General features: G+C 63.3%; 51 protein-coding genes (2 of these 51 cut by a window edge). 44 read left to right on the forward strand and 7 right to left on the reverse strand.

The features are described from left to right. The 26 genes from AC1RDJ_RS23845 to tatC form a co-directional block, all read left to right on the forward strand. Positions 1-2079, forward strand: partial view of a glutamate synthase-related protein gene (locus AC1RDJ_RS23845; protein ID WP_493028908.1) — the 3' end only. It extends 2622 nt beyond the left edge of the window; only the last 2079 of its 4701 coding nucleotides appear in the window; its start codon lies off the left edge, out of view; it ends in the stop codon at positions 2077-2079. A gap of 79 nt (positions 2080-2158) precedes the next feature. Beyond that, positions 2159-3622, forward strand: coding sequence for a glutamate synthase subunit beta (locus AC1RDJ_RS23850; RefSeq protein ID WP_289889560.1), 1464 nt, complete (start codon positions 2159-2161; stop codon positions 3620-3622). A 242-nt stretch (positions 3623-3864) separates the two neighbouring features. Beyond that, positions 3865-4674 carry an ABC transporter ATP-binding protein gene (locus AC1RDJ_RS23855; RefSeq protein WP_083412199.1) on the forward strand — a complete coding sequence of 270 codons (810 nt, stop codon included), beginning with the start codon at positions 3865-3867 and terminating at the stop codon, positions 4672-4674. Next, positions 4671-5453: a lipid asymmetry maintenance ABC transporter permease subunit MlaE gene (gene mlaE, locus AC1RDJ_RS23860; RefSeq protein ID WP_034753807.1), complete on the forward strand. Its 783-nt coding sequence runs from the start codon at positions 4671-4673 to the stop codon at positions 5451-5453. The genes AC1RDJ_RS23855 and mlaE overlap by 4 nt, the downstream gene beginning before the upstream one ends. A gap of 78 nt (positions 5454-5531) precedes the next feature. Beyond that, on the forward strand, positions 5532-6002 hold the full coding sequence (gene mlaD, locus AC1RDJ_RS23865; RefSeq protein ID WP_071326054.1) for an outer membrane lipid asymmetry maintenance protein MlaD: 471 nt from the start codon (positions 5532-5534) through the stop codon (positions 6000-6002). After that, entirely contained in the window at positions 5999-6883 is an 885-nt protein-coding gene (locus AC1RDJ_RS23870) for an MlaA family lipoprotein (RefSeq protein WP_071326055.1), read from the forward strand. Before mlaD ends, AC1RDJ_RS23870 begins: the two co-directional genes overlap by 4 nt. Positions 6884-6954: 71 nt before the next feature. Next, positions 6955-7590: an MlaC/ttg2D family ABC transporter substrate-binding protein gene (locus AC1RDJ_RS23875; protein WP_071326056.1), complete on the forward strand. Its 636-nt coding sequence runs from the start codon at positions 6955-6957 to the stop codon at positions 7588-7590. A 52-nt stretch (positions 7591-7642) separates the two neighbouring features. After that, on the forward strand, positions 7643-7990 hold the full coding sequence (locus AC1RDJ_RS23880) for an STAS domain-containing protein (protein ID WP_071326057.1): 348 nt from the start codon (positions 7643-7645) through the stop codon (positions 7988-7990). 211 nt (positions 7991-8201) lie between these two features. After that, positions 8202-9119, forward strand: coding sequence for an ABC transporter ATP-binding protein (locus AC1RDJ_RS23885; RefSeq protein ID WP_289889562.1), 918 nt, complete (start codon positions 8202-8204; stop codon positions 9117-9119). Further along, positions 9116-9877: an ABC transporter permease gene (locus AC1RDJ_RS23890; RefSeq protein ID WP_071326059.1), complete on the forward strand. Its 762-nt coding sequence runs from the start codon at positions 9116-9118 to the stop codon at positions 9875-9877. Before AC1RDJ_RS23885 ends, AC1RDJ_RS23890 begins: the two co-directional genes overlap by 4 nt. A gap of 45 nt (positions 9878-9922) precedes the next feature. Continuing rightward, a complete protein-coding gene (locus AC1RDJ_RS23895) occupies positions 9923-10159 on the forward strand; it encodes a BolA family protein (RefSeq protein WP_034753824.1) in 237 nt (78 codons plus the stop codon). A 4-nt stretch (positions 10160-10163) separates the two neighbouring features. Next, positions 10164-11414, forward strand: coding sequence for a UDP-N-acetylglucosamine 1-carboxyvinyltransferase (murA, locus tag AC1RDJ_RS23900; protein ID WP_493028909.1), 1251 nt, complete (start codon positions 10164-10166; stop codon positions 11412-11414). 19 nt (positions 11415-11433) lie between these two features. Then, positions 11434-12114: an ATP phosphoribosyltransferase gene (gene hisG / locus AC1RDJ_RS23905; protein ID WP_071326061.1), complete on the forward strand. Its 681-nt coding sequence runs from the start codon at positions 11434-11436 to the stop codon at positions 12112-12114. Positions 12115-12138: 24 nt separating this feature from the next. After that, entirely contained in the window at positions 12139-13464 is a 1326-nt protein-coding gene (hisD, locus tag AC1RDJ_RS23910) for a histidinol dehydrogenase (protein WP_493028910.1), read from the forward strand. Continuing rightward, the gene (locus AC1RDJ_RS23915) at positions 13461-14444 is read left to right on the forward strand and encodes a DNA-methyltransferase (protein WP_493028911.1); all 984 of its coding nucleotides are present in this window, start codon (positions 13461-13463) and stop codon (positions 14442-14444) included. The genes hisD and AC1RDJ_RS23915 overlap by 4 nt, the downstream gene beginning before the upstream one ends. 29 nt (positions 14445-14473) lie before the next feature. Then, entirely contained in the window at positions 14474-15568 is a 1095-nt protein-coding gene (gene hisC / locus AC1RDJ_RS23920; protein ID WP_071326063.1) for a histidinol-phosphate transaminase, read from the forward strand. A gap of 19 nt (positions 15569-15587) precedes the next feature. Continuing rightward, the gene (gene hisB / locus AC1RDJ_RS23925) at positions 15588-16178 is read left to right on the forward strand and encodes an imidazoleglycerol-phosphate dehydratase HisB (RefSeq protein ID WP_010402123.1); all 591 of its coding nucleotides are present in this window, start codon (positions 15588-15590) and stop codon (positions 16176-16178) included. Between the two features lie 38 nt (positions 16179-16216). Beyond that, positions 16217-16855, forward strand: a complete 639-nt coding sequence (gene hisH / locus AC1RDJ_RS23930) for an imidazole glycerol phosphate synthase subunit HisH (RefSeq protein ID WP_083412070.1) — start codon at positions 16217-16219, stop codon at positions 16853-16855. Positions 16856-16912: 57 nt separating this feature from the next. Beyond that, positions 16913-17686: a 1-(5-phosphoribosyl)-5-[(5-phosphoribosylamino)methylideneamino]imidazole-4-carboxamide isomerase gene (gene hisA / locus AC1RDJ_RS23935; RefSeq protein WP_071326064.1), complete on the forward strand. Its 774-nt coding sequence runs from the start codon at positions 16913-16915 to the stop codon at positions 17684-17686. Positions 17687-17746: 60 nt separating this feature from the next. Next, positions 17747-18508, forward strand: coding sequence for an imidazole glycerol phosphate synthase subunit HisF (gene hisF / locus AC1RDJ_RS23940; RefSeq protein ID WP_070219637.1), 762 nt, complete (start codon positions 17747-17749; stop codon positions 18506-18508). Between the two features lie 27 nt (positions 18509-18535). Beyond that, a complete protein-coding gene (gene hisI, locus AC1RDJ_RS23945; RefSeq protein WP_071326065.1) occupies positions 18536-18973 on the forward strand; it encodes a phosphoribosyl-AMP cyclohydrolase in 438 nt (145 codons plus the stop codon). Then, entirely contained in the window at positions 18970-19341 is a 372-nt protein-coding gene (locus tag AC1RDJ_RS23950) for a phosphoribosyl-ATP diphosphatase (RefSeq protein ID WP_071326066.1), read from the forward strand. The genes hisI and AC1RDJ_RS23950 overlap by 4 nt, the downstream gene beginning before the upstream one ends. Before the next feature lie 15 nt (positions 19342-19356). Next, on the forward strand, positions 19357-19728 hold the full coding sequence (locus tag AC1RDJ_RS23955; RefSeq protein WP_071326791.1) for a histidine triad nucleotide-binding protein: 372 nt from the start codon (positions 19357-19359) through the stop codon (positions 19726-19728). A gap of 80 nt (positions 19729-19808) precedes the next feature. After that, positions 19809-20045, forward strand: a complete 237-nt coding sequence (tatA, locus tag AC1RDJ_RS23960; protein ID WP_071326067.1) for a Sec-independent protein translocase subunit TatA — start codon at positions 19809-19811, stop codon at positions 20043-20045. A gap of 48 nt (positions 20046-20093) precedes the next feature. Continuing rightward, on the forward strand, positions 20094-20636 hold the full coding sequence (tatB, locus tag AC1RDJ_RS23965) for a Sec-independent protein translocase protein TatB (protein WP_289889571.1): 543 nt from the start codon (positions 20094-20096) through the stop codon (positions 20634-20636). Then, positions 20633-21388, forward strand: coding sequence for a twin-arginine translocase subunit TatC (gene tatC, locus AC1RDJ_RS23970; protein WP_071326069.1), 756 nt, complete (start codon positions 20633-20635; stop codon positions 21386-21388). Before tatB ends, tatC begins: the two co-directional genes overlap by 4 nt. Here the strand turns inward: tatC and AC1RDJ_RS23975 are convergent. The 5 genes from AC1RDJ_RS23975 to AC1RDJ_RS23995 form a co-directional block, all read right to left on the reverse strand. Continuing rightward, complete coding sequence (locus AC1RDJ_RS23975) at positions 21385-21633, reverse strand: hypothetical protein (protein ID WP_493028912.1); 249 nt, start codon at positions 21631-21633, stop codon at positions 21385-21387. The two genes, tatC and AC1RDJ_RS23975, sit on opposite strands and share 4 nt — an antisense overlap. A 470-nt stretch (positions 21634-22103) precedes the next feature. After that, on the reverse strand, positions 22104-23930 hold the full coding sequence (locus AC1RDJ_RS23980; protein ID WP_289889574.1) for a DUF885 domain-containing protein: 1827 nt from the start codon (positions 23928-23930) through the stop codon (positions 22104-22106). Positions 23931-24130: 200 nt separating this feature from the next. Continuing rightward, the gene (locus AC1RDJ_RS23985; protein ID WP_493028915.1) at positions 24131-24619 is read right to left on the reverse strand and encodes a hypothetical protein; all 489 of its coding nucleotides are present in this window, start codon (positions 24617-24619) and stop codon (positions 24131-24133) included. Between the two features lie 54 nt (positions 24620-24673). After that, the gene (locus AC1RDJ_RS23990) at positions 24674-28855 is read right to left on the reverse strand and encodes an SNF2-related protein (RefSeq protein WP_493028916.1); all 4182 of its coding nucleotides are present in this window, start codon (positions 28853-28855) and stop codon (positions 24674-24676) included. Next, positions 28852-30795: a dipeptidyl-peptidase 5 gene (locus AC1RDJ_RS23995; RefSeq protein ID WP_493028917.1), complete on the reverse strand. Its 1944-nt coding sequence runs from the start codon at positions 30793-30795 to the stop codon at positions 28852-28854. The genes AC1RDJ_RS23990 and AC1RDJ_RS23995 overlap by 4 nt, the downstream gene beginning before the upstream one ends. Before the next feature lie 196 nt (positions 30796-30991). Here AC1RDJ_RS23995 and hemE point away from each other — a divergent pair, with 196 nt between their 5' ends. Together hemE and AC1RDJ_RS24005 are read left to right on the forward strand one after the other, a co-directional pair. Beyond that, on the forward strand, positions 30992-32077 hold the full coding sequence (gene hemE, locus AC1RDJ_RS24000; protein WP_493028918.1) for a uroporphyrinogen decarboxylase: 1086 nt from the start codon (positions 30992-30994) through the stop codon (positions 32075-32077). A gap of 870 nt (positions 32078-32947) precedes the next feature. Beyond that, entirely contained in the window at positions 32948-34978 is a 2031-nt protein-coding gene (locus AC1RDJ_RS24005) for a primosomal protein N' (protein ID WP_493028920.1), read from the forward strand. 1 nt (position 34979) lies between these two features. Here AC1RDJ_RS24005 and AC1RDJ_RS24010 read toward each other — a convergent pair whose 3' ends face one another. Beyond that, positions 34980-35870, reverse strand: a complete 891-nt coding sequence (locus tag AC1RDJ_RS24010) for an ArgP/LysG family DNA-binding transcriptional regulator (protein WP_289889580.1) — start codon at positions 35868-35870, stop codon at positions 34980-34982. Between the two features lie 130 nt (positions 35871-36000). Between AC1RDJ_RS24010 and AC1RDJ_RS24015 the strand changes: the two genes are divergently transcribed. Both AC1RDJ_RS24015 and AC1RDJ_RS24020 read left to right on the forward strand, forming a co-directional pair. Then, positions 36001-37449, forward strand: a complete 1449-nt coding sequence (locus AC1RDJ_RS24015; protein ID WP_493028921.1) for a dihydrolipoyl dehydrogenase — start codon at positions 36001-36003, stop codon at positions 37447-37449. A gap of 175 nt (positions 37450-37624) precedes the next feature. Further along, positions 37625-38746, forward strand: coding sequence for an HD-GYP domain-containing protein (locus AC1RDJ_RS24020; protein WP_071326077.1), 1122 nt, complete (start codon positions 37625-37627; stop codon positions 38744-38746). A gap of 106 nt (positions 38747-38852) precedes the next feature. On the opposite strand, the gene AC1RDJ_RS24025 is transcribed toward AC1RDJ_RS24020, so the two are convergent. Next, a complete protein-coding gene (locus tag AC1RDJ_RS24025) occupies positions 38853-39338 on the reverse strand; it encodes an SRPBCC family protein (protein WP_071326078.1) in 486 nt (161 codons plus the stop codon). A gap of 208 nt (positions 39339-39546) precedes the next feature. On the opposite strand from AC1RDJ_RS24025, the gene AC1RDJ_RS24030 reads away from it, so the two are divergent. The 14 genes from AC1RDJ_RS24030 to AC1RDJ_RS24095 form a co-directional block, all read left to right on the forward strand. After that, entirely contained in the window at positions 39547-41607 is a 2061-nt protein-coding gene (locus AC1RDJ_RS24030; RefSeq protein ID WP_071326079.1) for a UvrD-helicase domain-containing protein, read from the forward strand. Between the two features lie 399 nt (positions 41608-42006). Then, the gene (locus tag AC1RDJ_RS24035; RefSeq protein WP_071326794.1) at positions 42007-42225 is read left to right on the forward strand and encodes a SlyX family protein; all 219 of its coding nucleotides are present in this window, start codon (positions 42007-42009) and stop codon (positions 42223-42225) included. Between the two features lie 154 nt (positions 42226-42379). Then, entirely contained in the window at positions 42380-44542 is a 2163-nt protein-coding gene (locus AC1RDJ_RS24040) for a M3 family metallopeptidase (RefSeq protein WP_493028922.1), read from the forward strand. A 226-nt stretch (positions 44543-44768) separates the two neighbouring features. Next, entirely contained in the window at positions 44769-46913 is a 2145-nt protein-coding gene (locus AC1RDJ_RS24045; RefSeq protein WP_493028923.1) for a M3 family metallopeptidase, read from the forward strand. Between the two features lie 109 nt (positions 46914-47022). After that, on the forward strand, positions 47023-47235 hold the full coding sequence (locus AC1RDJ_RS24050) for a VF530 family protein (protein WP_071326083.1): 213 nt from the start codon (positions 47023-47025) through the stop codon (positions 47233-47235). A gap of 11 nt (positions 47236-47246) precedes the next feature. Then, complete coding sequence (locus AC1RDJ_RS24055; RefSeq protein ID WP_034753883.1) at positions 47247-47525, forward strand: DUF4404 family protein; 279 nt, start codon at positions 47247-47249, stop codon at positions 47523-47525. Positions 47526-47882: 357 nt separating this feature from the next. Beyond that, on the forward strand, positions 47883-50144 hold the full coding sequence (locus tag AC1RDJ_RS24060; RefSeq protein ID WP_493028938.1) for a YgiQ family radical SAM protein: 2262 nt from the start codon (positions 47883-47885) through the stop codon (positions 50142-50144). A 293-nt stretch (positions 50145-50437) separates the two neighbouring features. Further along, positions 50438-51535 carry a zinc ribbon domain-containing protein gene (locus tag AC1RDJ_RS24065; RefSeq protein WP_493028924.1) on the forward strand — a complete coding sequence of 366 codons (1098 nt, stop codon included), beginning with the start codon at positions 50438-50440 and terminating at the stop codon, positions 51533-51535. A 49-nt stretch (positions 51536-51584) separates the two neighbouring features. Next, positions 51585-52310 carry a hypothetical protein gene (locus AC1RDJ_RS24070; protein WP_493028925.1) on the forward strand — a complete coding sequence of 242 codons (726 nt, stop codon included), beginning with the start codon at positions 51585-51587 and terminating at the stop codon, positions 52308-52310. A gap of 66 nt (positions 52311-52376) precedes the next feature. After that, positions 52377-53498 (forward strand): hypothetical protein, encoded by a 1122-nt coding sequence (locus AC1RDJ_RS24075; RefSeq protein WP_493028926.1) that lies wholly within the window; start codon positions 52377-52379, stop codon positions 53496-53498. Positions 53499-53506: 8 nt separating this feature from the next. Further along, positions 53507-54613 (forward strand): zinc-ribbon domain-containing protein, encoded by a 1107-nt coding sequence (locus tag AC1RDJ_RS24080; RefSeq protein ID WP_493028928.1) that lies wholly within the window; start codon positions 53507-53509, stop codon positions 54611-54613. Between the two features lie 152 nt (positions 54614-54765). Next, positions 54766-55647 carry an EamA family transporter gene (locus tag AC1RDJ_RS24085; RefSeq protein WP_493028929.1) on the forward strand — a complete coding sequence of 294 codons (882 nt, stop codon included), beginning with the start codon at positions 54766-54768 and terminating at the stop codon, positions 55645-55647. A 208-nt stretch (positions 55648-55855) separates the two neighbouring features. Then, positions 55856-56815 (forward strand): sugar ABC transporter substrate-binding protein, encoded by a 960-nt coding sequence (locus AC1RDJ_RS24090; RefSeq protein WP_071326091.1) that lies wholly within the window; start codon positions 55856-55858, stop codon positions 56813-56815. Positions 56816-56900: 85 nt separating this feature from the next. After that, positions 56901-57671 carry the 5' portion of a sugar ABC transporter ATP-binding protein gene (locus AC1RDJ_RS24095; protein ID WP_493028930.1) on the forward strand. 780 nt of this gene lie beyond the right edge of the window, so 771 of the gene's 1551 nt are visible here — the first part of the coding sequence; its start codon is at positions 56901-56903; its stop codon lies off the right edge, out of view.

The raw sequence follows: 57671 nt of genomic DNA on the forward strand, positions 1-57671 counted from the left end.
CTCGACGAAGTGGAACCGGCCAAGGAAATCGTCAAGCGCTTCGCCACGGGCGCCATGTCGCTGGGCTCCATCAGCACGGAAGCGCACGCGACCCTGGCCGTCGCCATGAACCGCATCGGCGGCAAGTCGAACACGGGCGAGGGCGGCGAAGATCCGAACCGCTACACGCAGGAATTGAAGGGCATCCCGATCCGCCAGGGCGACACCATGGCGTCCGTCGTCGGCGCCGAGCAGATCGTCGTCGATATTCCGCTGCAGGAAGGCGATTCCATGCGTTCGCGCATCAAGCAGGTGGCCTCGGGGCGTTTCGGCGTCACGGCCGCCTACCTGAATTCGGCCGACCAGATCCAGATCAAGATGGCGCAGGGCGCGAAGCCGGGCGAAGGCGGTCAATTGCCTGGCCATAAGGTGTCGGAATACATCGCCAGCCTGCGCTTTTCCGTGCCGGGCGTGGGCTTGATTTCGCCGCCGCCGCACCACGACATCTATTCCATCGAAGACCTGGCGCAGCTGATCCATGACTTGAAGAATGCCAACCCGCGCGCCTCGATCTCCGTGAAACTGGTGTCGGAAGTGGGCATCGGCACGGTGGCCGCCGGCGTCACCAAGGCCAAGGCCGACCACGTGGTCGTCGCCGGCCACGACGGCGGCACGGGCGCTTCGCCTCTGTCGTCCGTGAAACACGCGGGCACGCCGTGGGAACTGGGTCTCGCAGAGACCCAGCAAACATTGGTCTTGAACGGTTTGCGCAGCCGTATCCGCGTGCAGGCCGATGGCCAGATGAAGACGGGCCGCGACGTGGTCATCGCCGCCCTGCTGGGCGCCGACGAGATCGGTTTCGCCACGGCGCCGCTGGTGGTCGAAGGCTGCATCATGATGCGCAAATGCCATTTGAATACCTGCCCCGTGGGCGTGGCCACGCAAGATCCCGTGCTGCGCGCCAAGTTCTCGGGCAAGCCCGAGTATGTCGTCAATTACTTCTTCTTCGTTGCCGAGGAAGCCCGCCAGCTGATGGCGCAGCTGGGCATCCGCACCTATGACGAACTGATCGGCCGCGTTGACCTGCTGGACAAGTCGAAGGCGATTTCGCACTGGAAGGCGCAGGGCCTGGATTTCTCGGCCATCTTCTACAAGCCGGAAACCCCGGATGGCCAGGCCTGTCGCCACGTGGAATTCCAGGACCATGCGCTGGAAAAGGCGCTGGACCACAAGCTGATCGCACAGGCGCGCGCGGCGCTGGAAAAGGGCGAGCGCGTCTCCTTCATCTCGCCCGTGCGCAACCTGAACCGCACGGTGGGCACCATGCTGTCCGGCGAAGTGGCGAAGAAATACGGCCACGCCGGCTTGCCGGACGACACCATCCACATCCAGCTGCAAGGCACGGCGGGCCAGTCGGCCTGCGCCTTCCTGGCGCACGGCATCACGATCGACCTGGTGGGCGAGGGCAACGATTACGTGGGCAAGGGCTTGTCCGGCGGACGCATCATCGTGCGGCCGAATACGGAATTCCGCGGCTGGGCCGTGGACAACATCATCATCGGCAACACGGTGCTGTACGGCGCCATCGCCGGCGAAGCCTTCTTCAACGGCGTGGCCGGCGAACGCTTTGCCGTGCGCAACTCGGGCGCCACCACGGTGGTCGAGGGCCTGGGCGACCATGGCTGCGAATACATGACGGGCGGCACGGTGGTGGTCCTGGGTAACACGGGACGCAACTTTGCGGCCGGCATGTCGGGCGGCATCGCCTATGTGTATGACCCGGCTGGCGACTTTGCCAGCAAGTGCAACACGGCCATGGTCAGCCTGGACAAGGTCGTCTCCGCGGCGGAGCAGCATGTCGACCGCGACGCCTGGCACACGCAGCACCGCGACGGCGTGCCGGAAGCCGATGAAGTGATCCTCAAGCGCCTGATCGAGCGTCACTTCAAGCACACGGGCAGCACCCGCGCCCGCGTCCTGCTCGACGACTGGGCCAGCGCACGCGGCAAGTTCGCGAAGGTCTTCCCGAACGAATACAAGCGCGCGCTGATTGAAATGGCGGCCGATGCCGCCATGGAAGTGCAAGCCGTCGCCGCCTGAGCCAGCCAACTCATCGCTGAGATTAATGACCAGGGAGCGGCCCGGCCGCTCCCCGCCAGCCAAATACAAAGGAAACATCGTGGGTAAAATTACCGGCTTCATGGAATTCAAGCGCCAGGACGAGCACTATCTGGAGCCTGCCGCGCGTCTGAAGAACTACAAGGAATTCGTGCTGCACCTGTCGGACGCGCAGGCGACCGTGCAGGGCGCGCGCTGCATGGATTGCGGCATTCCCTTCTGCACCACGGGTTGCCCCGTGAATAACATCATTCCTGACTGGAATGACCTGGTGTACCGCGGCGCCTACCGCGAAGCGCTCGACATCCTGCATTCGACGAATAACTTCCCGGAATTTACGGGCCGCATCTGCCCGGCGCCGTGCGAATCGGCCTGCACCCTGGGCATCCATGAAGATCCGGTCGGCATCAAGTCCATCGAGCACAAGATCATCGACATGGGCTGGGAGCACGGCTGGGTCACGCCGCAACCGGCAGGGTTTAGTACCGGCAAGAAAGTGGCCATCGTCGGTTCCGGCCCCGCCGGCCTGGCGGCGGCGCAGCAGCTGGCGCGCGCCGGCCACGCCGTCACCGTATTTGAAAAGAGCGACCGGGTCGGTGGTTTGTTGCGTTACGGCATCCCCGACTTCAAGATGGAAAAGTCGCACATCGACCTGCGCGTGAAACAGATGGAAGCCGAAGGCGTCGTGTTCCGCACCAGCGTGCTCGTCGGCAAGGATTTCCCTGCCCACGTGAACAACTGGGCCAAGGAAACCATTTTCCCGGAAGACCTGGAAAAAGAATTCGACGCCGTCATCATGGCCGGCGGCGCCGAGCAGCCGCGCGACTTGCCCGTGCCGGGCCGCGAATTGAAAGGCGTGCATTTCGCCATGGATTTCCTGCCGCTGCAAAACAAGGTCAACGCGGGCGACAAGCTCAAGGACCAGATCAAGGCGACGGGCAAGCACGTGGTGGTGATCGGCGGCGGCGACACGGGTTCCGACTGCGTCGGCACCTCGAACCGCCATGGCGCCGCCTCGGTGGCCCAGTTCGAACTGATGCCGCAGCCGCCGGAACAGGAAAACAAGCCGCTCGTCTGGCCCTACTGGCCGACCAAGCTGCGCACCTCGTCCTCGCACGAGGAAGGCTGCGAGCGCGACTGGGCCGTGGCCACCAAGCGTTTCGAAGGCAAGGGCGGCAAGGTGGAAAAGCTGATCGCCTGCCGCGTGGAATGGAAAGACGGCAAGATGAGCGAAGTGCCGAACTCGGAATTCGAGATGAAGGCCGACCTGGTCTTCCTGGCCATGGGCTTTGTTTCGCCAGTGCAACAAGTGCTGGAAGCGTTCGGCGTCGACACGGATGCGCGCGGCAATGTGAAAGCGAGCACGGAAGGCGACGCCAGTTACCAGACGTCGGTGCCGAAGGTGTTCGCGGCCGGCGACATGCGCCGCGGCCAGTCGCTGGTGGTGTGGGCCATCCGCGAAGGACGCCAGTGCGCGCGCGCCGTCGACCAGTTCCTCATGGGGGCTTCCCTGCTGCCACGCTGACGATTTGAGCTGGATCAAGCCAGGGGCCACGGCGCGCGATGCGTCGTGGCCCTTGTTATTTTAGCCATGGCGCCGGACGGGGAAGACGCAGGCGTGCAGGCGCGCGTTTTTTACAATAAAATATCTGACTTTCGATTCATTAGTGTTGTATTCTCCCCCTCTGCAGGGCAGCACAAGGGGGTGTCTCAGCAGAGATTGGCGTTTCTGCACTACAATACGCCATTAAAATAGTGAGCTTCGTCGTGCCAAATCTTGTTGAAATCCGTGATTTACACTTTGCCTATGGAGAACGTTCGATTTTATCGGGCCTTCAAATGGATTTCCCACGTGGAAAAGTTGTGGCCGTCATGGGTGGCTCCGGCAGTGGCAAGACGACCGTACTGCGCCTGATCGGCGGCCAGCTGCGCCCCAGTTCCGGCTCTGTCAATGTCGATGGCCAGATCGTGCATACGCTGGCGACCGACCAGTTATACCAGCTGCGCCGCAAGATGGGCATGCTGTTCCAGCACGGCGCCCTGTTTACAGACCTGACGGCGTTCGAGAACGTGGCCTTCCCGCTGCGCGAGCATACGGACTTGAATGAAGAGCTGATCCGCACCCTGGTGCTGATGAAGCTGCACGCCGTCGGCTTGCGCAATGCGGCGCAATTGAAGCCGGCCGAGATTTCGGGCGGCATGGGCCGCCGCGTCGCCCTGGCGCGCGCCATCGCGCTCGACCCTGAATTGATCATGTATGACGAGCCGTTCGCCGGCCTGGACCCGATTTCCATGGGCGTCACGGCCAATTTGATCCGCAATCTGAACGATGCGCTGGGCTCCACGTCTATCCTGGTATCGCACGATGTGAAGGAGTGTTTCGCCATCGCTGATTATGTCTATTTTCTGTCATCGGGCAAGATTGTGGCGCACGGCACGCCGGCTGAAATGGCCGTGTCGACGCATCCGTACGTGAAGCAGTTCGTCAATGCCGAGGCCGATGGCCCCGTACCGTTCCACTATCCGGGCAAGTCGCTGGCCGACGACCTGGGTCTGCAGGCGGGGGGCGGTCGATGATCGCGCGTTTCCTGGCGGCGATCGGAGCCTGGTTGCGTCGTTCGGTACAAGACCTCGGCTTTGCCGTGCGGTCGTTTTTCATCATCATCGCCTCGTCGGGCGGCCTGTGGCGCCGTCCGCGTCTGGTGATTGAGCAACTGTTTTTTATCGGTAACCGCTCGCTGGTGATTACCGCCGTTTCCGGCCTGTTTGTCGGCATGGTGCTGGGCTTGCAAGGGTATTACACCTTGACCACCTACGGCGCCGAGCAGTCGCTGGGCTTGCTGGTGGCGCTGTCGCTGACGCGCGAACTGGGCCCGGTCGTCACGGCGCTGCTGTTCGCGGGCCGCGCCGGCACCTCGCTGACGGCGGAAATCGGCCTGATGAAGGCGGGCGAGCAGCTGTCGGCCATGGAAATGATGGCCGTGAACCCGATCCAGCGCGTGCTGGCCCCCCGTTTCTGGGCCGGCGTGATCGCCATGCCGATCCTGGGCGCCATCTTCACGGCCGTCGGCATCATCGGCAGCTATCTGGTCGGCGTGGTGCTGATCGGCGTCGATGAAGGCTCGTTCTGGTCGCAGATGCAGGGCGGCGTGGATGTCTGGAAAGAAGTGGGGAATGGCACCATCAAGAGCCTGGTCTTCGGCATCGCGGTGACGTTCATCGCCCTGTTCCAGGGTTACCAGGCGCAGCCGACGCCGGAAGACGTGTCCGGCGCCACCACGCGCACGGTGGTGATTTCGTCGCTGATGGTGTGGTGGCTCGATTTCATGATGACGGCGTTGATGTTTAGCAAATAATTGCGCATCAGCGGCAAATAGCGGCCTGGGTGGTGTTCCGCGCAGGTGGCGGCAAGTAAAAATTATTTAGGATTGTTTATGCAACGTAAATCTTTGGATGTCTGGGTCGGCTTGTTCGTCTTGCTGGGTGTGGCGGCATTGATGTTTTTGGCCCTCAAGGCTGGCAATATGAGCTCGCTGTCCTTCAGCAAGACGTATACCATTAACGCCAAGTTCGACAATATTGGCGGTCTCAAGCCGCAAGCGCCCGTCAAGGGCGCCGGCGTGGTGGTGGGGCGCGTGTCGGCCATCACGTTTGACGACAAGACGTACCAGGCGCTGGTGAAACTCGACATCGAAGATGGTTACAAATTTCCGAAAGATAGCTCGGCCAAGATTCTGACGGCCGGTTTGCTGGGTGAGCAATATATCGGCCTGGAAGCAGGCGGCGATCTGGCTAACCTGGCAGAGGGCGACAAGATCGCCCGTACTCAATCGGCCACAGTGCTGGAAGACCTGATCAATCAGTTCATCTACAGCAAGGCAGCGGAAGGAAAGGACAGCAAATGAGCGAGTCGACCATGAAATCCCAAGGCAGCCTGGCGCGTATCGGCCTGGCCCTGGCCATCGCCGCCAGCGTGAGCGCCTGCGCCACCGGCACCAACCCGCGCGACCCGCTCGAGGGTTACAACCGCGCCATGTTCAAGTTCAACGACACCGTCGACCGGGTGGCCCTGAAACCGGTCGCCACGGCTTACAAGACCGTCACGCCATCGTTCGTGCAAACCGGTGTCGGCAACTTCTTCGGCAACTTGTCCGATGTGTGGAGCGCCGTGAACAACTTGTTGCAAGGCAAGGGTGAAGCGGGCTTGCAGGACGTCGTGCGCGTCAGCATGAACTCGACCTTCGGCATCTTCGGCCTGATCGACATCGCCTCGCAGGCCGGCATTCCGAAGCACAATGAAGACTTTGGCCAGACCCTGGGCTGGTATGGCGTCCAGCCTGGTCCGTACGTGATGTTGCCACTGCTGGGCCCATCGACCGTGCGCGACACGGTGGCCCTGCCGCTCGATATCACGGGCGACCCGTGGCGCTACAAGGATCCTGTCTCGGTGCGCAATATCGGCACGGTGACGCGCGTGGTCGACAAGCGCGCCGCGCTGCTCGACGCGACCAACCTGATGGAAGCGGCCGCGCTGGACCGTTATGAATTCATCCGCGACGGCTTCCTGCAGGCGCGCGAAAGCAAGGTTTTCGATGGCGATACGGATCGCCGCGACCGCAAAGTGCCAAAAAACGACACCAGCGATTACGAGCCAGAGTACGATGCGAAACCGCCGCCGGCCCCAGTGGAAGCGGCGCCTGCCACGGCTGCCGCCGACGCCGTGCCTGTCGAACTCGTAACATCTGGTAGCAATACCGTTGCTGCCGAGGCCAAGCCTCAGGAGTAAACTCGGGACAAGAACACCACGGCTGCGATCAGCGCCAGCCGGTGCATAGCAACACCATGAAAGGTAGAACCATGAAATTGATGAAACAATTGCTCGCGATGGCGACCATCGCCTTTGCCACCGCCGCCCAGGCCGCGCCCGCCGTGGAAGCGCCCGATGTGTTGGTAAAACGCATCAGCCAGGACGTGATCGACACGGCCAAGGCCGACAAGGGCATCCAGGCTGGCGACATCAAGCGCGTCACCGAATTGGTGGAAAGCAAGATCTTGCCGTACGTGGATTTCCAGCGCATGACGGCCCTGGCCGCCGGACGCTACTGGCGCGACGCCACGCCGGACCAGCAAAAGCAGCTGGCTGCGGAATTCCGCACGCTGCTGATCTACACGTATTCGGGCGCCCTGTCGCAGATCAAGAACGAAACCGTGGAATTCAAGCCGCTGCGCGCCGATCCGGCCGATACGGACGTGGAAGTGCGCTCGCAGGTGAACATGGCGCGCGGCGAACCCGTGCCCCTGAACTACCGCGTGGCCAAAACCCCGGCCGGCTGGAAGATCTATGACATCAACGTGCTCGGTGCGTGGCTGGTGGAAACCTACAAAAGCAGCTTTGCCAGCGAAATCAGCAAGGGCGGCATCGATGGCCTGATCAAGACCCTGGCCGCGAAAAACAAGGCCCTGGCCAGCCGTCCCGCTGCCAAAGCCAAATAATCGGCTATCATATAGCTCCAGACCCAGCTCCAGACCAGCGCAGCCCTACGCCATGCCAGACTCTCTCGACACCTTGCAGTCCCTGACTTCCCTGACCGTGCACAATGCCACTTCGGCATTGGAGCAGGGTCTGGACGCCATCCGCTCGGGTCAGACGAAGTTTGACCTGCGTAACGTCAAGGCCGTCGATTCGGCGGCCGTCTCCGTGATGCTGACGTGGCAGCGCGCGGCGCAGGATGCCGGCGGCGTGCTGGAGCTGAAAAACCTGCCGAACAACCTGAAAAACCTCACCAAGCTGTATGGCGTCTGCTCGCTCGTTTCGAGCACGTTGACGGCCGAGGACTGCGGCAGCGCCGGCGGCCACGCCGAACGCAGCCCGTCCGACCTGCATCATCATTGATCCTGTCCCACTCCCCGCATCAGCAGTAGCTTTCAAGCCGGCAGGCCAGCAGCGCCGCCGGATTGAACTCCAAGTGTTCCACGAATTTTCCAACTATAATTGACTGTTGCGCCGTCCTCGCCTGAAGGTGGCGCCCTGCACTGGCCTGCCGGCCTGGATTTCCCCGGCAACTGGCGCATCACACCAGACGCATTACACTTGAAACAAGCACATGACCGCAATTCAAATAACGAATGTAGAAAAGAGCTATAAATCGCTCAAGGCGCTGGGCGGCGTGTCGCTGGCGATCGAGGAGGGCGAGTTCTTCGGCCTGCTCGGTCCCAACGGCGCCGGCAAGACCACCCTCATTTCCATCATCGCCGGCCTGATACGGCCCGATGCTGGCACCGTCAAGATCCACGGCCACGACGTGGTCAAGGACTTCCGCAACGCGCGCCGCAACCTGGGCGTGGTGCCGCAGGAACTCGTGTTCGATCCGTTTTTCACCGTGCGCGAGACGCTGCGCCTGCAGTCCGGCTATTTCGGTTTGCCGAACAACGACAAGTGGATCGACGAGGTCATGGAAAACCTCGACCTGACCGGCAAGGCCGACACCAACATGCGCGCGCTGTCGGGCGGCATGAAGCGCCGCGTGCTCGTCGCCCAGGCGCTGGTGCACAAGCCGCCCGTCATCGTGCTCGATGAGCCGACGGCCGGCGTCGACGTGGAATTGCGCCAGACCCTGTGGAAGTTCATCTCGCGCCTGAACCGCGAAGGCGGCCACACCGTCGTGCTGACCACCCACTACCTGGAAGAAGCGCAGGCCATGTGCCAGCGCGTGGCCATGCTCAAGACGGGCAAGGTGGTGGCGCTTGACACCATGTCGGCGCTGATCCGCCGCATCGCCGGCTCGCAGCTGCAGGTGCACCTGAAGCACGGCGCCCTGCCGGCCGACCTGCAGCACCTGGTGCTGCACCCGGAAGAGCAGCAGGCGCCGAACAAGTTCAGCCTGCGCGTCAACGAATACAGCGAAGTCGAGAAGATCCTCGCCCGCCTGCGCGAAGCGGGCGCCGACATCGACGAAATGCAATTGCAACAAGCCGACCTGGAAGATATCTTCTTGCAGATCATGGATAAAGGTACCGTATGATTTCGACAGGATTTCGCACCCTCGTCTACAAAGAGACGCTGCGCTTCTGGAAAGTGGCGACGCAAACCGTGGCCGCGCCCGTGCTCACGTCGATGCTGTACCTGCTGGTGTTCGGCCATGTGCTCGACGGCCGCGTGGAGCCGAGCCCCGGCGTCAGCTACACGGCCTTCCTGATTCCCGGCCTGGTGATGATGAGCGTGCTGCAAAACGCCTTCGCCAATTCCTCGTCCTCGCTGATCCAGTCCAAGATCACGGGCAACCTGGTGTTCGTGCTGCTGACGCCCCTGTCGCACTGGGAAATCTTCTCGGCGTATGTACTCGCTTCCGTCGCGCGCGGCCTGGCCGTGGGCTTTGGCGTTTTCGCCATCACCTGCTGGTTCGCCGACCTGTCGTTTGTCGCGCCGCTGTGGATCGTCGTCTTCGCCTTCCTGGGCGCCGCCATGCTGGGCACCATGGGCTTGATCGCCGGCATCTGGGCCGAGAAATTCGACCAGCTGGCCGCCTTCCAGAACTTCCTGATCATGCCGGCCACCTTCCTGTCGGGCGTGTTCTATTCGATCCACTCGCTGCCGCCGTTCTGGCAGACGGTGTCGCACCTGAACCCCTTCTTCTACATGATCGACGGCTTCCGCTACGGCTTCTTCGGCACCTCCGACGTCAGCCCGTGGCTCAGTCTTTCCATCGTCGCCGGCTTCCTCGTGATCCTGGCGCTGGCGTCGATCCGCCTGCTGAAAAGCGGTTACAGATTACGCCACTAATTGCGGCACATCACACACTACATTATTCAATATCAAGGACTTATCGTGACCACCACTCCAGAACTGATCCACGGCTACCTGTCGGCCGGCCTCGAATGCACGCACCTCGAAGTGGAGGGCGATGGCCAGCACTTCCAGGCCGTGATCGTCTCGCCCGCATTTGCCGGCAAGCGCCTGATCCAGCGCCACCAGATCGTCTACGCGGCGCTGGGCGACCGCATGCGCGAGGAAATCCACGCGCTGTCGATGAAAACCCTGACACCTGAAGAATTCCAAGGATAAGCACATGGACAAGCTCCTGATCAACGGCGGCAACCGCCTGAACGGCGACATCGCCATCTCCGGCGCGAAAAACGCCGCCCTGCCCATCCTGTGCGCCGGTCTGCTGACCGCGGGCGACCTGGACCTGACGAACGTGCCGCACCTGCACGACGTCGCCACCATGCTCAAGCTGCTGGGCCAGACGGGCTTGAAGATACGGCAGGACGGCGACCGCGTGGTCCTCAACGGCAGCGCCATCGACACCCTCGAAGCGCCGTACGAACTGGTGAAGACCATGCGCGCCTCGATCCTCGTGCTCGGTCCCATGCTGGCGCGCTTCGGCGAAGCCAAGGTCTCGCTGCCGGGCGGCTGCGCCATCGGTTCGCGTCCCGTCGACCAGCACATCAAGGGCCTCGAGGCGCTGGGCGCCGAGATCCGCATCGAAGCCGGCTACATCTACGCCAAGTGCGCCAAGCTGAAAGGCGCGCGCATCGTCACCGACATGATCACCGTCACCGGCACCGAGAACCTGCTGATGGCCGCGACCCTGGCCGAAGGCGAGACCATCCTGGAAAACGCCGCCTGCGAGCCGGAAGTGACCGACCTGGCCCACCTGCTGGTGGCCATGGGCGCAAAGATCGACGGCATCGGCACCAGCCGCCTGGTGATCCAGGGCGTGGACGCCTTGCACGGCGCCTCGCACGCGGTCATCGCCGACCGCATCGAAACGGGTACCTTCCTGTGCGCCGTGGCGGCCACCGGCGGCGACATCACCCTGCGCAACGTGCGCACCGATATCCTCGACGCGGCGCTCGACAAGCTGCGCGCCATGGGCCTGACGATGACCTTCGGCGCCGACTGGATCCGCGCCGAGATGTCGGCCCGCCCGAATCCGGTCAGCTTCCGCACCACCGAATACCCGGGCTTCCCGACCGACATGCAGGCGCAGTTCATGGCCGTCAACACGATCGCCAATGGCGCCAGCCGCGTCACCGAGACGATTTTCGAGAACCGCTTCATGCACGTGCAGGAAATGAACCGCCTGGGCGCCGACATCACCATCGAGGGCAACACGGCCATCATCGCCGGCGTCAAGCAGCTGCGCGGCGCGCCCGTGATGGCGACCGACCTGCGCGCCTCGGCGTCGCTGGTGATCGCGGCCCTGGCCGCCGATGGCGAAACGCTGATCGACCGCATCTACCACCTCGACCGTGGCTACGACCGCATGGAAGTCAAATTGTCGGCCGTGGGCGCGAACATCGTGCGCATCAAGTAAAAACAAAAAAGGAACGAGCATGAACGGATCGAACAGCGGTGACAATTCCCAGCTGATACTGGCGCTCTCGAAAGGCCGCATTTTCGAGGACACCATGCCGCTGCTGGAAGCGGCAGGCATCAAGGTGCTGGAAAACCCGGAAACGTCGCGCAAGCTGATTTTGGCCACCAACGATCCGAACGTGCGCGTCATCATCGTGCGCGCCAGCGACGTGCCCACGTACGTGCAGTACGGCGCGGCCGATTTTGGCGTGGCGGGCAAGGATGTGCTGCTCGAACATGGCGGCGAAGGCCTGTACCAGCCGATCGACCTGAATATCGCCTCCTGCCGCATGTCGGTGGCGGTGCAGGCCGGCTTCGACTATGAAAAGGCCGTGCACCAGGGCGCGCGCCTGCGCGTGGCCACCAAGTTCGTGCACACGGCGCGCGAGCATTTCGCCGCCAAGGGCGTGCACGTCGATCTGATCAAGCTGTATGGCTCGATGGAGCTGGCGCCGCTGGTGGGCCTGTCCGACGCCATCGTCGACCTGGTCAGCACGGGCAGCACTTTGCGCGCGAACAACCTCGTCGAGGTTGAACACATCATGGAAATTTCGTCGCGCCTGGTGGTCAACCAGGCCGCCTTAAAGCTCAAGCGCGAGCGCTTGCAGCCGATTATCGAGGCCTTCGAACGCGCCTCGCAAACTGCTTCGCAAGCCTAGACATTCAGTAGCAGAAAGCCGATTATGCCGATACAGATACGCAAGCTCGATTCAAGCCAGGAAGGTTTCCAACAATCGCTCGATACGCTGCTGGCGTTCGAGGCGGGTACCGATGCAGCGATTGAAACGTCGGTCGCGAAAATCCTGGCCGATGTGAAAACGCGCGGCGACGCCGCGGTACTGGAATACACCAACCGTTTCGACCGCATCCCGCATGGCGGCGCGGCGGAAATGGCGGCGTTTGATATTTCGCAAGCCGAATTGCAGGCGGCCCTGAACGGCTTGCCGTCGGCCCAGCGCGAGGCGCTGCAGATCGCCGCCCAGCGCATCCGCGCCTTCCACGAACGCCAGCGCGAGGAACTGCGCGGCTTTACCTACACCGAACCCGATGGCACGGTGCTGGGGCAGAAGATCACGCCGCTCGACCGGGTCGGCATCTACGTCCCGGGCGGCAAGGCCGCCTATCCTTCGTCGGTGCTGATGAACGCCATTCCCGCGCATGTGGCGGGGGTGGGCGAGATCATCATGGTGGTGCCGACGCCGGACGGCGTGAAGAACCAGATGGTGCTGGCCGCCGCCGCGATTGCCGGCGTGACGCGCGTGATCACCATCGGCGGCGCGCAGGCCGTCGGCGCGCTGGCCTACGGCACGCAGACGATTGCCGCCGTGGACAAGATCGTCGGCCCCGGCAACGCCTATGTGGCCGCCGCCAAGCGCCGCGTGTTCGGCATCGTCGGCATCGACATGATCGCCGGACCATCCGAAATCCTCGTGCTGTGCGATGGCACGACGGACCCCGACTGGGTCGCGATGGACCTGTTTTCGCAGGCCGAGCACGACGAGCTGGCGCAGGCCATCCTGCTGTGCCCCGACGCGGACTATATCGCCAGAGTCGAGGAGAGCATCGCCAAGCTGCTGCCGACGATGCCGCGCCAGGCCACCATCAGCACCTCGCTGCAGGACAGGGGCGCGCTGATCAAGGTGCGCAGCATGGAAGAAGCGTGCGAGATCGCCAACTCCATCGCCGCCGAGCACCTGGAAATCTCGGCGGAGCATCCGCAGCAGTGGGCCGAGCAGATCCGCCACGCGGGCGCCATGTTCCTGGGCCGCTACTCGTCCGAATCGCTGGGCGACTATTGCTGCGGTCCCAATCACGTGCTGCCGACGTCGCGCACGGCGCGTTTCTCGTCGCCGCTGGGCGTGTACGACTTCCAGAAGCGCTCGTCCATCATTTACGTCAGCGAAGCGGGCGCGCAAACCCTGGGGCGTGTCGCCGCCACCCTGGCGTACGGCGAAGGCTTGCAAGCCCACGCGCGCAGCGCCGAACTGCGTCTGAAGCCGCAGCCATGACGAATATGGCGGAGCGGCCGGACTGGGCCAACCGGGTCTATTGCGAGGACGCGCTGGCGGGGCTGGCGCGCATTCCCGATGGCTCGGTGGACCTGATCCTGACGGATCCGCCTTACAATCTGGGCAAGGATTACGGCAATGCCTCGGACCAGCAGTCGGTAGCCGACTACCTGCGCTGGACGGAGCAATGGATCGATGCGGCGCTGCCCAAGCTGAAAGCCAACGGCAGCCTGTATATCTTCCTCACCTGGCGCTATTCGCCGGAGATCTTCGTCATGCTCAAGCAGCGCATGGCGATGATGAATGAAATCATCTGGGACCGCCGCGTGCCGTCCATGGGCGGCAGCGTGCGCAGCTTTTCATCGGTGCACGACACCATCGGCTTCTTCGTCAAGCGCAAGGATTACTACTTCGACCTTGACGCGGTGCGCATCGCCTACGACGCGGCCACCAAGAAAGCCCGTTCGCGCTCGATCTTCATCGGCGCCAAATGGCTGGAAGTCGGTTACAACCCGAAAGACTTGTGGAGCGTGTCGCGCCTGCACAAGGAACACCCGGAACGGGCCGACCACCCGACGCAAAAGCCGCTGGAAATCATCGAACGCATGGTCAAGGCATCGTGCCCGCCTGGCGGCGTGGTGCTCGACCTGTTCATGGGCAGCGGCACCACGGCGCTGGCGGCAAAGCGCTGCGGGCGCGATTTCGTCGGCTTCGAACTCAATCCCGATTACTGCGCCATCATCGAACAGCGATTGGCGGCGCTGGCACAGGAGCTGGCCGAACCGGCTGCGCCTAAGCCTGAGAAAAAGGCGCCGGCCAAGCGCCGCGCCGCCGCCGCCGTGCCCAAGGCCGCCAAGGCTGCCGCTAAAAAGCCGGCTGCCGCGAAACAGCCGGCTGCCGTGAAAAAACCGCCCGCCGTGAAAAAAGCCCCGGCCCGCAAGGCGCGCAGCGCCGCCGTGCCGGAAGACGTGGCCCTCTAGCATCCATTTATATCAGGAGTATTTGCAGCATGTCTTTCCTCGATCAGTTAATCAGCAATACCGTGCGGCCTGATGTGCGGGCCATAGGCGGTTACCATGTGGCCGACGCCAGCGGTTACATCAAACTCGATGCGATGGAAAATCCGTATCCGCTGCCGCAGCACTTGCGCGATGCGCTGGGCGCGCGCCTGGCCAATGTGGTGCTGAACCGCTATCCGCCGTCGTACGCCAGCCTGCAGGCGGCCATCTGCGCCAAGCTGGGCGTGCCATCTGGCTATGACGTCATGCTGGGCAACGGCTCCGACGAACTGATTTCGATCCTGGCCATGGCCTGCGCCCGCCAGGAGCCGGGCAAGCGCGCCGTGCTGCTGGCGCCCGTGCCGGCCTTCGTCATGTATGCGCGCTCGGCGCAGTTTGCCGGCATGGATTTCGTCGGCGTGCCCCTGAACGCCGACTTCAGCCTGGACATGGACGCCATGTTGGCGGCGATCGAGCAGCACCGCCCGGCGCTGGTGTTCCTCGCCTACCCGAACAACCCGACCGGCAACCTGTTTGCCAGCGCCGACATCGAACGCATCCTCGCCGCGCTGGGCGACACGGGCATCGCCGTCGTCGACGAAGCGTATGAACCGTTCGCGCAGCAAAGCTTCATGGGCCGCCTGCCCGAATTCGCGAACCTGGTGGTGATGCGCACCGTGTCGAAACTGGGCCTGGCCGGCATCCGCCTCGGCTACATGTCGGCCGCGCCGGCCCTGCTGGCGCAATTCGAGAAAGTGCGCCCGCCGTACAACGTGAATGTGCTGACGCAGGCGGCGGCCGAATTCGCGCTCGAGCATCTCGACGTGCTCAATGCGCAGGCGGCCCTGCTCAACAGCGCGCGCGACGACCTGGCGCTGCGCCTGGCGGAACTGCCCGGCGTGACGGTATTTCCGTCGAAGGCAAATTTTCTTCTGATTCGTGTGGCTGATTCCGACGATGTTTGCGCAAAACTGCTTGCCCGCAGGGTTTTAATTAAAAATATGAGTAAAATGCATGCTGCGCTGGTCAATTGCCTGCGCATCAGCGTCAGCACCCCGGAAGAGAATTCCCTTTTTTTCGATGCCTTCAAGGCATCCCTCGTTTAGCCTATCGCCAGAGCCTCCCATGAACCGCACCGCAGAAATCACGCGCAACACCAATGAGACGCAAGTTCGCGTCGCCCTCAATCTGGACGGCACCGGCCAGCAAAAGCTGAACACGGGCGTGCCCTTCCTCGACCATATGCTGGACCAGATCGCCCGCCACGGCTTGATCGACCTCGATATCGAAGCGACGGGCGACGTGCATATCGACAACCACCATACGGTGGAAGACGTGGGCATCACCCTGGGCATGGCCGTGGCCAAGGCCATCGGCGACAAGAAGGGCATCCGCCGCTACGGCCACGCGTATGTGCCGCTGGACGAGGCGCTGTCGCGCGTGGTGCTCGATTTCTCGGGCCGCCCCGGCATCGAGTACCACATCCCGTTTACGCGCGCCATGATCGCCGGCTTCGACGTCGACCTGACGCTGGAATTTTTCCGCGGCTTCGTCAACCATGCGGGCGTGACATTGCATATCGACAACTTGCGCGGCACGAATGCCCATCATCAATGCGAAACCGTGTTCAAGGCCTTTGGCCGCGCGCTGCGCATGGCGGCCGAGCTCGATGAGCGCGCGGCCGGCATCATTCCGTCGACCAAGGGCAGCCTGTAAGCGCCACCCTCGATACCCTGTAGATTCCGAGATTAAACATGAATAAAATTGTGGTGGTGGATTACGGCATGGGCAACCTGCGCTCCGTGGCGCAAGCGCTGCGCGCCGTGGCGCCGGAAGCCGATGTGCGCATTTCCGGATTGGCGCAAGACATCGACAGCGCCGACCGCATCGTCTTGCCGGGCCAGGGCGCCATGCCCGACTGCATGCGCAGCCTGCGCGAATCGGGCGTGCTCGAAGCGCTGCTGCGCGCCGCCGACAGCAAGCCCGTGCTGGGCGTGTGCATCGGCGAGCAAATGCTGTTCGACGCCAGCGAAGAGGGCGATGCGGCGGGCCTGGGCTTGCTGCCAGGCAAAGTCGTGCGCTTCCAGCTCGATGGCCAGGTGCAGGAAGACGGTTCGCGCTTCAAGGTGCCGCAAATGGGCTGGAACCAAGTCCGGCAAACGGCATCCCATGCCATGTGGGAGGGCATTGCCGACCAGGCGTATTTTTACTTTGTGCACAGCTATTTTGCTCAACCTCAAGAGGCCGCGCACACGGTGGGCCAGACTATCTATGGTGCGCCGTTTGCGTGCGCGGTCGCGCGTGATAATATTTTCGCGACACAGTTTCACCCTGAAAAAAGCGCTGCCGCTGGCTTGCAGCTGTACAAGAACTTCGTTCACTGGCAACCTTGACGTACCTTCGTGGCCTTTCCGGCTTCGCTCCTCACTCACTCTGACACCACACTGACCATGCTGCTCATTCCCGCCATCGACCTGAAAGACGGTCACTGCGTACGCCTGAAACAAGGCGATATGGAACTTGCCACCGTATTTTCCGAAGACCCGGCCGAGATGGCCCGCCATTGGCTGATGCAAGGCGCGCGCCGGCTGCACCTGGTCGACCTGAACGGCGCATTTGCCGGCAAGCCGAAAAACGAAGGCGCCGTGAAATCCATCCTGAAGGCCGTGCAAGATTTCGCCGTGGAAAACGACATCGAGGAAATCCCCGTGCAGCTGGGCGGCGGCATCCGCGACCTCGACACCATCGAGCGCTACCTGGACGCCGGCATCAGCTACATCATCATCGGCACGGCGGCCGTGAAGAGCCCCGGCTTCCTGCACGACGCCTGCAGCGCCTTTCCGGGCCACATCATCGTCGGCCTCGATGCCAAGGATGGCAAGGTGGCAACGGATGGCTGGAGCAAGATGTCGGGCCATGAAGTGATCGACCTGGCCAAGAAATTCGAGGCGTATGGCGTCGAATCGATCATCTACACGGACATCGGCCGCGACGGCATGATGGGCGGCATCAATATCGAAGCCACCGTCAAGCTGGCGCAAGCCGTCAAGATCCCCGTCATCGCCTCGGGCGGCCTGCACAATATCGGCGACGTGGAAGCGCTGTGCGCGGTCCAGGCCGAAGGTATCGAAGGCGTGATCTGCGGCCGCTCCATCTATGAAGGCACGATCGACCTGGCGCAGGCGCAAGAGCGCGCCGACGAGCTGACCGACGCCGCCGTTTAAGCCAGCCCGGCCGGGGCGTGTCTGCGCATGCCCGGGCCTGGCGACAATCTGGATATCATCATGCTTGCAAAACGTATCATCCCCTGCCTCGACGTGACCAATGGCCGCGTCGTCAAAGGCGTCAATTTCACGGAATTGCGCGACGCCGGCGACCCGGTGGAAATCGCCCGCCGCTACGACGAGCAGGGCGCCGATGAAATCACCTTTCTCGACATTACCGCCTCGAGCGACAACCGCGGCCTGATCTTCGACATCATCGAAGCGGTGGCCTCGCAAGTGTTCATCCCGCTGACGGTGGGCGGCGGCGTGCGCGTGGTGGAAGACGTGCGCCGGTTGCTCAACGCGGGCGCCGACAAGGTCAGCATCAACACCTCGGCCGTGACGAATCCGCAGCTGGTGTTTGAGGCATCGCAAAAGCATGGCTCGCAATGCATCGTCGTGGCCATCGACGCCAAGCAGGTGTCACCGGGCAAGTGGGAAGTGTTTACCCACGGCGGACGCACCGCCACGGGCCTGGACGCGTTCGAGTGGGCGCGTAAAATGGAAAGCCTGGGCGCCGGTGAAATCTTGCTGACCAGCATGGACCGCGACGGCACCAAGGTGGGGTTTGATTTGGGCTTGACGCGCGGCGTGTCCGACGCCGTCAGCATTCCCGTTATCGCCTCGGGCGGCGTGGGCGGCTTGCAGGACCTGGTCGACGGCATCAAGGTGGGTCGCGCGGACGCCGTGCTGGCCGCCAGCATCTTCCACTATGGCCAGCACACGGTGCAGGAAGCCAAGCGCTTCATGGCGCAGCAGGGCATTCCCATGCGCCTGGCATAATCAGCGTCCAACCCGGGATAGAACCATATGCAAAACGCAACGATCGTATCGAGCAATGCCAAGTGGCTGAAAAAGGTCAAATGGGACGAGCATGGGCTGGTGCCCGTGATCGCGCAGGAGGCGGGCAGCAATGACGTGCTGATGTTTGCCTGGATGAACCGCGACGCCCTGGCGCGCACGGTGGAACTGGGTGAAGCCGTATACTGGAGCCGTTCGCGCAAGAAACTGTGGCACAAGGGCGAAGAGTCGGGCCACACGCAAAAGGTGCTGGAAATCCGCCTCGATTGCGACGAAGACGTGGTCTTGCTGAAAATCGAGCAGGCCGGCGGCATCGCCTGCCATACGGGCCGCCACTCGTGCTTCTTCCAGAAGTTCGAAGGCGACGAGAAAACGGGCGAATGGCAAGTCACCGACCCGGTGCTGAAAGACCCCGAAACGATATACGCGGAAACCAAGAACAAATGAGTGAAACTTTAAAGCGCCTGGCCGCCGTGATCGAATCGCGCAAGCCGGCCAATGGCGGCGACCCCGCCACCTCCTATGTGGCGCGCCTGTTTGCCAAGGGCGACGATGCCATCTTGAAAAAAATCGGCGAGGAAGCGACGGAAACCGTGATGGCCGCCAAGGATGCGCGGCGCGACAACGACCCGTCCAAGGTCCTGTACGAGTGCGCCGACCTGTGGTTTCACAGCCTGGTGATGCTGGCGCAGTTCGACCTGACGCCGCAGCAGGTGCTCGACGAGCTGGCGCGCCGCGAAGGCCTGTCCGGTCTCGAAGAGAAGGCGGCGCGCAAGGATGAGCTGCGCGACGCCGGCGAAACGGATAAACACTGATTGATGGGAGCGCGCGTGGATAACTGTATTTTTTGTAAGATTGCTGCAAAACAAATTCCTTCGAGCATAGTCTATGAAGACGAGGACTTGCTGGCCTTCAAGGACATCAACCCGGCCGCCCCCGTGCACCTGCTGTTGATACCGAAGCAGCACGTGGCCAGCCTGTCCGACTGCGACGACAGCCATACGGCAGTGCTGGGCAAGCTGCTGCGCCTGGCGCCGAAGCTCGCTGCCGAATTCGGTTGTGCCGTCAGCTATGACGCCGATGGCGTGCCGTCCGGCGGCTTCAAGACCATGATCAACAGCGGCCCGGACGGCGGGCAAGAGGTGTACCACCTGCACATGCACGTGTATGGCGGCCCGCGTCCCTGGCGCGGCCAGCACTGATTTCGCCGCGCGCCGGGTTCGCGTGTATACTACCCGCATTGGTTGACGCTATTCGGGCACCGTCCCGCAAGGAGAATGTGATGGGTTCATTGAGTATTTGGCACTGGCTGATCGTTCTGGTCATTGTGATGCTGGTCTTCGGCACCAAGAAACTGGGCAATATCGGCGGTGATATCGGCAAGGCCGTCAAAGGCTTCAAGGATGGCGTCAAGGGCGAAGATGATGCCCCGGCAGCCAACACTCCTCCTGCTGCGCCATCGCAAGTGGCCGACAAAAGCACCATCGACGTCGAGACGAAAGAGAAAAGCAAGTCCTGATAGCGTGGCGGGGCGATTGCCTCGTCCGGTAACGGCACTTGTCCGCTTATGATCGATCTCGGTCTCTCTAAAATCGCCATCATCGGCGTGGTTGCACTGATAGTCATCGGCCCTGAAAAGCTGCCGAAAGTGGCGCGCATGGCCGGTACCCTGTATGGCCGCGCGCAGCGCTACCTGAACCAGGTGAAATCCGAAGTCTCGCGCGAAATCGAAATGGAAGAGCTGAAGAACCTGCAGAAGGAAGTGCAGGAGGCGGCCCATTCCGTCAAGCAAAGCGTGGAGAAATCCATGCATGGCGTGGAAAACTCGATCTCGGGCAACCTGGCCGAGGTGGAAAACGCATGGCGCGGCGACTCCGCCGCGTATGCGGGGCATGACGATGGGCACGATGCCCATGAAGCCATGCTGCGCGCCACCAACGATGACCTGGCCCGCAAGGCGCGCGAATTCCGCCGCAAGAAGCTGGTGCGCAATTCCGCCATTCCCGGCTGGTACAAGCAGCGCCATGGCGGCAAGATGCACGTGCAGTCGGCCGCCGCCCGCGTGGCGCGTTTCCGTCCGCGCGCCAGTTCCTCCTCCTTTTACTCATGAGTAGCAAATCCCCGGTGGAAGAAACCTTTATCTCGCATCTGGTCGAGCTGCGCAACCGCCTGGTCAAGGCCTCGATCGGCATCGCCGTCGTCTGCGCCGTGCTGTTTTACTGGCCAGGCCCGTCGCAGATCTACGACTTCATCGCCGCGCCGATGATCGCCTCGCTGCCGGCCGGCTCGAAAATGATCGCCACCGGCGTCATCTCGCCCTTCCTGGTGCCGATGAAAGTGACCCTGGTGATCGCCTTCATCGTCGCCCTGCCCTGGGTGCTGTACCAGATGTGGGCCTTCATCGCCCCCGGCCTGTATACGCATGAAAAGCGCCTGATCGCGCCGCTCGTCATTTCCTCGTCGCTGCTGTTCATGGCCGGCGTGGCCTTCTGCTACTTCTTTGTCTTTGGCCGCGTGTTTCACTTCATCAGCGACTTTTCGCCGTCGTCGATCGCCGTGACCCCCGATATCGAAAACTACCTCGATTTCGTCATGTCGATGTGCCTGGCCTTTGGCGCCACCTTCGAAGTGCCCGTCGTGGTGGTCATCCTCGTGCGCATGGGCCTGGTATCCATCGCGAAGCTCAAGGAAGTGCGTCCGTACGTGATTGTCGGCGCCTTCGTCATTGCCGCCATCGTCACGCCGCCGGACGTGGTCAGCCAGTTTTCGCTGGCCATTCCCATGTGCCTGCTGTTCGAGCTGGGCTTGCTGGTGGCGCCCATCTTCGTCAAGGCCACGCAGGCGCCGGAAGAGGCGTCCTAAAGCCAGCTCCACCACGTGCAGATGCAGGCCGCTGCTTCCTCGGGAGCCGCGGCTTTTTTATTGAGCGGGACGTTAGTGAGTGCTTGCTGCGGCATCAGTTTGCCGAGGATGGCCAGGTTGAGCAGCATCAGGCTGCGCATCATCCAGTGCACGTGTTTCCTGTCGGCGCCATGGCGCAAGTCCAGGCATTCCAGGCGGGCGTCGAATTTTTGCCCCAGCGTCTCTATCCTGGTATTGCGTGTCAATGCCAGGGCATCCAATTCCAGGGCATCTATCCTCGTGTCGAGCTGATGCTCCAGTGCATCTATTCTGGTAGCGAGTGTCAGTTCCAGGGCATCCCCTGGTGTCGACCTTTTGCGCCACCGGTTTGATTTCCCCCGGCAGATTGCGCTCCAGCGCCGCCAGCTCGCCACGCACGCCGACGGCCGCGCCCAGCACATCACCGACGGGCGCCGCATGGGCTTTCGCTTGCGGCGTGGGTACGCCTGCCGAGGCGAGGCGTTTGGCGTAATCGCGGGTGTCGCACTGGACGGACATATGCATGGACCTTCCTGACCATCACCCTAGCAGAAAAATCGGCAATTGCCGGTGAGGAGAGCGGTGGCGCCTGCCTTCCTGTCAGCGTAGGCGCTACGGCGCCGGGCGGTTTGCGGTGGCGCAGACGCATGCAAAAAGGGCGCCGCGGCGCCCTGTGCAAGCTGAGGATGCGTGCGGCTTAATTCATCAATTCCTTGATGACTTTCACGGGCGCGCTGCCATAGCTGAGGAATTGTTCATGGAAATCCTTCAGCACGAACTTGCTGCCCAGCGCTTGCTTGCGCTGTTCGCGCAAGTCCATGATTTCGCTGTAGCCGCTGAAATAGCTGGTCAGCTGCACCGAGCTCAGCTGCACGCGGCGCCATTTCTCCGTCGCTTCGCGCTGCGTCTGGAAGGCCTGGCGCGTCAGCAGGTCGAGCGCCTGCTCTCGCGTCATGCCCAGCACGTGCACGCTGTAGTCGAGGATGGTGTTGGTGACGCTGCGCAAGTTCCACTTCGAGTACATCAGCCACATTTCCGGCGCGTTATTGCCATAGCCCGATTCGAGCATCATGCGCTCGCCATACACGGCCCAGCCTTCGATCATGGCGCCATTGCCGAAGATCGACTTGACCAGCGACGGCGACTTGTTGGCGTACACGAGCTGCGTGTAGTGGCCGGGGATGGCTTCGTGGATGTTCAGGATCTGCAAGATCCAGTGGTTGTATTCGCGCAAGCTGCTTTCCGCCTGTTCCGGCGTTTCGCCGTCGAGCGGCGTCACGTTGTAATAGGTGCGGTCTTGCGGACGATACGGGCCGGGCGCCTCGATGCTGGCGCCGGCCACGCCGCGCTGGTAGGCCGGCGTTTCACGCACGACGAGCGGCTTTTTCGGGTCCATCGTCAGCAGGTTGTGGCTGGTCACCCATTCCTGCAATTCCGGGATCTGGCGGCGGATTTCCGGCACGAAATCGGCTGGCGCCACGTGGTTGCTCGACAGCTTGTCGATGACCATGCCGATCTTCGCCGTGCGGTCGGCCGGCTTGGCCGCGTTGCCCATGGTTTTCAGCCACAGCTCGTCGGACAGGCTGTCCATGTGTTCAAGCAGTTTTTCGCGCGCGGCCAGGGCCTTCTGGTACATCTGTTCGGCGCTGACGCTGGCCTGGATATCGTAGGTAAATTTCTGCTCGTACAAGTCCTTGCCGATGCGGAAGGAACGCGCGTTGCCATTTTGCGCCAGCGCCGCATCCTGTTCCGTCAGCCAGGCGGCATAGCCTTGCACGGCCGTGCGGGCCGCGGCGATGCGCGCGTTGTACAGCTGCTTCTCGGTCGCCGTCAGGATCGAGCCTTGCGCCGTCTTGTTCAAGTCGTCAAGCACGCTGAGCACGCCAGCGCTCTGGGCGATGGCCAGCTGCGTATGTTCGCGCGTGGGCTGATGGATGCTGGCGCGCGCGGCCACATAGTATTGCGGCACGGTGGCGATGCGTTTGAGCAAGGTGCGCAGGCGCTGCGGCTGCGACGCGTATTCCGTGTTCAGGATGAAGTCGATGGAACCGGCCACGTTGTAGAGGGCGGGATTCCATTCGAATTCGCGGAAGGTGGTCAGGTACCAGCGGTCCGACTGCAGTTTATTGGTCAGCAAGGCCAGGTCGGTACGTTGCTTGTCGGACATCTTGCCCGCATTCAGCTTGCCGAATTTACCCAGCCATTCTTCGATGAAGGCCAGCTGCTTCTGGCGGCTGGCCGCGTCGGGAATGCTCAGGTTGGCGGCGCCGTCGTATTTGCCGACGGCAATGGCACCTTCCGGATCCATGCGCCACAGCGCGGTGAGGAACTGGCCGCTCAGGTTATTCATGGAACGGTCGCTGCTGTTCTCGCTGGCGACGGCCGCTACCGTGGCTGCCGTGGCGGCGCTGACGACGGCCGCCTTCTTGGCGACGGTTTTTTTCTTGCTGCTGCTGGTGCTGGCCTTGCCGCTTTTCTGCGGTTTCTTGGCGGCGCTGGCCGGTGTCAGGGTGAATGCCATCATCAATGCGGCGAGCGCAACTTTATTTCTTGTCAGCATAGTTCATCTCTTGAATATTTGGTTGTTTGTTAAATCCAGTCACGAATAAACTGATAATATAAATAACAAACAACTATTGAAAGGTCGGCCTTGCTTGCCAGGGCGGCCCAAAGATTAGCACTAATTGCCGCGCTTGCGCAGTTTTTTGCCGGCCGTCCGCCGGGCTAGACGACGATGGCGCTGCCGTGCAGCAGCTCCTGGTGGCGCGCATTCAGGGCCGCCACGGCATCCTTGCCGCGCGCCATGCCGGTGGCGTGGATTTCGACTTCTTGTGTGTAACGCTGGCTGACGCGGATCGTGTAGGACTGGAACAGCCAGCTCCAGAAGTTGGTTTCATACACGGCTTCATCCATGTCGCGCCATTTGACGCCCGTGAGCTTCTTCTTCCACGGCAAGATGCCGGACGCCAGCCACACGCCCGCCTCGTCGTAGTACAGCTGGTAGCTGCGGGTCGTCAGCAGGCGGTAGCCGACGATCAGGGCCGATCCGATCAGCACGACGAGGGCGGCGCGCGTGTTGTACTTGAAGGCCAGCGGCAGGGCGGCGAAAAACAGCAGCACGGCCAAGATGAAGGTGCCGGCATAGGCCGTCCAGGATTTGCCGCACAAGTAGGTGGCGCGCTGGCCGGCGTTGGTGGCGATATAGTCGGTCATGGCATGGGATCAAAACAGGGAAAAACGATCATCGCATGGAACGCGGCTTCCCGTTCATTTTTTCAAGCCTTCCTGCAGCATGCCCAGCATGTCGCTGGCCGACATGCGCGCGGCCGCGTCGCTGCCCTCCAGCAGACTGTCGGCCAGGTCGCGCTTGTGCTGGTGCAACTCGACGATGCCTTCCTCGATCGTGTGCTTGGCCACCAGGCGGTAAATGGTGACGGGACGCAATTGCCCCATGCGGTGGGCGCGGTCCGAGGCCTGGTCTTCCACGGCCGGGTTCCACCACGGGTCCATGTGGATCACGTAATCGGCCGCCGTCAGGTTGATGCCCATGCCGCCCGCTTTCAGGCTGATCAGGAAAACATCGCCCTCGCCCGCCTGGAAGGCGTCGACGCGGCGCTTGCGCTCCTGCATGGGCGTGGCGCCATCGAGGTACTGGTAGGCCACGCCATGCTGCTCCAGGTGCTGGCGGATCAGGGTCAAATGGTCGACGAACTGGCTGAAGACAAGCACCTTGTGGCGGTTTTCCAGCAAGCCCGACAACAATTGCGCGAACGCGGCCAGCTTGCTGCTGGCCAGGCCCAGCTCGGGCGCCACCAGCTGCGGATTGCAGCAGGCGCGGCGCAGCTTCATGATCTCGGCCAGGATCTGGATGGCTTTCTTCGATGCCGGCCCTTCCACCATGGCCAGCTTTTCCAGCGCTTCGCGGCGCAGCGATTCGTACAGCGCCGTTTCCGGCGGCGACAGCTGCACTTCCAGCACGATTTCCGTGCGCGACGGTAATTCCGACAGCACTTGCGTCTTCGTGCGGCGCAGGATGAACGGCGCGATCAATCTGCGCAGGCGCAGGCGGGCGCCGGCCGCCGCCCGCTTGTCCTGGTCTTTCTCGATGGGACCGGCAAAGCGCAGGTTGAACTGGTCGAGCGTGCCCAGCAAGCCCGGATTGATGAAGCGGAACAGATTCCACAATTCGCCCAGGTGGTTTTCCAGCGGCGTGCCGCTGGCCACCATGCGGAAGTCGCCCTGCAGCGCCATCACGGCTTGCGAGCGCTTGGTGGCGCCATTCTTGATCGCTTGCGCCTCGTCGAGCACGATCGTATGCCAGCGCACGCCCGCGAACATGGCCGCTTCCTGCTGCAGCAAGCCATAGCTGGCCACCACCACGTCGAACGGCTGCAAGGTGTCCAGCATGTCGGCGCGGTCGCCTGTGCCGAACAGCTTCACCTTCAAGGTGGGCGCGAAACGCTGCGCTTCGCTGATCCAGTTCATGCACACGGACGTGGGCGCGACCACCAGGGTGGGGCCGTGCGGCGCGCGCGCCAGGATCAGGGCCAGCGCCTGCAAGGTTTTGCCCAGGCCCATGTCGTCGGCCAGGCAGGCGCCCACGCCCCAGTGCGCCAGGCGCGCCAGCCATTCGTAGCCGGCCAGCTGGTAGTCGCGCAAGTCCGCCTGCAGGGTGCTGGGCAGCTGCGGCTGATGATCGTCGAGCGCGCGCAGGCGCAGCAAGTGTTCGCGCCACAATTTGTCGGCCTGCACGCCGCCCGCATCGGTGGCCAGTTCTTCCAGCGCGAAGGCGGCCAGCGGGTGGACGTGCACGCCATCGGCATGCGCCTCGCCATACGCGGCCAGTTCCGACAGGCGGCGGTGCAATTCGTCGCTGAGGGCGAGGAACTGGTTGTCGCCGAGGGCCACGAAGCGGCTTTTATTGTGCTGCATCAAGTCCAGCAGGGCGCGCAGGTCCATGACCTTGTCTTCGTCGATCTGCACGTCGCCGCTGGCGGCAAACCAGTCTTTTTCACTTTTGATCTTCAGGCGCATCTGGCCGCTGTCGATGCGTTTCGACACGCGCATGGTTTCGCCTTCGGGCCAGGCCAGCACGATGTTGGCGGGATCGAGCGCCTGCAATTCCACCAGCAGTTGCAAGCCCAGGGCAGGCTGGCCCAGCAGCCATTCGCCATGCTCTTCTTCCGCCTCTTCCAGCACCAGGCAGCGACCGATGAGCTGGCGCTGCGCCTCGCGCTCCGCGTTCAGGTCGCGCCGCGCCTGCACGGCCCGGCCCGCCACATCGGCAAACACGCTCTCGGCGCCGCTACCCGGCGCGTAATAGGCGCCGTTGTCGAGCAGCGGGCGCACGAGGATCTGCATTTTCAGGCCCTGCTGGTAGGGCAGCAGGTGCACGTGCAGGCGGTGGTCGGCCGTGATCGCCTGCGCGTCGCCCGCGCCGCCGCCGATATCGGACTGCACGGTGACCATCGAGGAGATGGCGCCGATGGCCTGCATGACCTGTTTTTCCGCATGCAGGGGCACGGACAGGCCCAGCCCCACGATGGCGCCGATGCGCCGGTGCTCGTCGAGGATGTGCACGACGCGCAGGCGCGTCGGCGTCTCGCGCTGCACCACGACATGGCTGCCGCTGTCGGGCAGCGGCGGCTGCATGCCCAGCCACAGCTGCCCCTCGTGCGACTTGATGAGGAGCTCGGGCGCGCCGGCGATCAGTTCCACGCGCGTGTCGGGGTGGTCGAGCCAGAACACGAGCGGGTGGCCCACCAGCAGCACGGCGGCCTTGTCCAGCTCGATTTCATAGCGCGGCGCCGACGAATAATACTGTTTGAATGGCGCGATGCTGCCGGCCGCGCGCGCGTCCTGCGGCGTGAGGAAATCGATGTCGCCCGCCTCTTCGGCCAGGCGCTTCAGGCCCATGGCGCGGCCCTTGCTCCAGCCGCCGCGCGCGTCGCGTTTCTGCTCGCGCACTTCCACGGCCGTCAGGCCGAAGCGCGGGTCGAACGCCACCAGCCACACGAGGCGTGAGACGCCGCCCGGCGCTTCGGCGGGGGCATTCTGCTGCAGGTTGATCAGGGCGCTCAGCTGGCGCTGCCACGCTTCCTGGCGCTCGAACCACGGCGCCATGTCCGTCAAGCCATGTTGCGCGCGCTTGCCCGTCGCATAGCGTTCCTGTTCCGGCTCGCTCATCAAGCCCAGCAGACCGGCCGCCTGTGCCGCGATCAGGTCGTAGCCGGCCGCGTCCGCCTGCTGCACCAGCAGGCGCAGCTGGGGTTTGCGTTCGCTCAATTGCGGTAGCGCCAGCCAGTAATACAGCAAGCCCTGGAACAGCTGCGCTTGCAAGCCAGTTTCCCAGTTGCGCGTGGGAATCGCTTCGGCCTGCAGCACGCCGGCGCGCACCAGGCGCAAGGTATTGAGTTGCTGGTAGACGATGCTGTCGTGGTTCGGCTGCGCGTGCAGGGCGATGTCGAGATAACTTTCCGCGGCTTTGAGCAGCTTGGCGTCGTTGCCGCGCAGCAGTGCCAGTACATACAGGTGGCCGCCGATGCCCGTAAAGCACAGCTTGCGCTTGCCCGCTTCCTTGCGCAGCCCCTTCAAGGCCGTCTCGAAGCCTGCCACGGCATGCGCGTGTTCGCCGTGCAACAGGGCGATGCTGCTGTCGATAAACAGCACCTGCGGGCCCTGCTGGCCCGCCAGGTAGCGCGCAGCCGTGTCGAGTTCGCCGCACAGCAGGGCATCCTCGGCCAGGGCCAGCGGCAGGGCGGCGCCGATGTGGTCGCCGGCGGCCGCCTGGCGCGCGTGGTGCTCACGCGCATAGCCGCGGATGGCGCGCGCCGTGGCCGGCTCACGCGGCGCATTGCCCAGCAGCACGGCTAGTATGTCATCCTGCAATTGCGGCATGACGAAGGACAGCATCTCCGGCTCGAACGGGCGGCCGAAGATCTCGATCAGCGGATGCAGCTGCTGCGCTTCGTAGCAAGCCATGCAGGCGGCCAGGACGGCGGCCACGTGGCGCACCTCGTCGTTGCGCAACAGGGCGATGCGCAGGCGCGCCACGCCCTGGCGGTAGCTGCGCAGCTCCACATAGCCATCCCAGTTGCGGCGCACGGGATTGATCAGCTCGATCGCCTGGCACAGGTCGCGGAACACCAGGTGCTCGATGGCCGCGCGCATGGCGGGCCAGCGCAATTTCGCTTCGCAGGCAAAGCCGCGCCCGACGATCTCGGACGCCAGCGCCAGGCGCGTCAGCCGCTGCAGCATGGCCGTCACGACGGGCAGGGAAAACGGCGTGCCGTCCGGTTCGACCACATTGGCGCGCTGCAAGTGTTCGTAGACGGCATGCTTGCCGACCGGTTCGCCCGTGATCGCCAGCAGGGCCAGGATCATCTGTTCGTGCTGTTCCAGTGCAGCGAACTCGTCCAGCAGATGTTGGTCTACATGCTGCTCGGTCATGCGGGCAAGTTGGCGATCTGCACGGGCGCATCGCCGGCCGGCACGGGCAGGCCGAACACGCGCTGGTAGAAATACAGTTCCGCATCCAGCGTGCGCACGATGTTTTCCGCCTTGCGGAAGCCGTGGCCCTCGCCTTCGAGCGGCACATACGCGACCGGCACGCCACGCGCCTGCAGGGCGTCGACCATCAGCTGCGACTGCTGCGGCGGCACCACCTTGTCATCGAGGCCCTGGAAGAAAATCATGGGGCGCGACAATTTATCCGTGTGGTGGATGGGCGAGCGCGCGCGGTACAGGGCCTCGGCCTGCGGCTGCGAGGCGATCAGGTAATCGTTGTAGTGCGATTCGAACTTGTGCGAATCGAGGTCCAGGCCCTTCAGGTCGGATACGCCGTAATAGCTGGCGCCGGCCTTGAAGACGTCATGGAAGGTCAGCGCGCACAGGGTCGTCAGGCCGCCGGCGCTGCCGCCGCGGATGATCAGGCGCTCGGGGTCGGCCAGGCCGTGGGCGGCCAGGTAGCGCGCGCCGGCGATGCAGTCTTCCACGTCGACGATGCCCCATTGCCCGCGCAGCGCGTCGCGGTATTCGCGGCCGAAACCGCTGCTGCCGCCATAGTTGACGTCGAGCACGCCGATGCCGCGGCTGGTCCAGTACTGGGTCGCCAGCTTCAGGGTATTGCTGGCCATGCTGGTAGGGCCGCCATGGCTGATGACGATGACGGGAGGTAACGTTCCATCGGGCGCTAGCGCGTCGCTGTTGGTGGGGGCATAGAAGAAGGCATGGGCCGTGCGATCATTGCTGCTCGGAAAGCTCAAGCTGCGCGGCACGGACAGGTAGCCGAGCGCGGGTAATTGCGCGATCGATTGCGCCAGCACTTCCAGCTCGTGGTTCGACAGGTCGATGCGCGCCAGTTCCAGCGCAATCGTGGGGCTGCCGCCCAGCAGCGCGACAAAGCCGGGGCCGACGCGCAGTTCGCGGATTTCCTGGTACGGGTGCGGTATCGGCTCGAGCTTGGCCGCGGCCACGTTCAATTGCGCCAGGTAGCTGATGCCGGCCTGGATATACGTGCAGACGATCTCGTCGGCGGACAGGAAGCCGTACATGCTGCCGCCGAAGGTCCAGTGCGGCGTGGCAAATTCCGCTTCCATCGGGCATAGCGCCTCGATGTCGGCGCCGTGCAGGCGGTACAGGTTCCACCAGCCGCTGCTGTCGGAAACGAAGTGCAGCAAGCCGTTCGGCGACCATTCTGGCTGGCAAATCGATTCGCGCGCGCCGCCGGCGATCAGGCGCGGCGAACCGAGGCTGCCGTCCGCATGCACGTCGGCCAGCCACAGTTCCGTGCCTTGCCACGGCAGGCGCGGGTGGTCCCAGCTGATCCAGGCCAGCTGGCTGCCGTCCGGCGACAGGCGCGGCGCCGCATAGAAATCGTGGCCGCGCGCCAGCACCGTTTCACTGCCGTCGAAGCCGATGGCGGCCAGGCTGTTTTCCGGGTGGGCATGGCCTTCTTCCGGATGCTGCTCGCGCACGGCGATCAGGCGCGCGCGGGCCGCATCGACGACGAAGTCCGCGTAGCGCGTATTGCCCCCCGCGCTGAAGGCTTCCGCGGCGCCGTCGGCGACGACGCGGTACAGGCGGTTATCGGCGAAATGCGAGAAATACACGGTATCGCCAGCGACGGCATACGCGCCGCCGCCATATTCATGCACGCGCGTGCGCACGTTGAACGGCGCCGGCGTCAGTTCATCGACACGCGCGCCGCGCTGGCGCAGCAGGGTGTTGCGGCCCGCTTCGCTGGCGCGGCCGGCCAGCCAGAAGACATCGCCGCCATCGGCGCCCCCCAGGGCCAGCTGCGTCAGCGGCGAGGCGCCGGCCGCGACGATGGCGGCGCTGATCGGCGATGGCCAGGTGCCATAAGGGGTGCTGGATGCGGTTGAGGTCATGCGGGCTCCGTGTGTGGTGGGATCAAGGGCCGCCAGGCAGGGTCAGGGCGCGTGGCAGCGTACATCATCATAATGGAAGGGCAGGCACAACGAAAGCGCTGCCGTGCATGGCAAATGCTGCAAAGCGGCACTGGAATCAATGAAATGGCGGCGATTGGATGCGATAATACCGCTTCTCCAAGCTCGATTGCCTGCCATGCCACAATTTGCTCCGCTTCAGAATGATACTTTCCTGCGCGCGCTGCTGCGCCAGCCAACCGAGCACACGCCTGTCTGGCTGATGCGCCAGGCGGGCCGCTACCTGCCCGAATACCGCGCCACGCGCGAGCGGGCCGGCTCCTTCCTGGGCCTGGCAAAGAATCCCGATTACGCCACGGAAGTGACCCTGCAGCCCCTGGAGCGCTTCCCGCTCGACGCGGCCATCCTGTTTTCCGACATCCTGACGGTGCCCGACGCCATGGGTCTGGGCCTGTATTTCGCCGATGGCGAAGGACCGAAGTTCGAGCGCCCGCTGCGCACGGAACAGGATGTGATGGCCCTGCAAGTGCCGGACCTCGATACGCTCGACTATGTCTTCAAGGCCGTCACGCAGATCCGCACGGAATTGAACGGCCGCGTGCCGCTGATCGGCTTTTCCGGCAGCCCGTGGACCCTGGCGTGCTACATGGTGGAAGGCGGCGGCTCGAAAGAGTTCCACACCATCAAGAAGATGCTGTACAACCGCCCGGAACTGATGCACCACATCCTGGCCATCAACGCCACGTCCGTGGCGCAATACCTGAATGCGCAAATTGATGCCGGCGCGCAAGCCGTGATGATTTTCGATTCCTGGGGCGGTGCGCTGGCCGATGGCGCCTACCAGGAATTTTCGCTGGCCTACATGCAGCAAGTGGTGGCGCAACTGAAGCGCGACAAGGATGGCGTCAAGATCCCTGCCATCGTGTTTACCAAGGGCGGCGGCCAGTGGATCGAGCAGATCGCCGACATCGGCGCCGACGCCGTGGGACTGGACTGGACCGTCAACCTGACGCGCGCGCGCCAGCTGGTGGGCCACAAAGTGGGCTTGCAGGGCAATCTCGACCCCGCCATCCTGTTCGCCAGCCCCGAGCAGATCCGCGCCGAAGTGGCGAAAGTGCTCAACGCGTTTGGCGCGCCATCGGCAGGCACGGGCCACGTGTTCAACCTGGGCCACGGCATTTCGCAGTTCACGCCGCCGGAATCCGTGGCAGCCATGGTGGAAGCCGTGCACAGCATGAGCCGCGCCATGTGCAGCGGCCAGTAAATAGTCAATCAACAACGTCATCAGCGGCGCCCCAGGGCGCCCGGCATGGCAAAAAGGCGGGTTTTCCACAGGAAGCCTGCCTTTTTTCATGGCTGTCGCCCCTGGGGCAATACCGACTTATGCACAATTTTTTTTGCTGCGGAAATAAAAGGCAGTTGAAAAGCCTAGCCCGGGAGATGACTGCAAGTATTTGATTTTTAAGAAATAAAAATTTCAGGTATTAACGATCCTTGCCACAATGAGCAAGGTTGTTCTTCTGGCCGGCAGGCTTATAAGTTCATTGTCCACAAAGTTATCAACAGATTCTGTGGATAAAATTGAAAAGTAATTTGTTAACGGGCACTTAGCGCGCATGTTCAGGTTTCACCTGAAGTGTATGTTGCACTGCATGATATTTAAACAATTTTCTGCCGCGGCGTGGCCGCATTCGCGGGCCTTGCCCGGCAAGCGGCCATTTTGCCAGTGAAAATGTCGAAATCCTTGATTGGCGTCATGCAAAATACATGGATGCTCATGCAAAAAAATTCACAAATGGTTCAGTTATGCACAGAGGGCGGAAAAGTCGCTTGGTTTTTTGCCCTCCCGGGCGTGTATTTTTAAGTGATTGATTTTAAACGATTAAATTTTCTTTCGTGCCCCCTTGACGAGGGTCAAAATTTTCTATCCACATTATTCTGGAAGTTAATTTTGCTTTGTCCACAAAGTTATCCACAGAATTTTCTTCAGGGCAGGTGAGGGCGTCCGCCGCCTCGTGCCGCCCCCCGTTAGGCGTTTGACGGGCGAAACAAGTATCATGGCCGGCTGGCGCCATGCCTGACCTCACGCATCGCCGCACGGCATGCTTTTTTATTAAGATAGGCCATCCCACCCATGCCGCAGTGCATCTTGAAAGTCGCGCTCGACACGCCCCTGAACGCCCTGTTCGACTACCGCTGGCAGGCGGGGGCCGACGCTGACGCGGCATTGCCGCAGGTGGGGCAGCTGGCGCTGGTGCCGTTCGGCCGGCGTGAAGTGATGGGGCTGATCGTCGGCGTGTCCGACAGCACCGACGTGCCCGACGCGAAATTGAAGGAGGTGCTGGCCGTGCGCAGCCAGCTGGCGCCGCTGTCGGCACAGTGGCTGGCGCTGGCCGCCTTTGCCGCCGATTACTACCAGCGTCCGCTGGGCGAGGTGGCGCTGCCGGGCTTGCCGAAGAATTTGCGCGTGCTGACGACGGTGGCGCTCGACCGCGCCATCAAGAAGCTGACCAAGCTGGCCGATGCGCATGACGGCACGCCGCTGAACATGCCGGCGCTCAATCCGGCGCAGCAGGAAGCGGCTGACGCCATCGGCGGCGCCCAGGGTTTTCAACCGACCCTGCTGTATGGCGTGACGGGCAGCGGCAAGACGGAAGTGTATCTGCAGGCGTGCGCCCAGGTGCTGGCGCGCGACGAGGCGGCGCAAATCCTGATCCTGGTGCCGGAAATCAACCTCACGCCCCAGCTCGAAGGCAATATCCGCGCGCGCTTTCCTGGCGTCATGCTGGCCACCCTGCACAGCAGCCTGTCCGAGGGCGAGCGCATGCTGCACTGGCTGGCCGCCCACCAGGGCCAGGCGCGCATCGTGCTGGGCACGCGCCTGGCCATCCTGGCGTCCTTGCCGCAGCTCAAGCTGATCGTCATCGACGAGGAGCACGACCCGTCCTACAAGCAGCAGGAAGGCTTGCGCTATTCGGCGCGCGACCTGGCCGTGTGGCGCGCCTGGCAATTGCAGATTCCCATCGTGCTCGGTTCGGCCACGCCGTCGCTGGAAAGCTGGCACCATGCGCAGACGGGGCGCTACCGCAAGCTGGAATTGCGCGAGCGGGCCGTCAAGAATGCCGTCTTACCGCGCGTCAAGATACTCGACATGGAGCGCGACAAGCCGAAAGATGGCTTGACGTCGCATTTGGTGGCGGCATTGAAGCTGCGCATGGAGCGCGGCGAGCAGTCGCTGCTGTTCCTGAACCGGCGCGGCTATTCTCCCGTCATCTGCTGCGAATCGTGCGGCTGGATCAGCAATTGCACGCGTTGCACTTCGTTCATGGTGCTGCACAAGCCCGAGCACCGCTTGCGCTGCCATCATTGCAGCCTGGAATTGCGCATCCCCCGTCACTGTCCTACCTGCGGCAACGTCGACTTGCAGCCGCTGGGACGCGGCACGCAGCGCGTGGAAGAAGGCTTGCAGCAATTGTTTCCCGAGGCGCGCATCCTGCGCATCGACGCCGATTCCACGCGCAAGAAGGGCAGCGCGCAGGAAGCGTTCGATACCGTGCACCGCGGCGAAGTGGATATCCTGATCGGCACGCAGATGGTGGCCAAGGGCCACGACTTCAAGAAACTGACGCTGGTCGGCATATTGAATCCGGACACGGCCCTGTTTTCCCAGGATTACCGCGCCAGCGAGCGTTTGTTCGCCCAGCTGATGCAGGTGGCGGGCCGGGCCGGACGGGCGGCGCAGACGGAGGGCGGCAGCGTTTCCGAAGTGCTGATCCAGACGCGCTATGCGCGCCATCCGCTGTACGACGCCGTCGTCAACCACGATTACGACCATTTCGCCACCACCCTGCTGGAAGAGCGGGCCCAGGCGGCGCTGCCGCCGTACCTGTTCCAGGCCCTGCTGCGCGCCGAAGCGCCCGAGCTGGCCACGGCCATCGAATTCCTGCAGGCGGCCAAGGAATGCATGGAGCACCCGCAGGTCACCATCAATGATCCGATTCCCATGAGCATGACGCGCGTCTACAACGTCGACCGCGCCCAGCTGCTGCTGGAGTCCCCCTCGCGGCCCGCCCTGCAAGCGTTTTTAAAAGAATGGCTGGGGGAATTGCGCGCCATGAAGACGCGCGTGAAATGGTCGCTGGAAGTGGACCCGCTGGATATCTGATTTAACTGAGGTAATCGCGGCCGGCGCGCACGATCTGTTCCGACAGCAGCTTGGTAAACGGCGTGTCCAGGGTCCACGCATGCCAGCTCAGCGGCACGTCCAGGGTGCGCCCCGGCATCAGGTCCACCAGGCGGTCGGCCAGCAAGGCTTGCGCGGCCAGGCGCTGCGGCACCAGGCCGTAGGCCAGGCTGTCCTGGATGCAGGCGCGGCGCGCCGTTTCCACCGGCAAGCTGTGGTGCGGAAACGGTGCGCGCAGCTGTAATTGTTCGGCGAGGAAACGTGCCAGCAGACCGTGCTGGCCCACCACGGCCGGCGCCAGCTGCACCGCCTCGCTGCTGAAACCATCGCCAAACCAGTGGCCCGCAAACACGGGCGTGGCCACGCAGACATAGCGCAAGGTGCCCAGCGGCGTCACGCTGGTGGCGGCGGACGCATCGGGCGCCACGCCGGACTCGGCCGCCACGCAGCCGAAGACGGAACCATCGCGCACCAGTTGCAAGGCGGCATCGCTGTCGGCCAGGCGCACGTCGAGCTGGCAGCGCGGCGGCGCCAGCAGGGCGGGCAAGGTGTCGGGGAACCACGTGGCCAGGCTGTCGGCATCGATGGCGATGGCGATTTCCGGCATGCTGACGCTATTGCCCAGGTCGATATCGAGCGACGCTTCCATCAGCTTGACGTTGCGGTGATGCACGATCAGGCGCTGGCCCAGCCCCGTCGGCACGGCTGGCTGGCCCCGGATGATCAACAGGCGCCCGCTGGCGTCTTCCAGCGCCTTGATGCGCTGCGAGACGGCCGACTGGGTGATGCCCAGGGCCAGGGCTGCCTTGTCGAAACTGCCGTGGCTGGCTACGGCGTCCAGCACGGCCAGCGCGCGATAATCGAGTGATCCCATTAGCTGTGCTTATAAATTCTAAAAATGATTAGTTATACTAATGCATATATTGCTGCAAAGTAAAACCTTATTTTCAGCAAACGGGTAGTATCGAATGCTGTGAGCAACCTGAAACGGGATGGACAGCAGCATGAAAACACTACGAGTGGATGTGGCCGTGATCGGCAGCGGCACGGCCGGCATGACGGCGCACAAGGCGGCGCGCATGCAGGGCAAGCGCGTGCTGATGATAGAAAGCGGACCCTACGGCACGACGTGCGCGCGCGTGGGCTGCATGCCCAGCAAACTGCTGATCGCGGCGGCCGAGGCGGCCCATGCGGTGGCTGCCGCGCCCGGCTTCGGCGTGCATCCTGGGCCCGTGCGCATCGACGGCCAGCAAGTGATGGCCAGGGTGCGCAGCGAGCGCGACCGCTTTGTCGGCTTCGTGCTCGATGGCGTCAACGCCATTGCCGACGAGGAAAAATTGCGCGGCCATGCGCGCTTCATCGCGCCGGGCAAGCTGCAGGTCGATGAACATACCCTGGTCGAAGCGGCCAGCGTGGTGATCGCCACCGGTTCCACGCCCATCGTGCCGCCCGAGTGGCAGGCGGCGGGCGAGCGCGTCATCACCAGCGACGCCGTGTTCGAATGGACGGACTTGCCGCAGTCGGTGGCCGTCGTCGGCAGCGGCGTCATCGGCCTGGAACTGGGCCAGGCGCTGGCCCGCCTGGGCGTGCGCGTGACCCTGTTTGCGCGCGGCACCAAGGTGGCGCAGCTGACCGACCCGCTCGTGCTGCAGGAGGCGGGCGCCGTGCTGGCGCGCGAGCTCGACATCCGCTTCCAGACCAGCGTTGCCCACGTGGCAAAAACGGCCGATGGGGCCGGCATCCTGCTGACCAGCCGCGATGGCGCCGGCCAGGAAAAAACCGAGCAGTTCGAGTATGTGCTGGCCGCCATCGGCCGCCGTCCGAATGTCGCCCGGATCGGCCTGGAAACGGCGCAGATCGCCCTCGACCGCCATGGCATACCGCTGTACGACAGGCACACCATGCAATGCGGCAAGAGCGCCATCTTCATCGCGGGCGATGCCGACAATGCATTGCCGCTGCTGCCCGAGGCGGCCGACGAGGGCCGCATCGCCGGCGACAATGCGGCGCGCTTTCCGCACGTCAAACCGGGCTTGCGCCGCACGCCGCTGACGATCGCCTTCACGGAACCGCAGGTCGCCACGGTGGGCGCCACTTACCAGCAATTGTGCGCGAGCCACGCGGGCCGCTTCGCCGTCGGCGCCGTGTCGTTCGGCAACCAGGGCCGCAGCCGCGTGATGCTGCAAAACCAGGGTGTGCTGCGCGTGTATGCGGAATTCGGCAGCAAGCGCTTTCTCGGCGCCGAGCTGATCGGCCCACGCGCGGAACACCTGGGCCATCTGCTGGCCTGGGCGTGCCAGGCGCAGCTGACGGTGCCGGCCATGCTCGACATGCCGTTCTACCACCCCGTCATCGAGGAAGGCGTGCGCACGGCCTTGCGCGAACTGGCGCTGCACCTGGAAAAGGACCCGGAACACGCGCCCGGCTGCGCCGATTGCTCGCCTGGCGTGTGAGGGAAATGTGTTGCAACTTTGCGATTTATATAATTATGTAGACAGGCGCACATGATTGCGCGATCATCGCTGCCACATTGAAACATTGATTAAAAGCAAAAAACATTTCAAATGGTTCATGCCAACGATGCCTGGGTGGTACAACTGGCAGTGGCAGCGATGACACGGAGACGATGTGACAATTCGGCGCATACATGCGGGGGAACTGGCGCTGGGCCTGTCCCTGCCCTGGGACGTGCACGGCGAGGCGGGCGGCTTGCTGGCCAAGGTGGGCCATGTGATCCGCAGCGAGCACCAGATCGAGCTGCTGCTGGCGCGCGGCATGATCGCCGATGCCAGCGATGACGAGAGGCGCCCCGGCACGGAGGCGCCGTCGGCCCTGCGCATGCTGAACCGGGCCACGTCCGGCCTGGCGCTGGTCTTGCCGGCCATCGTCGCCGGGCAAGTTGTAGCGCAGGATCAACTGGCGCCGCTGGCGCAACTGGTGGAAGAGGCCGTCACGCTCGACGCCGACGTGGCCCTGGCCTGCATCCTGCACAACCAGGGCGCGGGCGACTTCGCCGTGCGCCACAGCGTCGACACGGCCGTCATCGCGACCATGCTGGCGCGGGCCCTGAAACTCGATGACGCCGCCTTGCGCAGCGTGGTGCTGGCCGCGCTGAGCATGAATGTGGGCATGCTGGCGCGCCACGCGCATTTCCAGCATAAGGCGGATCCGCTGGACGCGCAGGAGCGCGCCTACATCCGTGCCCATCCGCAAGCGGGCGTGGACTTGCTGCGCGCGGCCGGCGTGACGGATCCCGCCTGGCTGCAAGCCGTGCTGCAGCACCATGAAAATGTCGATGGCAGCGGTTATCCGCTGGGCGCCACGGGCGCCGAGATTGGCGTGGGCGCCCGGCTGATCATGCTGGCCGACCGCTATTGCGCGCGCGTGTCGCGGCGCAGCTACCGCAAGCCGCTGTTGCCGAACGTGGCCCTGCGCGAGATGCTGATGGCGGAAAAAGCCACGCTGGACGCGCCGCTGGCCTCGCTGCTGGTGCGCGAGCTGGGCATTTACCCGATCGGCACCTTCGTGAAACTGTTGAATGGGGAAATCGGCGTCGTCACGCGCAAGGGCTTGAGCGCGGCCACGCCCCATGTGCAGTCGCTGATCGGACCGCGCGGCGCGCGCCTGGACGTGCCGCTGCGGCGCGATACGCGCGTGGACTTGCACGCCATCCGCGAAGTGCTCAGCGCGGAGCAGGCGGGATTGCAGTTCCGCCCGGACCAGCTATGGGGCCGCAGCGCCAGGGTGTAGAGCGCCTGGAAAGACGCCCATGGCGTTGTGCATTGCCTCGTCGTACTGGCGTACTGCCTTCGGCAAGGCGCCTGGCGCTGAACGTTTCCAGACGTATATAGCCAACTTAATTGAGCAGCACGCCGTCCAGCCGGCCCTCGGCCGCCAGCTCGCGCATGACGCGCACCGTGTCGATGTCCGATTCCTTGTAGGCGGAACGGCGGAATTCGTCGTACATGGCGTTGGCCGCGTCGGTGGCCGCATCGTGGCCGTCGTCGTACTGGAAGCGCACCCACAGGCTGATCTCGTCGGGCATCTCGATGGTCATCACGAGCGAGGACTTGCTGATATCCTTTTGCGCCGCCACTTCATAGCGCACCTGCATCTGCGGCACCAGCACCACCCTGTCGTTGATCACCAGCTCGCCGTAGCGCAGGCTGCGCGCGAAACCGTTCTCGCTGCGCTCGCTGATCTGGCATTCGTCGAGGTGCGGTACGAACAGTTTCGGCGATTCGGCACGCAAGACGAGGCCGCGCCATACTTGCTCCAGGGACAAGGTGTCGATCAGGGGATTGAGTGGATCGTTGATTTCAATCAGGTGTTCAAATTTCATAGGACAGCCATTCGGTAAGGGGCGCGCACGGGCGATATAGGCGGAATGGTACTCCAGGCGTGGCAACGCCGCACGCCTTCCATGCGCCAAAATGGCGTCAAATGGCGATATATCAATGCCATTGCCTGTTTTTCAGGCATGCGCCATCGTGCAAAAGGCGGGCGCGACGCTGTTACAATGGGCCGCTGTTCCCTCCGGAAATACCCTGATGTCCAAAGCGCCACAATTCGGTCTGAATGCCCCCCAAAGCGAAGCGGTGACCTACCTCGACGGCCCTTGCCTCGTGCTGGCCGGCGCCGGTTCGGGCAAGACGCGCGTGATCACGCAAAAGATCGCCCACCTGATCGAAGACCGGGGCTATGACCCGCGCACCATCGCCGCGTTGACGTTCACCAACAAGGCGGCGCTGGAAATGCAGGAGCGCATCGCCAAGCTGTTGAAACAGCCGCGCCAGGCCAAGCAGTTGACGGTGTCGACCTTCCATTCGCTGGGCGTGAAAATCCTGCGCCAGGAAGCCAATGGCGTGGGGCTGAAAGACCGCTTTTCCATCATGGACAGCGACGATTGTTTCTCCCTCGTGCAAGATCTTGCCATTACCACCGATAAACAGGTGATACGCGGCATCCAGAACGCCATGTCGCTGTGGAAAAACGGCCTGATCGATCCGGACATGGCGCTGGCGCAAGCCAAGGATGAAGACGAGGCGAACGCGGCGCGCATCTACCGCAGCTATGTGGCGACCCTGTCCGCCTATCAGGCCGTCGATTTCGACGATCTGATCCGCCTGCCCGTGGAATTGTTCCGCAACAATGGCCCCGTGCGCGACAAGTGGCAGCGCCGTTTGCGCTATCTGCTTGTCGACGAATACCAGGACACGAACACGTGCCAGTACGAACTGGTGAAACTGATGGTGACGGGCATCGGCAAGAAGCCGATGTTTACGGCCGTGGGCGACGACGACCAGGCCATTTATGCGTGGCGCGGCGCCACCGTGGAAAACCTGAAGACGCTGGAGACGGATTTCCCCGATTTGCGCGTCATCAAGCTCGAGCAGAATTACCGCTCCACCATGCGCGTGCTGAACGCGGCCAATGCCGTCATCGGCAACAACCCGAAGCTGTTTGAAAAGTCGCTGTGGTCCGAGCATGGCCTGGGCGAGCCGATCAAGGTGCTGGGCATGCAGACGGACGAGCAGGAGGCGGAGCAGGTCGCCATCATGATCTCGGCCGACCATTTCGAGCGCAAGAACAAATTTTCCGATTACGCGATCCTGTACCGCGGCAACCACCAGGCGCGCATCATCGAGCAGTGCCTGCGCAAGGAACGCATCCCGTACACGATTTCGGGCGGCCAGAGCTTCTTCGACAAGGCCGAGATCAAGGACATCATCAGCTACCTGCGCCTGCTGGCCAACGAAGACGACGATCCGGCCTTCATCCGCGCCGTGACGACGCCGCGCCGTGGCGTGGGCCAGTCGACGCTGGAGGTGCTGGGGGCGTTCTCGGGCCAGTGGCAGTGTTCGCTGTTCCAGGCCGTCTTCAAGGGCGGCATCGAGGCCAAGCTGACCGATCGCCAGCTGGGGCCGCTGCGCGACTTCTGCAACTTCATCAACGACCTCGAATCGCGCGCCAGCCGTCCCGGCGCGGCCGGCAGCGGCGACAACGCGGCCGAGGTGCTCGATGACATGATGAAGGAAATCCACTACGAATCGTATCTGTACGATGCCTTCGAGGAACGGCAAGCCCAAAGCAAGTGGCAGAACGTGCTGGAATTCGTCAACTGGCTCAAGGAACGGGGCCGGGGCGGCAAGGACCGCGACGGCGAAGAAAAGAACGTGCTGGAACTGACGCAGATGGTGGCCCTGATGACCATGCTCGAGGGCAAGGACGAGGAGCAGGATGCCGTGCGCATGTCCACCCTGCATGCATCGAAAGGGCTGGAGTTTCCGCACGTTTTCCTGGTCGGCGTGGAAGAGGGGATTTTGCCGCACAAGGGCGACGCCGATGCGCCGGCCGAGACCATTGCCGCGCGCATCCAGGAAGAGCGCCGTTTGATGTATGTGGGCATCACGCGCGCCCAGCGCACCTTGCACATTACCTGGTGCAAGAAGCGCAAGCGCGCCGGCGAGCAGGTGCATTGCGACCCGTCGCGCTTCATCAAGGAAATGCAACTCGACGTGGGCGACGCCGTGCCGACGGAGGCGGAAGTGATTTCCCCCAAGGAACGCCTGGCGCGCATGAAGGCGTTATTGGCCGCGCCGAAAGTTTAAATCGCGCTCATGCTTCCACGGCGCCGTCCGGCGTGGCCTTCGCACGATGGCCAGTATCACGGTGCCCAGATTGGTTTCGTGAAAATACACGCGCCAGCCGGGCCCCGTCTGCAAGAACCGCAACTCGCATACGCCTTCCCCTGGCGGCCGCCATGTCGTGCAGGGAATCTTCCCAGCGCCGGTATCGGCCGTCTTGCGCGTATCGATCAGCGTTGGTTCGGGTGGGGGATGCAGTCATTGCAATCGTTTGTTCTCCTTCGTCAAGCGATTTGAGTCGGCCCAAACGAAAGAATCGGCAGCCATCGGGCCCCGTCCGACGACGAATGGAGGAGGTTTGTCCTGGCTCACGCCGTGGCGGCGGTAGAATGCCGCTTTCAGTGAGAAATGAGCGTGAGCACCATGGACAATGCAGAACAGACGGAAATACGTTTCGTCGATATCGAAATCAAGCTGGCGCAGCAGGAAGACCTGGTCGAATCGCTGAACCAGATGGTGTACCAGCAGGGCAAGCGCATCGACCAGCTCGAGGCCATGCTGCACAAGCTGGGCGAGCACGTGCGCGATGGGGCGCAGCAGGCGAATGGCGGGCTGGTCAACGAGCGTCCGCCGCATTACTAAATTGGTATCTTGATGTGGAGGGCATGAAAACCGTTCATCACCGGCTGGCGCGCTACCATCGGTAGTTGCTGGTGACGCAAGTGTTTCAGGCTGTTATTATTTCAGGCTGGCCCGCGACACAATCGCGGCTCTCTTGCGTTTCTTGAAAGAAGACATGACCCGTCCAACAATGCTCGTCATCGCCGCCAGCCTGATGCTGGCGCCAGCCGCCTTTGCCGCTACCGCCGCGCCAGCCACTGTTAAAGCCACAGCTACCGCTGCCGCCACGCTGCCCGCCTCGAACCCGTTTGCGCAAGCCAGCAGCCTGCCATTCAATTATCCGCCGTTCGACAAGGTGCAGGACGCCGACTACGCGCCTGCCTTTACGGCAGGCATGGCCGCCAACCTGGCGGAAATCACGGCGATCGCCAACAACCCGAAAGCGGCCACCTTCGACAACACCATCGTCGCCATGGAACGCTCGGGCCAGCTGCTGGGCCGCGTGCGCACCGTGTTTTCCGTGATGTCCGGTTCGAACACGAATGACACGATCCAGGGTCTGGAACGCGAGCTGGCGCCGAAGATGGCGGCCCACAGCGACGCGATCATGCTCAACGACAAATTGTTCAAGCGCATCGACAGCCTCTACGCCAAGCGCGACAAGCTGGGCCTCGATGCGGAATCGAAACGCTTGCTCGAGCGCTACCACACGGACTTCGTGCGCGCCGGCGCCAAGCTGTCGGCGGCCGACAAGGAAAAGCTGCGCGCCTATAACGGCCAGCTGGCCGCCCTGTCGACCAAGTTCGCGCAGAATGTACTGAAGGAATTGAACGCGTCGGCCGTCGTCGTCGATACGCGCGAAGAGCTCGACGGCCTGTCGCCGGCCGCCATCGAAGTGGCCGCCGGCCTGGCCAAGAAGCGCGGCCTGGACGGCAAGTACGTGATCGCCCTCGTCAACACGACGGGCCAGGCGCCGCTGGCGCTGCTGACCAACCGCGCCTTGCGCGAACGCATCATGGCCGCCTCGCAAGCGCGCGGCAGCCGTGGCGGCGAGTTTGACAATACCCAGGAAGTGCTGGAACTGGCGAAACTGCGCGCCGAACGTGCCGCGTTGATGGGTTACCCGAACTACGCCGCGTATTCGCTGGAAGACCAGACGGCGCACGACACGACCGCCGTGAACGCCTTGCTGGGCGAATTGGCGAAGCCGGCCGTCGTCAATGCGCGCCGTGAAGCGGACGATATCCAGAAGGTCATCGATGCCGACAAGGGCGGTTTCAAGGTCGCGGCCAGCGACTGGGCCTTCTACAGCGACAAGGTGCGCGCCGAACGCTACAACTTTGATGAAAATCAGCTGAAACCGTACTTTGAAATGCACAGCGTGCTGACCAAGGGCGTGTTCTTTGCCGCAGGTAAACTGTATGGCTTGACCTTCAAGCAGCGCACCGACTTGCCCGTCTACACGGCCGACATGCTGGTGTACGACGTCTTCAACGAAGACGGCACGCAGCTGGCCATCTTCACCCTGGATCCATACGCGCGCAGCAACAAGCGCGGCGGCGCCTGGGCGAATGCCTACGTGGGCCAGTCGAGCTTGCTCAATCGCAAACCCGTCATCGCGAATAACCTGAACATTCCAAAGCCGGAAGCGGGCCAGCCGACCCTGATGACGTTTGACGAAGTCAACACCATGTTCCACGAATTCGGCCATGCGCTGCACGGCATGTTCTCGAACGTGAAATACCCGCGCTTCGCCGGCACCAGCGTGCCGCGCGACTTCGTCGAATACCCGTCGCAAGTCAATGAAATGTGGGCGCTGTGGCCGGAAGTGCTGCAAAACTACGCCAAGCACTATCAAACGGGCGCGGCCATCCCGGCCGAGCTGCTGGCGAAAGTGACGGCGGCCGACAATTTCAACCAAGGCTATAAAACCACGGAATACCTGGCATCGGCCCTGCTGGACCAGCGCTGGCACCAGCTGACCCCGGCGCAAATTCCCACCGACGTGCTGGCGTTTGAAAAAGCCGCCTTGAGCGATGCCGGCGTCGATTTCGCCCCGGCGCCGCCGCGCTACCGCACCACGTATTTCTCGCATGCGTTCGCGGGCGGCTACTCGGCCGGCTACTACGCCTATCTGTGGTCGGAAAAGCTCGATGCCGACACGGTCGAGTGGTTCAAGGAAAACGGTGGCCTGACGCGCAAGAACGGCGACTGGTTCCGCAGCAAACTGCTGTCGCGCGGCGGCAGCGCCGATGCGCTCGACATCTACCGCAACTTCCGCGGCCGCGATGCGAAGATCGAGCCGCTGCTGGAACGCCGTGGCTTGAACGGCAAGTAAAAGCCTTGTTCCCGGTGTCAAAGCCGGGTCAATGAAAATGGCTGCCAAGCGATTGGCGGCCATTTTTATTTGGTGCATCGCGACGTATGCCGTGGTAAACCGTGCAATTGGTGTGATACACCACAGGATAGCCCATGCTGGATGACGCCTGTGTGACAGGCTGCTATGATCTGCAACTGGCCCGCGACGCGATCGCGGTTCTTCCCCGCGCTTCCTGAAAGATGTCATGATCCATCCACAACTGCTCGTCATCGCCGCCAGCGTCATGCTGGCCCACGCCGCCCCTTCCGCCCTGGCCGCGGCCGCTGCGCCTGCCGCCGCCATCAGCGCCCAGAACCCCCTGCTGAAAGCCAGTCCGCTGCCATTCCAGATGCCGCAGTTCGGCCTGATCAAGGATGCGCACTACGCGCCGGCGTTTGCCGAAGGCATGAAGCGGCAGCTGGCCGAAGTCAATGCGATCGCCGGCAACCGCCAGGCGCCCACGTTCGAGAACACCGTCGTTGCGCTCGAGCGCACGGGGCAGCTGCTGCACCGCGTGCAGAGCATCTTCAGCAACATGACGTCGACCAACACGAATGCCGTGCTGGAAGCGGTGGAAGTGGAGATGTCGCCGAAACTGGCCGCGCACACGGATGCCATCAACCTGAACCCGAAACTGTTCGCCCGCATCGACACCCTGTACGCCAAGCGCGACAAGCTGGGCCTTGATGCGGAATCCCTGCACTTGCTGGAACGCTATCACACGGATTTCGTGCGCGCCGGCGCCAAGCTGTCCGATGCGGACAAGGACAAACTGAAAGCCTACAACGCCGAGCAGGCGGGCCTGGAAACGGCCTTCGCGCAAAATGTGTTGAAGGAAACGAATGCCAAGAGCATCGTCGTCGACACGCGCGCCGAGCTGGCCGGCATGACGGACAGCGATATCGACACGGCCGCCGCGGCCGCCAAGGAGCGCGGCTTGACGGGCAAGTTCCTCATCGCCCTCGTCAACACCAGCGGCCAGCCGCCGCTGGCCGTGCTGACCAACCGCGCCACGCGCCAGCGCCTGATGGAGGCGTCGCTGAACCGGGGCAGCCAGGGCGGCGAGTTCGACAACCGCGCCATCGTGCTGAAACTGGCGAAACTGCGCGCCGAACGGGCTACCTTGCTCGGCTACGCCAATTACGCCGCGTATGCGCTGGAAGACCAGACGGCCAAGACCACGACGGCCGTCAACACCCTGCTGTCGGAATTGGCGAAACCGGCTGTCGCCAACGCGCGCCGCGAAGCGGCCGACCTGCAGCAAGTGGTCGACGCGGAAAAGGGCGGCTTCCAGGTGGCGGCGGCCGACTGGGCCATCTACACGGACAAGCTGCGCAAGCAGCGCTTCAATTTCGATGAAAACGAGCTGAAACCGTATCTGGAACTCAACAGTGTCCTGAACAACGGCGTCTTCTTTGCCGCCAACAAGTTGTATGGCATCAGCTTCAAGGAACGCAAGGATTTGCCGGTGTATAACCCGGACGTGCGCGTCTACGACGTTCTCGATGCCAACGGCAAGCCGCTGGCCCTGTTCATCGCCGACTTCTATGCGCGCGGCAACAAGCATGGCGGCGCGTGGATGAATGAATACGTGTCGCAATCGTCGCTGATGGGCACGCACCCGGTGGTGGCCAACCAGCTCAACATCCCGAAACCGCCGGCCGGCCAGCCGACCTTGCTGACCTTCGATGAAGTGACGACCATGTTCCATGAGTTCGGCCATGCGCTGCACGGCATGTTCTCGAACGTGAAATACCCACGCTTTGCCGGCACCAGCGTGCCGAGCGACTTCGTCGAGTATCCGTCGCAAGTCAATGAAATGTGGGCCGTGTGGCCGGAAGTGCTGCAAAACTACGCCAAGCACTACCAGAGCGGCGCGGCCATGCCGCAGGAATTGCTCGACAAGGTGACGGCGGCGAAGAAATTCAACCAGGGCTTCATGACGACGGAATACCTGTCGGCGGCCCTGCTGGACCAGCGCTGGCACCAGCTGGCGCCAGCGCAGATTCCGACGGACGTGCTGGCCTTTGAAGCGGCCTCGCTGAAGGACGCGGGCGTCGATTACGCGCCCGTGCCGCCGCGCTACCGCACGGCCTACTTCTCGCACAGTTTCTCGGGCGGCTACTCGGCGGCGTACTACGCCTACCTGTGGTCGGAGAAACTGGACGCGGAATCGGTCAACTGGTTCAAGGAAAACGGCGGCCTGACGCGCAAGAATGGCGACTGGTTCCGCGCCAAGCTGCTGTCGCGCGGCGGCAGCGTCGATGCGCTGCAACTGTTCCGCGACTTCCGCGGCCGCGACGCCACCGTCGAACCGCTGCTGGAACGCCGCGGCTTGAACGCCAAGTAAACCGCCCTCATCTGAAGCTTGCGCTGCGTTGTCATGGCGCACGCAAGCTTTCTGTGCCGGCGGCGTAGAATTGAGTAAGATGTCAATAAGAAGGCAGTCGAAAGAGTATATGAGTCAGCAAGATTTGAATGGCATTACCCTGGAAGGTATCGTGACGCGCCTGCACGCCCACTACGGCTGGGACGGCTTGGCCAAGCACATCGATATCAATTGCTTCATCAGCGATCCCAGCATCAAGTCGAGCCTGAAGTTTTTGCGCAAGACCCCGTGGGCCAGGAGCAAGGTGGAACAGCTGTACCTGGACACGCAATTTACGGACTGACAGGAAAAAACATGGATAGCAAACTCAAGGAATCGCTGCAACAGCTGCACTCGACGCTGGAAACCAGCGGCCCCGTCGATGAAGAACTGCATGGTTTGCTGCAAAAACTCGATGTCGACATCAAGTTGCTGATGGAAAAGCGCGCCGCGCAGGAGCAGGAAGAAGAATCGACCACCTACGGCCTGGCCGAGCGCAGCCAGGAATTGTCGGCCAAATTCGCGGTGAAACATCCGAAACTGGAGCCGGCATTGCGCGAATTGGGTGAGATTCTCGCCAATATGGGTATCTGATGCACCGCTGAAAACCGACTGCGCAGCCCACTGCCGGGCATGTCTTGCTTACCGTGCCTGCGTACGGTTCCGCTATTCAACCCGGCATTGCGCTTGCCCGCGACGCTTTCGAGCGGCGCCGGGACGATGTTAATGCAATGATAAAAAACCGCTCCTCAGTTACAATTTCCCAATGGGAATTCCCCAAGTGATTGAAAAATAAACGTTTTTTGTACTGAAATCCAACAGTAAAAAGCAGGCCGTCAGGTTGGAAATGGCCAATTCCGGTACAATCCGTACCCTATGAGCTCCCCTACCAATTTATTTGCGACCGTTCCCAAGCGGTCTGCCCGCGCTGCCGTTGCGCCTTTCCTGCCGATGTCGCGCGCCGAGATGGATGCGCTGGGCTGGGACCAGTGCGACGTCATCCTCGTCACGGGCGACGCCTACATCGACCATCCGAGCTTCGGCATGGCCCTGGTCGGCCGCCTGCTCGAAGCGCAGGGCTACCGCGTCGGCATCATCAGCCAGCCGGACTGGCTGTCGGCCGACGCCTTCCGCATCCTCGGCAAGCCGCGCCTGTACTACGGCATTACCGCCGGCAACATGGACTCGATGGTCAACCAGTACACGGCCGACCGCAAGATCCGCTCCGACGACGCCTACACGGCCAACGCGGAACCGAACAAGCGCCCGGACCGCGCCGTCACCGTGTACGCCCAGCGCGCGCGCGAAGCGTACCCCGACGTGCCCATCGTCATCGGCAGCATCGAAGCATCGCTGCGCCGCATCGCCCATTACGATTACTGGTCGGACAAGGTCCGCCGTTCCGTCTTGCCCGATTCCAAGGCCGATTTGTTGATCTTCGGCAATGCCGAGCGGGCGCTGGTCGACCTCACGCACCGCCTGGCCGCTGGCGAACACATCAAGGATATCCGCGACTTGCGCGGCACGGCTTTCATGGTGCCGGCTGGCTGGCTGCCTGGCGACGACTGGGGCGTGCACAATTCCACCCGCGTCGACGTGCCCGGCAAGATCGATCCGCACTACAGCCCGTACGAGATGGTGCAGGAAGACAAGACCGCCTGCGCCACGGAAAACGCGTCGAAATCGGCCGAGGTCATCAAGCCGATCCGCATCATGAGCCGCGAAGAGCGCCTGGCCATGGCCAAGGAAAAGCACGACAAGACGGTGGTGCGCCTGCCCGCCTACGACGTCGTCAAGGATGACCCCGTCATGTATGCGCACGCTTCGCGCGTGTTCCACCTGGAATCGAATCCAGGCAATGCACGCGCCATGGTGCAGGCGCACGGCGAACGCGACGTGTGGCTCAATCCGCCGCCGCTGCCGCTGGCGATGGACGAGATGGATGGCGTGTACGACATGAATTACGCGCGCGCCCCGCACCCGAGCTATGGCAAGGCGCATATCCCGGCCTGGGAAATGATACGCTTCTCCGTCAACATCATGCGCGGCTGCTTCGGCGGCTGCACCTTCTGCTCGATCACCGAGCACGAAGGCCGCATCATCCAGAGCCGTTCGGAACCGTCGATTTTGCGCGAGATTGAGCATATCCGCGATAAAACCAAAGGCTTTACGGGCACCATTTCCGATATGGGTGGCCCGACGGCGAATATGTACCGTCTGGCGTGCAAGGAAAAAGAGATCGAAGTCTCGTGCCGCCGCCTGTCCTGCGTCTACCCGTCCATCTGCGTCAACCTGGGCACGGACCACAGCAAGCTCATTTCCCTGTACCGCAAGGCGCGTGCCATTCCGGGCATCAAGAAAGTGCTGATCAGCTCGGGCTTGCGCTACGACCTGGCCGTGCGTTCGCCCGAGTATGTGAAGGAACTGGTGACGCACCACGTCGGCGGCTTGCTGAAGATCGCGCCCGAGCACACGGAAGAGGGCACCTTGTCGAAGATGATGAAGCCCGGCATCGGCGCCTACGATGAATTCAAGGAAATGTTCGACCGTTTCTCCTTGGAAGCGGGCAAGAAGCAATACCTGATTCCGTACTTCATCGCCGCCCACCCGGGCACGACGGACGTGGACATGCTGAACCTGGCCCTGTGGCTGAAGAAAAACAATTTCAAGCTGGACCAGGTGCAAACCTTCATGCCCACGCCGATGGCCATGGCGACGACGATGTACCACACGCGCAAGAATCCGCTGCGCAAGGTCACGGCCGACTCGGAAGTGGTGGAAACGGCGCGCAGCGGCAAGATCCGCCGCACGCATAAAGCGTTCCTGCGCTACCAGGACCCGGCCAACTGGCCGATCCTGCGCGAAGCGCTGGTGAACATGGGCCGTGGCGACCTGATCGGCAATGGCGACAAGCATCTGATCCCCGCCTGGACGTCGTCGGAGTCGGGCGGCCTGGCCGCCGGCGAACGCAGCCGCCAGACGCATGGCGCCGGCACGCCAGACAAGTTCAAGGTGGCGCCAGGCAAGAGCCGCATCGCCCTGGGCGGCACGGCGGCGGCGCCGAAGGCCACGGCCGTCGAGTCGAAAGTGCGTCCATCGATCCTGTCGACCATCAAGACCAAGGCCAAGCCGGCCGCCGTGCCGATGGGCCGTGGCAGCAAGCCGCCGGCCAAGGGCGGCCATGGCGCGCAGGCGCGCGGCGGTCGCAAGTAGGTCGCAAGTCAGGCATTCCGCGCCGATTCTGGCGCCGGACGATGCACAACCCGGCAACGCAGCCTGCGTTGCCGGGTTTTTTTATGCGCCGCGCCGACCCGGACGCGCATGGCAGGCGGGAAATTTTTTACCAATATTTAAAAATTGGATAGAGCAAAAGGCAATTTTCCCTTGTGGCAACTAGAGGTTTGAAAATATACTCGCTGAATATTTAGCCGTACGGCAACAAAGCTGTAATTCTGGCAATCGCCGAATGCAGGCGGCTCCAGCGTTTATATGAAAAGAGATGCCAATTGAAATGCCTTTCCTGCCAGGCCGAGAATAAGCCGGGCGCCAAATTCTGTTCTTCCTGCGGCACGACGTTTGCCGCTGCCGTGCCCGTGCCGGGCAAATCCTGTGGCCAGTGCGGCCATGACTGCAAGCCGGACGCCAAGTTCTGCCCCAAGTGCGCGTTCAGTTTTGGCGTTGCCGCGCCTGCCGTGGCCGCGCCGTCCGCCGCTGCATCCGTGCCGCCGCCGCTGCCCGAACCTGTCTTCACGCCTAATCCTGAGGCCGCTATCGGGCCGGTGACGGAGCCGGTTGCGGAAACCGCTCCGGAAACCGTTCCGGAAACCGTCGCCGAAGTGCTGGCGCCGGTCGCCGTGCCCCTGAGCCTGAGCAAGTCGCCGCCGCCTCCCGCGCTGGAGAAGCGCATTGCCGAGCCTGTTCACGCACCGGAGCCAGAACCTGCACCTGAGGCAGTACGCGTGCCTGCGCCCGTACCTGAGCCTGAAGCGCTGCCTGAACCTGCGCCTGAATCTGCGCCCGCTGACGGCAAGCGTAGCAAGCTGATCGCTGTCGCCGCTGCGGCGGTGGTGCTGGCCGCCGCTGCCGGTGCTTATTACTACATGTCAGGCATCCCGTCCGCATCAGTGCCTGCGGCGGACGCTGTTCCGGCGGCGCTGGCCACCACGGACGCGGCGCCAGTGGCGGAGGCGCCGCTGGACATCAGCGATCAGGCCCTCGATGGCGTCACGGCGGCCGAGCCTGCCGCAACGCCCGCCGTGGCCGAACCGGCGCCGGCGCCAGTCCCGGTTTCCGCCCCTGTACCAGTCCCCGCGCCCGCGCCGCTGCCGGCGCCAGCACCGGTGCCCGTCGTGGAAAAGCCCGTCAAACCCGTCAAGGTGGCACCGCCGGCCGCGCCTGCCAGCAAGCCGTCCGGTCTCGAAGGCGTGATCACGGACAGCCTGTCGGAAGCGAGCCACTGCATGAGCCAACGCAAGTATGACTGCGCCATCGCCAACGCGAATGCCGTGCTGCGCATGGACACGGGCAACCGCTACGCGCTCGACATCAAGCGCAAGGCGAAAGAGGCGCAAGACAAGGCGCTGTCGCAAATCCAGATCGAGTAAGCCGCGCGGCTTGCCTTCCATTCCTATTTTGATCTTTCCGGAGAATAACGTGAAAAACTTGAAACAAATGGCCAAGCCCCTGGTGGCGATGCTGGTCGTATCCTCGATGCTGGCCGGTTGCGCCACGCCGGGCGGCCCTGGCGCCACCGGCAATACCACCACCGCAGGCACGGAAGCGGCCAGCGGCGAATGCAATACGGCCATGCTGGCCGGCATCGGCGCCGTCGTCGGCGGCTTGCTGGGCGGCGGCAACAACACGGTGCGCGGCGCGGCCCTGGGCGCCAGCCTGGGCGCGCTCGCCTGCGTGGCCTTGAATTATCAAAGCCAGCAAGTCAAGACGGCGCAGCAGGTGCAGAGCGATTACAAGGTGGCCAACAAGGGCAAGCTGCCCGAGCAGTCGACCCTGGTGAAATACGAAACGGGCTTTACGCCGGCCTCCGTGCGTCCGGGCCAGAAGGCGCAGACCAATTCGTATATCGAAGTGGCCGCCGGCACGCGCGATCCGAACCCGCTGGTGGAAGAGGAATTGAGCCTGTACAAGCCGAATGGCGACTTGATCAAAACCGTGCGCAAGGTGGTCAGCAGCAACAACGGCAGCGGCGCCTACAAGGGCGGCTTCTCGATTCCCATGCCGGAAGGCGTGCCGCAGGGCATTTATCCCGTCCGCACGGCCCTGTACCTGAATAACAAGCGCGTTGGCGGCCAGGACGTCAAGTTGCAGATCGTCCAGCGCCAAATGCCTGCGGCCGAGCTGCAGCTGGCGCTTGCCTACTAACACGGCACTAGCACGGGGCGGCCAGGCAGGCCGCTCCATTCCCGATTCATTTTCACTAGGCTTTACATGACCATTTCCACCGAAGCACATCAACCCCTGCCGTTTTCCTCCGCCCTCGGTTCGCTGATCGAAGCGACCGATGCCATCAAGAACTTCCGCGCGATTGCCCTGCTGGCCCTGACCTTCATCGGCGCCGTGCTCGTCGGTGGCGTGCTGACGATGCTCGCCGGCAGCATGAGCAGTGTCGTGCTGGCCTTCCTGGGCGGCTTGATGGCCTTCCTCGTGATGTTTTACGGTTCCAACGCCGTGGGCATCATGCTGATGCGCGATGCGCAGGGCCAGCCTGGCATGAGCCTGGTTGATGCCGTGCTCGTCTCGCTGTACACGAGCCACCGCCTGGTCGCGGTCGTCTTCCTTGAATTCCTCATCGTGCTGGCGGCCATGATCGCCATCGCCATCATCTTGTTCGTCTGCAAGATCCCCGTGCTGGGCCCCGTGCTGTACACGGTGGTCTTCCCCCTCTCGGCCATCGTGCTGGGCGTGCTGGTGTTCGCGCTGTTCTACGTGATGCTGCCGCTGGCCGGCCCTGCCGCCTGGTCGGGCGCCAGCGTGTTCCAGATCATTGCCCGCCTGAACCTGATCGTGCGCACCAAGCTGGTGTCGGTGATCTTGCTGGAAGTGCTGCTGTTCCTGATCACCTCGTTTGTGGCGCTGCTGATCTTTGGCGTGCTGGGCACGGGCGTGTCGCTGACCAGCGGCATGTCGGCCGGCATCCTCAGCCTGGGCGAGATGAATATGTATGCGCTGGCTGCTGGCCTGGGTCGCGGCGGCTCCGGCTCCGGCTACATCATCGCAGCCGGCCTCGGCGGCGGCTTGCTGATGGCGGCCGCGGCCGTCGTGCCCGGTTTGATCTTTACCAAGGGCGTGTGCATCATTTATCTGAACGCCACGCGCAATGTCGATTTCAGCGCGTCCGAAGCGAGCCTGAACGATGGCCTGGCCACGGTCAAGAAAAAAGCCGAGGAAGCGCGTGAACGCGCGCGCGCCCTGGCCGAGCAGGCGGCCACGCCCGCCGCTCCAGCAGCACAGGCCGCTGCGCCGGCTGACAGCCTGCAATGCCCGAGCTGCAAGGCGCCGGTCGCCGCCGACGATGCGTTCTGCGGCGAATGCGCGCATAAACTCAAGTAAGGCAGACCATGGCGCAATTTTGTAAAAAGTGCGGCACCGCCCACACGCCCGACGCGCGCTTTTGCGATGAGTGCGGCAATGCCGTGAACGCCGCGCCGGCGCCAGCATCGTCGCCTGCAGCGGCGCAGGTGCCGACGCCGGCGCCGGCACTGTCCGGCGTCAAGCGGCGCCACCTCATCCTCGCCGGCGGCGTGCTGGCGGTTGTCGTTGTGGCCGGCGGCGCCCTGGCGTGGCTGCTGGCGCCCGAGGCGGCATCGGCTGGCAGTTTCAGCCGCGCCATCGATGCCCACCTGGCGGCGGACGAGGCGGCGCGCGACAAGCTGCTGTGCCTGTCCAACCTGCCGTACCAGAAGGACGAAATCCGCGTGGCGTCGTACGACAGTTCCACGCGGCAATGGCTCGATGCGCTCGTGCGTAGCGAGCTGTACACGGGTCCCGTCGAGCAGAGCAGCGGCGGCTGGATCGCGCAATCGCAGTTTGTCTACACGCTGGCCGCCCCCGGCAAGGCGGCCTTGCGCGGCGACAAGCTGTGCGTGGCCAAGGGCGTGAAAGTGGCCAGTGTCAGCGGCTACGAGCAGGTGCGCGAGCTGGGCGGCCAGCAGGTGGCGATGGCCACGGCCAAGCTGGCCTTGACCGATGAGGCGGCGTGGCTCGCCAGGTCGGCGGACCGCGCGCTGATCCTGGAACGCCTGCCGCACGGCGACCTCGAAGTGCAGCTGCCGCTGGCGCTGGTCGACAAGCAGTGGCAAGTCACGGATCGCGTGCAGCTGAACCAGGCGGCCATGGCCATGGCCGCCGCCATCGGACAGTCGCCGGCCGTACAGGGTGCGGGCATGCTGGACAAGCTGAAAAGCGTGTTCAGCTTTGGCGGCCACCCGCTGGTGGGAAAATGGCAGGCGCCGAGGGGCAATGTCCTGGAATTTACGCGTGACAGCGTCATCGAAAATGGCAAGGTGACCAAGGGCACGTTTACCACCGAAGGCAATGTCGTGACGCTGGCGCCGGAAGGCGCGGGCGGAACGGTCATGCGGATTAGCCTGAGCAACAATAACAACACGGCGCAGATCAGCCTTGGCGGCATGCGCGTGGGAACCCTGCAGCGCGTGCGCGATTAAGCATCCCGGCGCGGCAGCTTGCTGCCTTGCACCGTCCCAGAGCCCGGCGATGCCGGGCTTTTTTCATGCCGGCATTGCGATGGGCGGGTATTTATCTTGACATCAAGATAGTTTGCATCCACACTGAATTATCTTAATGTCGAGATAGTCGTATGACCTCTGCTCCTGCCCACCCCGCCTGGGGCGATATCGTGCTCACGGCGCTGGCGCCCCTGATCTGGGGATCCACGTACATCGTCACATCCGAACTGCTGCCGCCTGACCGTCCCTTCACGGCGGCGCTGATCCGCGTCTTGCCGGCCGGCTTGTTGCTGCTGCTCGTCATGCGGCGCCTGCCCGCGCGGCGCGACTGGGGCAGGGTGCTGATATTGTCCGCGCTGAATATCGGCGTCTTCCAGGCGCTGCTGTTTGTGGCCGCCTACCGCTTGCCCGGTGGCCTGGCGGCCGTGGTGGGCGCCATCCAGCCGCTGCTGGTGATGGGCTTGGCCTGGGGCGTGGAAGGACGCCGTCCGGCCCGCCTGGCCCTGCTGGCCAGCGTGCTGGGCGTGGCCGGCATGGGCATTTTATTATTGTCGCCGCGCACGGTGTGGGAACCGGTGGGGATTGCCGCCGCGCTGGGCGGCACGGCCTGCATGGCGGCCGGCACCTACCTGACGCGGCGCTGGAAGCCGGACTTGCCCGTGCTGGCGCTGACGGGCTGGCAATTGCTGCTGGGCGGCCTGATGCTGGCCCCCGTCGCCTGGCTGGCCGATCCTGCGCTGCCGGCCTTGTCGCTGCAGCAAGTGCTGGCTTACGCTTACCTGTGCCTGGCCGGCGCCTTGCTGGCCTACGCGCTGTGGTTTCGCGGCATCGCCCGCCTGTCGCCCGTGGCCGTGTCTTCGCTGGGACTGCTCAGCCCCCTGATGGCCGTCGTGCTGGGCTGGGCCCTGCTGGGCCAGGCCATGACGGGCTGGTCGATGCTGGGCTTGCTGCTGGTGCTGGCCAGCGTGCTGGCCGTGCAGTGGGCCAGCGCCCAATCCGCAACTACGCGCTGATTTTTGCGCAATGCTCCGCAACAGGCTGATGCCATCAGCCTGTTCGCTTCCCTCTGGGCGTCGTCTTTTTGCTGCACCGCACATACAGTTTTGCTTGCACTGGAATGGGGCATTGAGGCACTATTCGCTTCGCGCAAACGTTTGCGCGCCGTGAAATTCCACAAAAGCATGATGTAGACGTGCTTGACCAACAACTCTGGAGACGCTCATGACATCCCGTATTCGCCTGAAAATGATTGCCGCCGCTGTCCTGGTGTGTGCCTTGCCCGCCGTGCCGGCGATGGCGCAGACACCTGCCAAACCGAAGGTGGCGCTGGTGATGAAGTCGCTCGCCAATGAATTCTTCCTGACCATGGAAAACGGCGCCAAGGCGCACCAGAAGGCGAATGCCGCCAAGTACGACCTGCTGTCGAACGGCATCAAGGATGAAACGGATACGTCGAGCCAGATCAAGCTGGTCGAGCAGATGATCGTCTCGCGCGTGAACGCGCTGGTGATCGCGCCGGCCGATTCGAAAGCGCTGGTGCCGGTGCTGAAGAAAGCCATCGACGCGGGCATCATCGTCGTCAATATCGACAACAAGCTCGACGCGGGCGCCTTGAAAGAGAAGGGCATCACCGTGCCGTTCGTCGGCCCGGACAACCGCAAGGGCGCCAAGGTGGTCGGCGATTACCTGGCCAAGCAGATCAAGAAGGGCGACCCGGTCGGCATCATCGAAGGCGTGTCCACCACGTATAACGCGCAGCAGCGCACCCTGGGTTTCCAGGACGCCATGAACGCGGCCGGTGCGAAAGTCGTCAGCGTGCAGTCGGGCCAGTGGGAAATCGCCCCCGCCAACACGGTGGCGGCCGCCATGCTGAACGCCAACCCGAATATCAAGGCTTTGCTGTGCGGTAACGACAACATGGCCATCGGCGCCATTTCCGCCATCAAGGCGGCCGGCAAGACGGGCAAGGTCCTCGTCGTCGGCTACGACAACATCAACGCCATCAAGCCGATGCTGGCCGATGGCCGCGTGCTGGCCACCGCCGACCAGTTCGGTTCGCAGCAAGCCGTGTTCGGCATCGACACCGTGCTGAAAGCGCTGGCGCAGAAGAAGAAACAGGCCGAGCTCGGTGGCGTCATCGAAACCAAGGTCGAACTGGTCGCCAAGGGCGCCCAGTCCTGATCGTCTGATCCCGCCGGGGCCGGCGCCTGCCCACTCATGCGAGTAGGCGGCGCCGGCCCCGCCGCCACCATCGCGGAGTTTTATCATGCCTACCGACATCCCCCCGGCGCCAGCCGCCATCCCCTTGTTAACGCTCGATAATATCGGCAAGTCCTATGTCGGCCCCGTGCTGGGCGGCGTGGCCCTGCGCTTCGCCCCTGGCCAGGTGCTGGCGCTGACGGGAGAAAATGGCGCCGGCAAGAGTACCTTGTCGAAGATCATCTGCGGCCTGGAGCAAGCCACCACGGGCACCATGCTGCTCGACGGCAAGCCTTACCAGCCCGCCTCGCGCGGCGCCGCCGAGGCGCTGGGCATCCGCATGGTGATGCAGGAACTCAATCTGATTCCCACCCTGTCGATCGCGGAAAACCTGTACTTGAAAAACCTGCCGCAGCGCTTCGGCTTCATCGACCGCGCCCGCCTCGAGCGCGATGCGCGCGAGCAGATGGAAAAAGTGGGCTTGGGCGGACTCGACCCGTGGACACTCGTCGGTGCGCTCGGCATCGGTCACCAGCAGATGATCGAGATCGCGCGCAACCTGATCGGTTCCTGCCGCTTGCTGGTGCTGGATGAACCGACGGCCATGCTGACGCACCGCGAAGTGGAATTGCTGTTCCTGCAGATCGAGCGCCTGAAGGCCGAAGGCGTGTGCATCATCTATATTTCGCACCGCCTGGAAGAACTCAAGCGCGTGGCCGACCGCATCGCCGTGCTGCGCGATGGCCAGCTCGTGTGCGACGACGACATCGCGGGCCATTCCGCCGCCGACCTGGTCAGCCTGATGGTGGGCCGTTCGGCCGACGACGCCGTCGACCTG

The sequence above is a fragment of the Janthinobacterium sp. GW822-FHT07H10 genome, assembly GCF_058798675.1.

Bases quoted from the DNA above. Each gene is read 5' to 3' on its own strand.
- AC1RDJ_RS23885 (WP_289889562.1), top strand. From the start codon at position 8,202: ATGACCGCAATTCAAATAACGAATGTAGAAAAGAGCTATAAATCGCTC.
- AC1RDJ_RS24035 (WP_071326794.1), top strand. From the start codon at position 42,007: ATGGACAATGCAGAACAGACGGAAATACGTTTCGTCGATATCGAAATC.
- AC1RDJ_RS23995 (WP_493028917.1), bottom strand. From the start codon at position 30,795: ATGACCTCAACCGCATCCAGCACCCCTTATGGCACCTGGCCATCGCCG.
- hisF (WP_070219637.1), top strand. From the start codon at position 17,747: ATGCTTGCAAAACGTATCATCCCCTGCCTCGACGTGACCAATGGCCGC.
- AC1RDJ_RS24060 (WP_493028938.1), top strand. From the start codon at position 47,883: ATGTCGCGCGCCGAGATGGATGCGCTGGGCTGGGACCAGTGCGACGTC.
- AC1RDJ_RS24045 (WP_493028923.1), top strand. From the start codon at position 44,769: ATGATCCATCCACAACTGCTCGTCATCGCCGCCAGCGTCATGCTGGCC.
- hisC (WP_071326063.1), top strand. From the start codon at position 14,474: ATGTCTTTCCTCGATCAGTTAATCAGCAATACCGTGCGGCCTGATGTG.
- AC1RDJ_RS24015 (WP_493028921.1), top strand. From the start codon at position 36,001: ATGAAAACACTACGAGTGGATGTGGCCGTGATCGGCAGCGGCACGGCC.
- AC1RDJ_RS23990 (WP_493028916.1), bottom strand. From the start codon at position 28,855: ATGACCGAGCAGCATGTAGACCAACATCTGCTGGACGAGTTCGCTGCA.
- tatC (WP_071326069.1), top strand. From the start codon at position 20,633: ATGAGTAGCAAATCCCCGGTGGAAGAAACCTTTATCTCGCATCTGGTC.
- hisG (WP_071326061.1), top strand. From the start codon at position 11,434: ATGAACGGATCGAACAGCGGTGACAATTCCCAGCTGATACTGGCGCTC.
- hisH (WP_083412070.1), top strand. From the start codon at position 16,217: ATGAATAAAATTGTGGTGGTGGATTACGGCATGGGCAACCTGCGCTCC.
- AC1RDJ_RS24050 (WP_071326083.1), top strand. From the start codon at position 47,023: ATGAGTCAGCAAGATTTGAATGGCATTACCCTGGAAGGTATCGTGACG.
- AC1RDJ_RS23980 (WP_289889574.1), bottom strand. From the start codon at position 23,930: ATGATGGCATTCACCCTGACACCGGCCAGCGCCGCCAAGAAACCGCAG.
- AC1RDJ_RS24030 (WP_071326079.1), top strand. From the start codon at position 39,547: ATGTCCAAAGCGCCACAATTCGGTCTGAATGCCCCCCAAAGCGAAGCG.
- AC1RDJ_RS23950 (WP_071326066.1), top strand. From the start codon at position 18,970: ATGAGTGAAACTTTAAAGCGCCTGGCCGCCGTGATCGAATCGCGCAAG.
- AC1RDJ_RS24055 (WP_034753883.1), top strand. From the start codon at position 47,247: ATGGATAGCAAACTCAAGGAATCGCTGCAACAGCTGCACTCGACGCTG.
- AC1RDJ_RS23890 (WP_071326059.1), top strand. From the start codon at position 9,116: ATGATTTCGACAGGATTTCGCACCCTCGTCTACAAAGAGACGCTGCGC.
- AC1RDJ_RS24090 (WP_071326091.1), top strand. From the start codon at position 55,856: ATGACATCCCGTATTCGCCTGAAAATGATTGCCGCCGCTGTCCTGGTG.
- AC1RDJ_RS24025 (WP_071326078.1), bottom strand. From the start codon at position 39,338: ATGAAATTTGAACACCTGATTGAAATCAACGATCCACTCAATCCCCTG.
- AC1RDJ_RS23880 (WP_071326057.1), top strand. From the start codon at position 7,643: ATGCCAGACTCTCTCGACACCTTGCAGTCCCTGACTTCCCTGACCGTG.
- hisI (WP_071326065.1), top strand. From the start codon at position 18,536: ATGCAAAACGCAACGATCGTATCGAGCAATGCCAAGTGGCTGAAAAAG.
- mlaE (WP_034753807.1), top strand. From the start codon at position 4,671: ATGATCGCGCGTTTCCTGGCGGCGATCGGAGCCTGGTTGCGTCGTTCG.
- murA (WP_493028909.1), top strand. From the start codon at position 10,164: ATGGACAAGCTCCTGATCAACGGCGGCAACCGCCTGAACGGCGACATC.
- hisD (WP_493028910.1), top strand. From the start codon at position 12,139: ATGCCGATACAGATACGCAAGCTCGATTCAAGCCAGGAAGGTTTCCAA.
- AC1RDJ_RS23915 (WP_493028911.1), top strand. From the start codon at position 13,461: ATGACGAATATGGCGGAGCGGCCGGACTGGGCCAACCGGGTCTATTGC.
- AC1RDJ_RS23985 (WP_493028915.1), bottom strand. From the start codon at position 24,619: ATGACCGACTATATCGCCACCAACGCCGGCCAGCGCGCCACCTACTTG.
- hisB (WP_010402123.1), top strand. From the start codon at position 15,588: ATGAACCGCACCGCAGAAATCACGCGCAACACCAATGAGACGCAAGTT.
- AC1RDJ_RS24085 (WP_493028929.1), top strand. From the start codon at position 54,766: ATGACCTCTGCTCCTGCCCACCCCGCCTGGGGCGATATCGTGCTCACG.
- hisA (WP_071326064.1), top strand. From the start codon at position 16,913: ATGCTGCTCATTCCCGCCATCGACCTGAAAGACGGTCACTGCGTACGC.
- AC1RDJ_RS24080 (WP_493028928.1), top strand. From the start codon at position 53,507: ATGGCGCAATTTTGTAAAAAGTGCGGCACCGCCCACACGCCCGACGCG.
- tatB (WP_289889571.1), top strand. From the start codon at position 20,094: ATGATCGATCTCGGTCTCTCTAAAATCGCCATCATCGGCGTGGTTGCA.
- AC1RDJ_RS23870 (WP_071326055.1), top strand. From the start codon at position 5,999: ATGAGCGAGTCGACCATGAAATCCCAAGGCAGCCTGGCGCGTATCGGC.
- AC1RDJ_RS24075 (WP_493028926.1), top strand. From the start codon at position 52,377: ATGACCATTTCCACCGAAGCACATCAACCCCTGCCGTTTTCCTCCGCC.
- tatA (WP_071326067.1), top strand. From the start codon at position 19,809: ATGGGTTCATTGAGTATTTGGCACTGGCTGATCGTTCTGGTCATTGTG.
- AC1RDJ_RS24010 (WP_289889580.1), bottom strand. From the start codon at position 35,870: ATGGGATCACTCGATTATCGCGCGCTGGCCGTGCTGGACGCCGTAGCC.
- AC1RDJ_RS23875 (WP_071326056.1), top strand. From the start codon at position 6,955: ATGAAATTGATGAAACAATTGCTCGCGATGGCGACCATCGCCTTTGCC.
- AC1RDJ_RS24005 (WP_493028920.1), top strand. From the start codon at position 32,948: ATGCCGCAGTGCATCTTGAAAGTCGCGCTCGACACGCCCCTGAACGCC.
- mlaD (WP_071326054.1), top strand. From the start codon at position 5,532: ATGCAACGTAAATCTTTGGATGTCTGGGTCGGCTTGTTCGTCTTGCTG.
- hemE (WP_493028918.1), top strand. From the start codon at position 30,992: ATGCCACAATTTGCTCCGCTTCAGAATGATACTTTCCTGCGCGCGCTG.
- AC1RDJ_RS24040 (WP_493028922.1), top strand. From the start codon at position 42,380: ATGACCCGTCCAACAATGCTCGTCATCGCCGCCAGCCTGATGCTGGCG.